General features: G+C 61.6%; 50 protein-coding genes (1 of these 50 running past the window's edge). 28 read left to right on the forward strand and 22 right to left on the reverse strand.

Translation table 11 applies throughout. The features are described from left to right. Positions 1–283: 283 nt before the first annotated feature. On the reverse strand, positions 284–1,777 hold the full coding sequence (locus tag FRT59_RS13880) for a CoA-acylating methylmalonate-semialdehyde dehydrogenase (protein ID WP_034119729.1): 1,494 nt from the start codon (positions 1,775–1,777) through the stop codon (positions 284–286). Positions 1,778–1,816: 39 nt separating this feature from the next. Continuing rightward, on the reverse strand, positions 1,817–3,166 hold the full coding sequence (gene aptA / locus FRT59_RS13885; protein WP_153871468.1) for an omega-aminotransferase AptA: 1,350 nt from the start codon (positions 3,164–3,166) through the stop codon (positions 1,817–1,819). 126 nt (positions 3,167–3,292) lie between these two features. On the opposite strand from aptA, the gene FRT59_RS13890 reads away from it, so the two are divergent. From FRT59_RS13890 to FRT59_RS13915, 6 genes are all read left to right on the forward strand, one after another. After that, positions 3,293–4,213 (forward strand): LysR family transcriptional regulator, encoded by a 921-nt coding sequence (locus tag FRT59_RS13890; protein ID WP_034119727.1) that lies wholly within the window; start codon positions 3,293–3,295, stop codon positions 4,211–4,213. 86 nt (positions 4,214–4,299) lie between these two features. Next, a complete protein-coding gene (locus FRT59_RS13895; protein ID WP_153871469.1) occupies positions 4,300–5,694 on the forward strand; it encodes a uracil-xanthine permease family protein in 1,395 nt (464 codons plus the stop codon). Positions 5,695–5,781: 87 nt separating this feature from the next. After that, entirely contained in the window at positions 5,782–6,441 is a 660-nt protein-coding gene (locus FRT59_RS13900; protein WP_034119725.1) for a TetR/AcrR family transcriptional regulator, read from the forward strand. A 12-nt stretch (positions 6,442–6,453) separates the two neighbouring features. Continuing rightward, the gene (locus tag FRT59_RS13905) at positions 6,454–7,035 is read left to right on the forward strand and encodes an IMPACT family protein (protein ID WP_034119724.1); all 582 of its coding nucleotides are present in this window, start codon (positions 6,454–6,456) and stop codon (positions 7,033–7,035) included. Positions 7,036–7,090: 55 nt separating this feature from the next. Then, a complete protein-coding gene (locus tag FRT59_RS13910) occupies positions 7,091–7,777 on the forward strand; it encodes an SDR family oxidoreductase (RefSeq protein WP_034119723.1) in 687 nt (228 codons plus the stop codon). A gap of 146 nt (positions 7,778–7,923) precedes the next feature. After that, on the forward strand, positions 7,924–9,282 hold the full coding sequence (locus FRT59_RS13915; RefSeq protein ID WP_153871470.1) for an 8-oxoguanine deaminase: 1,359 nt from the start codon (positions 7,924–7,926) through the stop codon (positions 9,280–9,282). Between the two features lie 136 nt (positions 9,283–9,418). Here the strand turns inward: FRT59_RS13915 and FRT59_RS13920 are convergent, their stop codons facing one another. Then, on the reverse strand, positions 9,419–10,510 hold the full coding sequence (locus FRT59_RS13920; protein ID WP_034119721.1) for a calcium:cation antiporter: 1,092 nt from the start codon (positions 10,508–10,510) through the stop codon (positions 9,419–9,421). Between the two features lie 194 nt (positions 10,511–10,704). Between FRT59_RS13920 and FRT59_RS13925 the strand changes: the two genes are divergently transcribed. After that, positions 10,705–11,658, forward strand: a complete 954-nt coding sequence (locus FRT59_RS13925; protein ID WP_153871471.1) for an adenosine deaminase — start codon at positions 10,705–10,707, stop codon at positions 11,656–11,658. Between the two features lie 74 nt (positions 11,659–11,732). Here the strand turns inward: FRT59_RS13925 and FRT59_RS13930 are convergent, their stop codons facing one another. The 3 genes from FRT59_RS13930 to FRT59_RS13940 all read right to left on the reverse strand — a co-directional run bounded on the left by FRT59_RS13930 (position 11,733) and on the right by FRT59_RS13940 (position 14,955). Beyond that, complete coding sequence (locus tag FRT59_RS13930) at positions 11,733–13,103, reverse strand: MFS transporter (protein ID WP_153871472.1); 1,371 nt, start codon at positions 13,101–13,103, stop codon at positions 11,733–11,735. A 101-nt stretch (positions 13,104–13,204) separates the two neighbouring features. Next, positions 13,205–13,891: an ArsR/SmtB family transcription factor gene (locus FRT59_RS13935; RefSeq protein WP_034119718.1), complete on the reverse strand. Its 687-nt coding sequence runs from the start codon at positions 13,889–13,891 to the stop codon at positions 13,205–13,207. Positions 13,892–14,025: 134 nt separating this feature from the next. Further along, positions 14,026–14,955, reverse strand: a complete 930-nt coding sequence (locus FRT59_RS13940) for a LysR family transcriptional regulator (RefSeq protein WP_034119717.1) — start codon at positions 14,953–14,955, stop codon at positions 14,026–14,028. A gap of 133 nt (positions 14,956–15,088) precedes the next feature. On the opposite strand from FRT59_RS13940, the gene FRT59_RS13945 reads away from it, so the two are divergent. Together FRT59_RS13945 and FRT59_RS13950 are read left to right on the forward strand one after the other, a co-directional pair. Further along, the gene (locus FRT59_RS13945) at positions 15,089–16,102 is read left to right on the forward strand and encodes a zinc-binding alcohol dehydrogenase family protein (RefSeq protein WP_034119716.1); all 1,014 of its coding nucleotides are present in this window, start codon (positions 15,089–15,091) and stop codon (positions 16,100–16,102) included. 145 nt (positions 16,103–16,247) lie between these two features. Next, positions 16,248–16,430, forward strand: coding sequence for a hypothetical protein (locus FRT59_RS13950; RefSeq protein WP_034119715.1), 183 nt, complete (start codon positions 16,248–16,250; stop codon positions 16,428–16,430). An 8-nt stretch (positions 16,431–16,438) separates the two neighbouring features. Here FRT59_RS13950 and FRT59_RS13955 read toward each other — a convergent pair whose 3' ends face one another. Together FRT59_RS13955 and FRT59_RS13960 are read right to left on the reverse strand one after the other, a co-directional pair. Continuing rightward, positions 16,439–17,632: a multidrug effflux MFS transporter gene (locus FRT59_RS13955; RefSeq protein ID WP_153871473.1), complete on the reverse strand. Its 1,194-nt coding sequence runs from the start codon at positions 17,630–17,632 to the stop codon at positions 16,439–16,441. 87 nt (positions 17,633–17,719) lie between these two features. Beyond that, positions 17,720–17,917, reverse strand: coding sequence for a heavy-metal-associated domain-containing protein (locus tag FRT59_RS13960; protein ID WP_153871474.1), 198 nt, complete (start codon positions 17,915–17,917; stop codon positions 17,720–17,722). A gap of 147 nt (positions 17,918–18,064) precedes the next feature. On the opposite strand from FRT59_RS13960, the gene FRT59_RS13965 reads away from it, so the two are divergent. The 3 genes from FRT59_RS13965 to cueR all read left to right on the forward strand — a co-directional run bounded on the left by FRT59_RS13965 (position 18,065) and on the right by cueR (position 21,111). Further along, positions 18,065–18,445: a hypothetical protein gene (locus FRT59_RS13965; protein WP_153839995.1), complete on the forward strand. Its 381-nt coding sequence runs from the start codon at positions 18,065–18,067 to the stop codon at positions 18,443–18,445. 66 nt (positions 18,446–18,511) lie between these two features. Continuing rightward, on the forward strand, positions 18,512–20,713 hold the full coding sequence (locus FRT59_RS13970; protein ID WP_153871475.1) for a heavy metal translocating P-type ATPase: 2,202 nt from the start codon (positions 18,512–18,514) through the stop codon (positions 20,711–20,713). Then, a complete protein-coding gene (gene cueR / locus FRT59_RS13975; RefSeq protein WP_034119709.1) occupies positions 20,710–21,111 on the forward strand; it encodes a Cu(I)-responsive transcriptional regulator in 402 nt (133 codons plus the stop codon). The genes FRT59_RS13970 and cueR overlap by 4 nt, the downstream gene beginning before the upstream one ends. 141 nt (positions 21,112–21,252) lie before the next feature. Here cueR and FRT59_RS13980 read toward each other — a convergent pair whose 3' ends face one another. Both FRT59_RS13980 and FRT59_RS13985 read right to left on the reverse strand, forming a co-directional pair. Continuing rightward, complete coding sequence (locus FRT59_RS13980) at positions 21,253–22,152, reverse strand: PA4780 family RIO1-like protein kinase (RefSeq protein WP_034119707.1); 900 nt, start codon at positions 22,150–22,152, stop codon at positions 21,253–21,255. Between the two features lie 134 nt (positions 22,153–22,286). Further along, positions 22,287–23,564 (reverse strand): acetyl-CoA C-acetyltransferase, encoded by a 1,278-nt coding sequence (locus FRT59_RS13985; protein ID WP_153871476.1) that lies wholly within the window; start codon positions 23,562–23,564, stop codon positions 22,287–22,289. A gap of 114 nt (positions 23,565–23,678) precedes the next feature. On the opposite strand from FRT59_RS13985, the gene FRT59_RS13990 reads away from it, so the two are divergent. From FRT59_RS13990 to FRT59_RS14005, 4 genes are all read left to right on the forward strand, one after another. Then, positions 23,679–25,031: a 3-oxoacyl-ACP reductase gene (locus FRT59_RS13990; RefSeq protein WP_153871477.1), complete on the forward strand. Its 1,353-nt coding sequence runs from the start codon at positions 23,679–23,681 to the stop codon at positions 25,029–25,031. A 2-nt stretch (positions 25,032–25,033) separates the two neighbouring features. Further along, entirely contained in the window at positions 25,034–25,882 is an 849-nt protein-coding gene (locus FRT59_RS13995) for a MaoC/PaaZ C-terminal domain-containing protein (RefSeq protein ID WP_153871478.1), read from the forward strand. Positions 25,883–26,183: 301 nt separating this feature from the next. Beyond that, positions 26,184–28,004, forward strand: a complete 1,821-nt coding sequence (locus FRT59_RS14000; protein WP_153871479.1) for a collagen-like triple helix repeat-containing protein — start codon at positions 26,184–26,186, stop codon at positions 28,002–28,004. Positions 28,005–28,190: 186 nt separating this feature from the next. Then, positions 28,191–29,873, forward strand: a complete 1,683-nt coding sequence (locus FRT59_RS14005) for a ShlB/FhaC/HecB family hemolysin secretion/activation protein (RefSeq protein WP_153871480.1) — start codon at positions 28,191–28,193, stop codon at positions 29,871–29,873. 202 nt (positions 29,874–30,075) lie between these two features. On the opposite strand, the gene FRT59_RS14010 is transcribed toward FRT59_RS14005, so the two are convergent. Continuing rightward, positions 30,076–30,480, reverse strand: a complete 405-nt coding sequence (locus FRT59_RS14010) for a response regulator (RefSeq protein ID WP_034117549.1) — start codon at positions 30,478–30,480, stop codon at positions 30,076–30,078. 53 nt (positions 30,481–30,533) lie between these two features. Next, positions 30,534–30,731: a Flp family type IVb pilin gene (locus FRT59_RS14015; protein ID WP_003188231.1), complete on the reverse strand. Its 198-nt coding sequence runs from the start codon at positions 30,729–30,731 to the stop codon at positions 30,534–30,536. Positions 30,732–31,063: 332 nt separating this feature from the next. On the opposite strand from FRT59_RS14015, the gene cpaB reads away from it, so the two are divergent. Genes cpaB through FRT59_RS14055 form a run of 8 tightly spaced genes read left to right on the forward strand, consistent with a single transcriptional unit; the run spans position 31,064 to position 38,487 of the window. After that, positions 31,064–32,005: a Flp pilus assembly protein CpaB gene (gene cpaB, locus FRT59_RS14020; protein ID WP_153871481.1), complete on the forward strand. Its 942-nt coding sequence runs from the start codon at positions 31,064–31,066 to the stop codon at positions 32,003–32,005. A 19-nt stretch (positions 32,006–32,024) separates the two neighbouring features. Next, on the forward strand, positions 32,025–33,230 hold the full coding sequence (locus FRT59_RS14025) for a type II and III secretion system protein family protein (protein ID WP_153871482.1): 1,206 nt from the start codon (positions 32,025–32,027) through the stop codon (positions 33,228–33,230). After that, positions 33,227–34,420: a CpaE/TadZ family protein gene (locus tag FRT59_RS14030; RefSeq protein WP_034117546.1), complete on the forward strand. Its 1,194-nt coding sequence runs from the start codon at positions 33,227–33,229 to the stop codon at positions 34,418–34,420. The genes FRT59_RS14025 and FRT59_RS14030 overlap by 4 nt, the downstream gene beginning before the upstream one ends. Next, on the forward strand, positions 34,417–35,688 hold the full coding sequence (locus tag FRT59_RS14035; RefSeq protein WP_034117545.1) for a TadA family conjugal transfer-associated ATPase: 1,272 nt from the start codon (positions 34,417–34,419) through the stop codon (positions 35,686–35,688). Before FRT59_RS14030 ends, FRT59_RS14035 begins: the two co-directional genes overlap by 4 nt. A gap of 9 nt (positions 35,689–35,697) precedes the next feature. Next, the gene (locus FRT59_RS14040; protein ID WP_153838775.1) at positions 35,698–36,579 is read left to right on the forward strand and encodes a type II secretion system F family protein; all 882 of its coding nucleotides are present in this window, start codon (positions 35,698–35,700) and stop codon (positions 36,577–36,579) included. Between the two features lies 1 nt (position 36,580). Further along, on the forward strand, positions 36,581–37,468 hold the full coding sequence (locus FRT59_RS14045) for a type II secretion system F family protein (protein ID WP_034117543.1): 888 nt from the start codon (positions 36,581–36,583) through the stop codon (positions 37,466–37,468). A gap of 10 nt (positions 37,469–37,478) precedes the next feature. After that, positions 37,479–38,204, forward strand: a complete 726-nt coding sequence (locus tag FRT59_RS14050; RefSeq protein WP_153871483.1) for a tetratricopeptide repeat protein — start codon at positions 37,479–37,481, stop codon at positions 38,202–38,204. A 10-nt stretch (positions 38,205–38,214) separates the two neighbouring features. Further along, positions 38,215–38,487 carry a DUF3613 domain-containing protein gene (locus tag FRT59_RS14055; RefSeq protein WP_153871484.1) on the forward strand — a complete coding sequence of 91 codons (273 nt, stop codon included), beginning with the start codon at positions 38,215–38,217 and terminating at the stop codon, positions 38,485–38,487. Between the two features lie 55 nt (positions 38,488–38,542). Here FRT59_RS14055 and FRT59_RS14060 read toward each other — a convergent pair whose 3' ends face one another. Next, complete coding sequence (locus FRT59_RS14060) at positions 38,543–39,328, reverse strand: response regulator (RefSeq protein WP_034117540.1); 786 nt, start codon at positions 39,326–39,328, stop codon at positions 38,543–38,545. Positions 39,329–39,453: 125 nt separating this feature from the next. After that, a complete protein-coding gene (locus tag FRT59_RS14065; protein ID WP_034117539.1) occupies positions 39,454–39,903 on the reverse strand; it encodes a prepilin peptidase in 450 nt (149 codons plus the stop codon). Positions 39,904–39,973: 70 nt separating this feature from the next. Here FRT59_RS14065 and FRT59_RS14070 point away from each other — a divergent pair, with 70 nt between their 5' ends. Next, on the forward strand, positions 39,974–40,414 hold the full coding sequence (locus FRT59_RS14070; protein ID WP_034117538.1) for a TadE/TadG family type IV pilus assembly protein: 441 nt from the start codon (positions 39,974–39,976) through the stop codon (positions 40,412–40,414). Then, the gene (locus FRT59_RS14075; RefSeq protein WP_153871486.1) at positions 40,411–43,143 is read left to right on the forward strand and encodes an ATP-binding protein; all 2,733 of its coding nucleotides are present in this window, start codon (positions 40,411–40,413) and stop codon (positions 43,141–43,143) included. Before FRT59_RS14070 ends, FRT59_RS14075 begins: the two co-directional genes overlap by 4 nt. Here the strand turns inward: FRT59_RS14075 and FRT59_RS14080 are convergent. The 6 genes from FRT59_RS14080 to pbpC all read right to left on the reverse strand — a co-directional run bounded on the left by FRT59_RS14080 (position 43,140) and on the right by pbpC (position 49,896). After that, positions 43,140–45,083: a pilus assembly protein TadG-related protein gene (locus FRT59_RS14080; protein ID WP_153838770.1), complete on the reverse strand. Its 1,944-nt coding sequence runs from the start codon at positions 45,081–45,083 to the stop codon at positions 43,140–43,142. The genes FRT59_RS14075 and FRT59_RS14080 overlap by 4 nt on opposite strands. Positions 45,084–45,194: 111 nt before the next feature. Further along, the gene (locus tag FRT59_RS14085) at positions 45,195–45,752 is read right to left on the reverse strand and encodes a DUF4136 domain-containing protein (protein ID WP_034117535.1); all 558 of its coding nucleotides are present in this window, start codon (positions 45,750–45,752) and stop codon (positions 45,195–45,197) included. A gap of 45 nt (positions 45,753–45,797) precedes the next feature. Continuing rightward, the gene (locus FRT59_RS14090; RefSeq protein WP_153871487.1) at positions 45,798–46,400 is read right to left on the reverse strand and encodes a DUF4136 domain-containing protein; all 603 of its coding nucleotides are present in this window, start codon (positions 46,398–46,400) and stop codon (positions 45,798–45,800) included. A gap of 24 nt (positions 46,401–46,424) precedes the next feature. Further along, positions 46,425–47,174: a methyltransferase gene (locus FRT59_RS14095; protein ID WP_153871488.1), complete on the reverse strand. Its 750-nt coding sequence runs from the start codon at positions 47,172–47,174 to the stop codon at positions 46,425–46,427. Next, a complete protein-coding gene (locus FRT59_RS14100) occupies positions 47,167–47,475 on the reverse strand; it encodes a MazG-like family protein (RefSeq protein ID WP_034117532.1) in 309 nt (102 codons plus the stop codon). The genes FRT59_RS14095 and FRT59_RS14100 overlap by 8 nt, the downstream gene beginning before the upstream one ends. Positions 47,476–47,565: 90 nt before the next feature. Further along, positions 47,566–49,896: a peptidoglycan glycosyltransferase PbpC gene (pbpC, locus tag FRT59_RS14105; protein ID WP_153871489.1), complete on the reverse strand. Its 2,331-nt coding sequence runs from the start codon at positions 49,894–49,896 to the stop codon at positions 47,566–47,568. 98 nt (positions 49,897–49,994) lie between these two features. Here pbpC and FRT59_RS14110 point away from each other — a divergent pair, with 98 nt between their 5' ends. Then, positions 49,995–50,285, forward strand: coding sequence for a hypothetical protein (locus FRT59_RS14110; protein WP_034117531.1), 291 nt, complete (start codon positions 49,995–49,997; stop codon positions 50,283–50,285). Positions 50,286–50,341: 56 nt separating this feature from the next. Here the strand turns inward: FRT59_RS14110 and FRT59_RS14115 are convergent, their stop codons facing one another. Continuing rightward, a complete protein-coding gene (locus tag FRT59_RS14115) occupies positions 50,342–55,240 on the reverse strand; it encodes an alpha-2-macroglobulin family protein (protein ID WP_153871490.1) in 4,899 nt (1,632 codons plus the stop codon). Positions 55,241–55,521: 281 nt separating this feature from the next. Here FRT59_RS14115 and FRT59_RS14120 point away from each other — a divergent pair, with 281 nt between their 5' ends. Then, a complete protein-coding gene (locus FRT59_RS14120; RefSeq protein WP_153871491.1) occupies positions 55,522–56,862 on the forward strand; it encodes an MATE family efflux transporter in 1,341 nt (446 codons plus the stop codon). A 57-nt stretch (positions 56,863–56,919) separates the two neighbouring features. Here FRT59_RS14120 and speA read toward each other — a convergent pair whose 3' ends face one another. Beyond that, on the reverse strand, positions 56,920–57,671 hold the final stretch of the coding sequence (gene speA / locus FRT59_RS14125; RefSeq protein ID WP_034117528.1) for an arginine decarboxylase. 1,162 nt of this gene lie beyond the right edge of the window; only the last 752 of its 1,914 coding nucleotides appear in the window; its start codon lies beyond the right edge, outside the window; the stop codon is at positions 56,920–56,922.

Genomic DNA, 57,671 nt, shown 5'->3' on the forward strand with positions numbered 1-57,671 from the left:
CTCATCAGCGGGAGGCGAATTCTACAGCGTTACACGCTGCTGTCAACACCTCTTTTTCAACTTCCTTTCGGCTTCGATGAACTGAAGCAACCTGCTGCCGAAAACCTCATAACTCATTGTTTACCAAGGAGTTTTCCGTTTCGACTGCGCCGGAAGTGGGGCGAATTATAGGCCTCCAGAATCTGCCGTCAACCTTCTTTTTCACATTTCTGTCATATCGGTCAAAAAATCCCCTGAAATGCGAACGCCGGCCCCAAGGGGCCGGCGTTCCTCTAACTAAGCCTTACAAGCTAGGGAAGGCGAACTGCGACGCCTCATGGCTGGCCCGCTGCGGCCAACGCTGAGTGATCGCCTTGCGACGGGTATAGAAACGTACCCCATCCGGCCCATAGGCGTGCAAGTCGCCAAACAGCGAACGCTTCCAGCCACCAAAGCTGTGATAGGCAACCGGAACCGGCAGCGGTACGTTAACCCCTACCATGCCCACTTCAATCTCGTCGCAGAACAGCCGCGCCGCCTCACCATCACGAGTGAAGATGCACGTGCCATTGCCGTATTCGTGATCATTGATCAACTGCATCGCAGCTTCCAGGCTGTCGACCCGCACCACACACAGCACCGGCCCGAAGATCTCTTCTTTATAGATACGCATCTCAGGCGTCACGCGGTCAAACAGACTGCCACCGAGGAAGAACCCCTCCTCATGCCCGGCAATGCTCAAGCCGCGACCATCAACCACCAGTTCCGCGCCCGCAGCCACACCGTCCTCTATATAGCCACTGACCTTATCCCGTGCTTGGCCAGTCACCAACGGCCCCATATCCAGGCCACAAGAAGTGCCCGCACCAATCTTCAACGCCTTGACCTGCGGAACCAACTTGGCGATCAACGCATCCGCCACTTGATCACCCACGCACACCGCCACCGAGATCGCCATGCAACGCTCGCCGCAGGAACCATAAGCGGCGCCCATCAAGGCACTCACGGCGTTGTCCAGATCCGCATCCGGCATCAGCACGGCGTGGTTCTTCGCTCCACCCAACGCTTGTACGCGTTTGCCGCGCTTGGTCGCTTCGGAATAGATGTACTCGGCAATCGGCGTCGAGCCTACAAAGCTCAAGGCTTTTACTTCCGGCGCTTGGATCAATGCATCCACCGCGCCCTTATCGCCGTGCACCACACTCAGCACGCCTTTAGGCAGCCCGGCCTCCTGCAACAGTTGCGCGATCAACAGCGTCGAACTCGGATCACGCTCCGACGGTTTAAGGATGAAGCAGTTACCGCACACAATCGCCAGCGGGTACATCCACAGCGGCACCATCGCCGGGAAGTTGAATGGGGTGATACCCGCTACCACACCCAGCGGCTGGAAGTCCGACCATGCATCAATGTTCGGCCCCACGTTACGGCTGTATTCACCCTTGAGAATCTCCGGCGCCGAGCACGCGTATTCCACGTTCTCGATGCCGCGCTTGAGTTCACCCGCGGCGTCTTCCAGGGTCTTGCCGTGCTCTTCGCTGATCAACTGCGAGATACGTGCTTCGTTCTGCTCCAGCAGTTGCTTGAAACGGAACATCACCTGGGCACGCTTGGCCGGCGGCGTATTACGCCAGGCCGGGAACGCCGCCTTGGCCGAGTCGATCGCGCTTTGAATGGTTTCGCGACTCGCCAGTGGCACCTGGTGAATCACCTGGCCGGTGGACGGGTTGTACACATCGGCGGTACGGCCGCTGTCGCTGACCAACTGGCCGTTGATCAAATGCTGGATAACGCTCATGCAGGGCTCCTGAAAAGTTGTTCTATATAGAAGGAGAAATCAGTCGATCTTGTTCAGCACTTCGCCGACCGCGTCAAACAGACGATCCAAGTCCTGCGGCTTGCTGTTGAACGTTGGCCCGAACTGCAGGGTGTCACCGCCAAAACGCACGTAGAACCCAGCCTTCCACAAGGCCATGCCAGCCTCGAATGGGCGCACGATGGCATCGCCGTCACGCGGTGCGATCTGGATCGCTCCGGCCAGGCCGTAGTTTCGAATGTCGACCACACTCTTGCTGCCCTTCAAACCATGCAGAGCATTCTCAAAGTGCGGCGCGACTTCGGCTACGCTCTGCACAAGGTTTTCCTTCTGCAACAGGTCCAGTGCCGCCAGGCCAGCCGCGCAAGCCACCGGGTGCGCTGAGTAGGTGTAACCGTGGGGGAATTCCACGGCGTACTCCGGCGTCGCCTGGTTCATGAAGGTCTGATAGATCTCGCTGCTGGCAATCACCGCGCCCATCGGGATCGCGCCGTTGGTGACTTGCTTGGCGATGCACATCAGGTCTGGCGTCACACCAAAGCTGTCAGCACCAAACATTGAGCCCGTGCGACCAAAGCCGGTGATCACTTCGTCAAATATCAGCAGGATGTTGTGCTGGTCGCAGATCTCACGCAGGCGCTTGAGGTAACCCTGTGGAGGCACCAGTACGCCGCCAGAACCGGCCATTGGCTCGACAAACACTGCCGCGATATTGGAAGCGTCATGCAGCTCGACCAGCTTGAGCAATTCATCGGCCAAGGCAATACCGCCCTGCTCCGGCATGCCTCGGGAGAAGGCATTGCTCGCCAGCAAGGTGTGAGGCAAATGGTCAACGTCCGTCATCGCCTGGCCAAAAATTTTACGATTGCCATTAACCCCGCCCAGGCTGGTGCCGCCGATGTTCACACCGTGGTAACCGCGGGCGCGGCCGATCATCTTGGTCTTAGTGGCCTGGCCTTTCAGACGCCAGTAAGCACGCACCATCTTCACGGCCGTATCGGCGCACTCGGACCCGGAGTCAGTGAAGAACACGTGATTCAGGTTACCCGGGGTCAAGTCGGTAATCTTTTCCGCCAATTGGAAGGACAACGGATGACCGTATTGGAAGGCCGGGGAGTAGTCCAAGATGCCCATTTGCTTGGCGACAGCTTCCTGGATTTCCTTGCGCGTATGCCCGGCACCGCAGGTCCACAGGCCCGACAAAGAATCATAAACCTTGCGCCCCTTGTCATCGGTCAACCAACTGCCTTCAGCGGCCACGATCAGGCGCGGGTCACGCTGGAAGTTACGGTTGGCAGTGTAGGGCATCCAGTGCGCATCCAGCTTCAGTTGGCTGGCAAGGGACGATGGGGCGTTTTCGGGCATGTTCATCAGCAAAACCTCGCAAGGCAAAAGGCAGCGTCGGGATTGAAAAAGCGTTGTTGCAGCTAAATTGCCATGGGGATAAAGTCGGTGAAATCCAACTCTTCTAATCTTCAGTCAGGACTTCACTAAACTATGAGCAACCGTCGTCCCGACCCTCTGGCGCAAGTCAGTGACTTCGATATTCGCTTGCTGCGCATCTTTCGCAGCGTAGTGGAGTGCGGCGGCTTCTCGGCGGCGGAAGCCGTACTCGGCATCGGCCGCTCGGCCATCAGCCAACAGATGAGCGACCTTGAGCAGCGGCTCGGGCTAAGGCTCTGCCAACGCGGCCGCGCCGGGTTTTCGCTGACGGAAGAAGGTCGCGAGGTCTACCAGTCTGCTTTGCAGCTATTGAGTGCCCTGGAAAGCTTTCGCACCGAGGTCAATGGCCTGCATCAGCACTTGCGCGGCGAGTTGATCATCGGCCTCACTGACAACCTCGTCACCCTGCCCCATATGCGCATCACCCACGCATTGGCGCAGTTGAAAGAGCGTGGCCCCGACGTGCAAATCCAGATCCGCATGATCGCCCCCAATGAAGTGGAGCAAGGTGTACTCGACGGCCGCCTGCACGTCGGCGTGGTGCCCCAGGCCAGCGCGCTGTCGGGCCTGGAATACCAACCACTGTACAGCGAACGCTCACTGCTCTATTGCGCGGTCGGCCACCCGCTGTTTTATGCCGACAACAAGCAACTCGACGACGAACGCATCGACAGCCAGGACGCCATCGCCCCCACCTTCCGCTTGCCTGCACAGATCCAGGCCCATTACCAGGCGCTCAATTGCACCGCCAGCGCGTCCGACCGTGAAGGCATGGCGTTCCTCATCCTCACCGGCCGCTACATCGGCTACTTGCCTGACCACTACGCTAGCCTGTGGGTGCAACAAGGCCGACTGCGCGCGCTGAAACCGGCTACACGTTTTTACGATTTGAGCCTGGCATCGGTCACGCGCAAGGGTCGCCGCCCCCATTTGGTGCTGGAAAGCTTCCTGGAAAGCCTGGCCGCAACCCGCTAACTCGGGCCCCACACAAAAAGCTGAGCAACTGGACAGCTTTTTGCAAGGCACAGAGACCTTGAACCGTCCGCCTCGAGTTAACCGCCATGCCCCCAGAATCCTCCAGCTCCAGCGACCTGATCTACGGCCTCGACGACCGGCCGAAACCACTGCCCGCTCTATTGGCAGCCCTGCAACATGTACTGGCGGCGTTCGTCGGCATCATCACCCCGCCGCTGATCATCGGCTCAACCCTGAGCCTCACCGCCCACTTGCCCTACCTGATCAGCATGGCGCTGATGGTTTCCGGCGTGGGCACATTCATCCAGGCACGCAGGCCCTTTGGTATCGGCGCCGGGATGATCTGCCTGCAAGGCACCAGCTTTGCGTTTCTCGGCGCGGTGTTGTCGGCAGGTTTTTTGGTCAAGCAACGCGGCGGTAGCCCGGAGGATATTTTGGCGATGATCTTCGGCGTGTGCTTCTTCGGCGCGGCGGTACAGATCGTGTTGAGCCGCTTTATTGGCCAACTGCGTCGAGTCATCACACCGCTGGTGACCGGGATTGTGATTACGCTGATCGGCATCAGCCTGATCAAGGTGGGCATTACCGACCTTGGCGGCGGTTTTAACGCACCGGACTTCGGCGCCCCCGCCAACCTGGCGCTCGGCCTGTTCGTGGTACTGACGATCATTTTGCTCAACCGCTCCAATACCCCATGGGTACGTCTCTCGGCGATCATCATAGGCCTGGCCCTGGGGAGCCTGGCGGCGTGGTTCAGCGGCAAACTCGTGCCCCAAGCCCTGCCCGACCTGCCCCTGATCAGCCTGCCTACGCCGTTCCGCTTCGGTTTCAACTTCGACTGGAGCGCCTTCTTGCCGATAGCGCTGATTTATCTGATCAGCAGCATTGAAACTGTTGGTGACCTCACGGCCAATTGCATGATCGCCCGCCAACCCATCAGCGGCCCTTCCTATATAAGCCGGCTCAAGGGCGGCGTGCTGGGCGATGGCGTGAGCTGCATGATCGCCGCTACCTTCAGCGCCTTCCCCAATACCACCTTCGCCCAGAACAATGGGGTGATCCAACTTACCGGCGTGGCCAGCCGTTACGTCGGCTTATATATCGGCGTATTGCTGTTCTGCCTCGGCCTGTTTCCGCTGATCGGCGCCGTGCTCCAGCAAATTCCCAAACCGGTGCTGGGCGGCGCGACCCTGGTGATGTTCGGCAGTGTGGCCGCCGCCGGCGTGCGCATTCTCGCCCAGGCACCGCTGGACCGACGCAGCATGTTGATCATCGCTACCTCGTTCGGCGTCGGCCTGGGTATCGCCGCCCAGCCCAACCTGCTGCACCTGATGCCAACACTGGTGCAGAACCTGTTCGACTCTGCCATCACCAGCGGCGGCCTCACCGCCATCGTGTTATGCCTGTTACTGCCGGAGGCCAAGGCGAGCACGGCTGCCGCAAAGCACACAGCGCAAAGCGACAGCCTGGAACCGCTTTAACGGTTTTATTGCATCAGGACTTGTCTGAGGCTTGAGGGTGGGTTATCTGTGCACACGTCGTCTCTATCGATCAGCACGGAAACCTCCATGAGCCTCGAAGTTCCTGCCCACAGCAACCACGCCGGTAAACCCGCCAGCCGCATTCGGCAAAAGAACGAACAAGCGATTCTCCAGGCTGCTGAAGATGAATTCGCGCGCCATGGCTACAAAGGCACCAGCATGAACACCATTGCTGCCAGTGCCGGGCTGCCCAAGGCCAACCTGCACTACTACTTCACCAACAAACTGGGCCTGTACATCGCGGTGCTGAGCAATATTCTCGAACTGTGGGACAGCACCTTCAACGCGCTGACCGCCGAGGATGACCCGGCCGTCGCACTCACGCGCTATATCCGCACCAAGATGGAATTCTCGCGACGCCAACCACAAGCCTCGCGGATCTTCGCCATGGAAATCATCAGCGGCGGTGAATGCCTCACCGAATATTTCAGCCAGGACTATCGCGCCTGGTTCAGTGGCCGCGCAGCGGTGTTCCAGGCGTGGATCGACGCCGGCAAAATGGACCCCATCGACCCCGTGCATTTGATCTTCCTGCTGTGGGGCAGCACCCAGCATTACGCCGACTTCGCCACCCAGATCTGCCGCGTCACCGGTCGCACCAAGCTGACCAAGCAGGACATGGAAGACGCCGGCACCAACCTGATCCATATCATTCTCAAAGGCTGCGGCATCAAGCCAGCCGTATAAACGAAGCGAGTTATGTCTTTTACGCTTACAGGCCTTTGCGAATTTCGTGAAGAAATACGCAAAAGCCGCTTCATCACCTTAGCGGCGCCCATCACCAGCCCGCAGGACGCCCAGGCGTTTTTCGAGCAGCACAGCGACCTGAATGCCACGCATAACTGCTGGGCCTGGAAGCTCGGCGATCAATACCGCAGCAACGACGACGGCGAACCCGGTGGCACCGCCGGGCGCCCGATCCTCGCGGCCATCGAGGCGCAGGGTTTTGATCAGGTCGCGGTGCTGGTGATCCGCTGGTACGGCGGGATCCAACTGGGTACCGGTGGACTGGCTCGCGCCTATGGCGGCGGCGCCAATAAATGCCTGCAAAATGCCGAGCGCATCGAACTGATCAGCCGTGTGCCCCTGAGTTGCGCCTGTGGGTTCTCCGAGCTGAACCTGGTAAAGCTGCGTGTCGCTGAACTCGGCGGCCTGGTGATGGACGAAACCTTCACCGCCAACGGCGTGGAACTGCAGCTTGCACTGGGAGAAGCGCACATCGACACCCTGCAAACCCAGCTCGCCGACCTGAGCCGTGGGCGCATCCTGCTACAACGCTGAAACTGCTACTGTTATGCGCTGAACTCCCTGAACCGCGATTTCAAAGGAAGCCTTCATGTCTACGCCAAAAACCGCACTGATCATCGGCGCCTCACGCGGGCTGGGCCTTGGCCTGGTCAAGCAACTGCTCCAGGACGGCTGGGACGTGACCGCCACCGTGCGTGATCCGAACAAGGCCGATGCCCTGAAAGCCGTAGGGCCGGTACAGATCGAGAAGTTGGACATGGACGATCAGCAAGCCGTAATCGCCCTGGCCCAACGCCTAAAAGACCGCACCTTCGACCTGCTGTTCGTCAACGCCGGCGTCAAGGGCCCGGCGAACCAGGAGCCAGGCCACGCCACCCTGGCGGAAGTCGGCCAGCTGTTCTTCACCAACGCTGTGGCGCCGATCAACCTGGCTCAGCGCTTTGTCGGGCAGATCCGTAAAGACACGGGCGTGCTGGCTTTCATGAGTTCGGTACTGGGCAGCGTGACCATTCCCGACGGCTCGGACCTGGCGCTGTACAAGGCCAGCAAGGCTGCACTCAATTCGATGACCAACAGCTTTATCACCCAACTGGGCGATCATAAGCTGACGGTTCTGTCGCTGCATCCGGGCTGGGTGAAGACCGACATGGGCGGCGAAAACGCGCATATCGACGTCGACACCAGCGTGCGCGGCCTGGTGGATCAGGTGAATGCATACACTGGCAAAGGCGGCCATCACTTCGTGGACTACAAGGGCGACACCATCGCCTGGTAAGCAGCAAAGGGTTGTTATCGACTGATTGCCGTCGATAACGATCCACGCGTAAACTGCCCACCTCGCCCTCCCCGGCGACCCTGGATCAGCAGACAGGGCAACACTGAGCTGGCAAACCTGAACCCATCATTCAGAGGAGCCGGCCAATGCCTGCGACCCGTATCTGGTTAAAAAACCCCCTCGCGATCTTCACTGCCAATGGCCTCGATGCCCGTGGTGGCCTGGTGCTGCAAGACGGTGTGATCACCGAAGTGCTGGCCCAGGGCCAAGAGCCGGCACAGCCCTGTGCGCAGGTGTTCGATGCCCGCGAGCATGTGGTCCTGCCCGGGCTGATCAACACCCACCACCATTTCTACCAGACCCTGACCCGCGCCTGGGGGCCGGTGGTCAACCAGCCGCTGTTCCCCTGGCTGAAAACCCTGTACCCGGTTTGGGCACGGCTCACCCCGGAAAAACTCGCCCTGGCCAGCAAGGTCGCCCTGGCGGAACTGCTGCTCTCGGGCTGCACCACGGCGGCCGATCACCACTACCTGTTCCCCGATGGCTTGGAAAACGCCATTGATGTGCAGGTAGAAAGCGTGCGCGAACTGGGCATGCGCGCCATGCTCACCCGCGGCTCCATGAGCCTGGGCGAAGCCGATGGCGGCTTGCCGCCGCAGCAGACCGTGCAACAAGGCCAGGTGATCCTCGAAGACAGCCAGCGCCTGATCCGCGAGTACCACCAGCGGGGCGACGGTGCGCAAATCCAGATAGCCCTGGCGCCGTGCTCACCGTTCTCGGTCACGCCCGAAATCATGCAAGCCAGCGCCGAGCTGGCCAACAGCCTGGATGTGCGCCTGCACACCCACCTGGCGGAAACCCTCGACGAGGAGGACTTCTGCCTGCAACGTTTCGGCCTGCGTACCGTGGACTACCTCGACAGCGTCGGCTGGCTCGGCCCACGCACCTGGCTGGCCCATGGCATTCACTTCAACCCGGATGAAATCGCGCGCCTGGGCGCTGCCGGTACTGGCATCTGCCACTGCCCAAGCTCGAATATGCGTCTGGCCTCCGGTATCTGCCCGACCCTGGACCTGCTCGCCGCCGGTGCCCCCATTGGCCTGGGCGTGGACGGTTCCGCTTCCAACGACGCGTCGAACATGATCCTTGAAGCGCGCCAGGCCCTGTATATCCAACGCCTGCGGTATGGCGCAGAAAAGATCACCCCCGAAGGCGTGCTCGGCTGGGCGACCAAGGGGTCGGCGCAGTTGCTGGGCCGCACGGATATCGGTGAATTGGCCGTGGGCAAACAGGCTGACTTGGCGTTGTTCAAGCTTGATGAGCTGCGCTTCTCCGGCAGCCACGATCCGATTTCAGCGCTGCTCTTGTGCGGTGCGGATCGAGCGGACCGGGTGATGATCGGCGGCCAGTGGCGAGTCATCGACGGCCAAGTGGAAGGCCTGGACCTGAAAGGTTTGATCGCCGATCACACCCAGGCGGCGCGGCAGTTAATCGCCGGAAGCTGAGCCAAACGAGGATCAAAGTGTGGGAGGGGGCTTGCTCCCGATAGCGGTGGGTCAGCCAACCTATATATGACTGAACCACTGCCATCGGGAGCAAGCCCCCTCCCACATTTGGCTCTATGGCGTTCTTAAAATCTGGTTATAACCCCAACAGCGACAACATGATAAAGGTCGCAAACAGCACAAAATGGGTCATCCCTTCGATGGCATTGGTCTCACCATCGTTGAGGTTGATTGCGCTGACAATCAGCGTGATAAACACCATCACGGTTTGCACCGGCGTCATCGCCATCTGGAACGGCTGGCCCGTATAAAGCGCCATAGCCTCCATCACCGGCACCGTCAGAATCACCGTCGACAACGAGGCACCCAACGCGATGTTCACCACCGACTGCATGCGGTTGGCCAACGCGGCGCGCAGTGCCGTCAGGATTTCCGGCGCAGCGGAGATAGCCGCCACCACAATCGCCGTGATCACCGGCGGAGCGCCCGTGCCTTCCAGGCCCAGGTCGAGGGTCTTGGACATCACCTCGGCCAGTGCACCAATCACGATCACCCCAAACACCAAGGTGCCGATGGAAAACGCCAGGTTGACCGGCGGCGCCTGCTCATCTTCCGGGGTTTTCTTGCGGCGTTTTTCCGGGTAGCTGTAGCTGAAGAAATAACTGTGCGGCCCTACCTGCATGCGCAGGAACAGGGTGTACAGCACCACCATCGCGCCAATGGTGAAGGCCGAGTAAATTTTCCAATCCGCTTCGGGGATAAATTCCGGCACCACCATCGACACGCCCATGGCGGTGAGGATCATCACGCTGTAGGTGCGTGCCGAGTCATCGTTGTAGGACTGCTCGCCATGCTTGATGCCGCCCATCAACGCGGCCAGGCCGAGGATGCCGTTGATATCGAGCATCACCGCCGAGTAAATGGTGTCGCGCACCAGTGTGGGCGAGGGCTCGTTACTCATCATGATCGCCAGAATCACCACTTCCACCAACACCGCGGCGAGGGTCAGGATCATGGTGCCGTAGGGGTCACCAACCTTTTCCGCCAACTGCTCGGCGTGATGGGCCACGCGCATCGAGGCCATTACGATAAACGCGATCAGCGCAACGCCGGCCAGCAGCGCCACCAGTTGCCCGCTGTGAAGCATCCAGTGCTCCAAGGGGTAGGCGGCAATCGCGGCGATCAGCGCCAGCAGCATGAATTTTTCTTGCTTGAGGGATGTGAGCATTCGGGGCCTTTTCGTACAGCGAATCAGTCATTGATGGGGTACAGACTGCGCCAAGCCGCTAACGTTTCGTTACACCTTAGTTCACGTCACCCTTGCGTGAGTGACACAAATACTCTCCTGCTGGTCAGGTTTTGCCGATTATTTCGGCCATGGCCTGTAGAATGCCGCCATTGCACCTGATGAGAATTTAGAAAATGTACGATTGGCTCAACGCCCTGCCCAAGGCTGAATTGCACCTGCATCTGGAGGGTTCGCTGGAGCCTGAGTTGCTGTTCGTCCTGGCCGAGCGCAACAAGATTGCGCTGCCGTGGAACGACGTCGAAACCCTGCGCAAGGCCTACGCCTTCAACAACCTGCAAGAGTTTCTCGACCTGTATTACAAAGGCGCGGATGTACTGCGCACGTCCCAGGATTTCTACGACCTGACCTGGGCCTACCTGCTGCGCTGCAAAGCACAGAACGTGATCCACACCGAACCGTTCTTCGACCCGCAAACCCACACCGACCGTGGCGTGCCGTTCGAAGTGGTGCTCAACGGCATCGCCGCTGCGCTTAAAGATGGCGAGCAGCAACTGGGCATCACCAGCGGCCTGATCCTGAGCTTCCTGCGCCACCTGAGCGAAGCCGAAGCCGAGAAAACCCTCGACCAGGCCTTGCCATTCCGTGACGCGTTCGTGGCCGTGGGCCTGGACAGCTCGGAAATGGGCCACCCGCCGAGCAAGTTCCAGCGCGTGTTCGACCGTGCCCGTCACGAGGGCTTCCTGACCGTGGCTCACGCCGGTGAAGAAGGCCCACCCGAGTACATCTGGGAAGCCCTCGACCTGCTGAAAATCCAGCGCATCGACCATGGCGTGCGCGCCATCGAAGACGAGCGTTTGATGCAGCGCATCATCGACGAGCAGATCCCGTTGACCGTGTGCCCGCTGTCCAACACCAAGCTCTGCGTGTTCGACGACATGGCCCAGCACAACATCCTCGACATGCTAGAGCGTGGCGTGAAGGTGACTGTGAACTCGGATGACCCGGCGTACTTCGGCGGCTATGTCACCGAGAACTTCCACGCGCTGTACACCTCCCTGGGCATGACCCAGGACCAGGCCAAACGCCTGGCGCAGAACAGCCTGGATGCGCGGCTCGTAAAACCATAACCGGCAATCACTGACTGAATGCAGTCTAAATGTGGGGCGGGCTTGCTCGCCCCACATTGGTTTTGTATTGACCTTTAGATTTCGGTGAGCTCTTCCAGGGTCTTGCCCTTGGTTTCCATCCCAAACACCCAGACCACCAGCGCCGCCACCGCAAAACACAGCGCGCCCAAGGCAAATACCCCGCCCTGCCCGGTTATCGGGAACACCAGCCCGGTCACCAATGGCCCCAGCAACGAGCCGACCCGGCCTATCGCCGACGCAAACCCGGAGCCCGTCGCCCGCGCCGAGGTGGGATACAACTCCGGCGTGTAGGTGTACAGCACCGCCCACATGCCAAACAGAAAGAACTGCATCAACAGCCCGGAAGTAATCAGCAGGCCTACGTTGCCGCCAAACACCGCGCTCTGCCCATACAAAAATGCCATTACCCCACCGCCCAACAACGTCACGACGCACACCGGCTTACGCCCCCAGCGTTCGACCAGCCACGCCGCCATCAGGAAGCCCGGAATCCCGCCAAGGGAAATGATCACCGTGTAATACACCGACTGGGTCACGGCAAAACCCGATTGCTGCAACAACGCACTCAGCCAGGACGTCAGTCCGTAGAACCCGAGCAAAGCAAAGAACCACACACTCCAGATCATCATCGTGCGCTGGCGGTACTGCGCCGACCAAAGCTGCTGAAACGCGGAGAAGAAAGTCCCCGGCACCGTATCGACGCGTGGCAGCGCAATCGGCTCAGGCAAATCAGCGCGGCCCAGTGAATCGCGCACCTTCTGTTCAATACCCAGCAAAACCTTGTCCGCCGCGTCATGCTTTCCGGCCTGCTCCAACCAACGCGGCGACTCCGGGATAAAGAACCGGATGGCCAACACAAACACCGCCGGCACCGCCAACACCAGGAAGATGTCGCGCCAGCCAATCACCGGCAACAGGAAGTAAGACAGCACGCCCGCGGCCACAAAGCCCAACGGCCAAAAACCATCCATCAACGCGATATAGCGCCCGCGCCGTTTGGCGGGAATCAGCTCCGACAGCATCGACTGAGCAATGGGAAATTCCATGCCCATGCCAATGCCCAGCAGGATACGAAACAACGTCAGCGTCTCCACCGTCTGCGCCGTGGAACACAGATAGCTGGCGACGCCCCACAACACGATGCTCCACTGGAACACCGGCTTGCGCCCGAAGCGATCAGCGAGCATCCCGGAGAGCGAAGCGCCGACCACCATGCCGAAAAAACTCGAACTGGCCAGCAGCCCGGCCTGGGCCGTACTCAAGCCAAACTCGGTTTTGATCGAACCTAACAGGAAGGTCATCATCGCCAGGTCCATGGAGTCGAAGAAAAACGCCAAGGCGATGATGATGAAAACGACTCGGTGGTAACCGCTGATGGGCAACCGTTCCAGCCGTTCTGCCGCGCTATAGCCCTGCCTACCCATGCCGCACCCCCAGTGTGAAAAATCCCCCTGGCGAGTGTGCGGCATCGTTTGCCCTGGCTATTGCTGGATGCGACCTGACTGCAACTCTGAACGACGCGTTCTTATCGTGCCGCCAGCCGGTTGATTTCCTCAACCCCTGCATCGTTGACCAATAACGCCCGTGACTCATTGATCACACTGATCCAGTTCGCCTGCAGAAACAGCTGCATCAACCCTGCCCCCAACGCACCGCCCAAGTGTGGTTGCTGCTGGCTCCAGTCGAAACAGTCGCAGACCAACGGCGATGCCAGTGCCTGGGTAAAAATGCCCAGGTCCGCCAAACGCTGCGTGCCCTTGACCGTAACCTCGGTACGCTGCTCATGGCGCTCGATCCATCCGGCCGCGAGCATCCGTTGATACAGCCCTGCCGCCACCTCGCCGCCGAGGTGGCCGTGGCACCAGCGGGCGCGACGCAGCAGCGGCGGTGCCAGCAACGCCGGTGGCGAAGCATCCGGTGTGCTACGCGCCGCACTGGCCATGGTGGTGCTGGCCAGCGCATCAATCGCGGCACTGACATCCGCAGCTGCCACGCGAAACAGCCGCTTGCCCCGGCGGGCCTCGATCCGCAGCAGGCCGCTGCCGGTCAGCCGCGCCAAATGCGCATTGGCCGACGCCGGCGACAAACCGGCCAGCGTCGCCAGCTCATCTGAAGACTTCGCCGAACCGTCCATCAAGGCCCAGAGCATGGCCGTGCGTTTGGGCTCGGCGAGCAAGCTGGCGATCTGACTGATGCAAGGTGCTGCTTCCATGTATTCACTCCCTGTTAAACCATTGTTCTGCTGCGGTTGACGCCGAAGTATAGGTGCGCAGGCCGCCGGTTCCGCGGCGTCTGACGGCGCAGATCAGGACAGGATATGAGGGAAACTTCCGACCGTGGCGCAGGCTATTGCCCTTTGGCCATTCGCCCCGGTCGTTGCGCGGTCAATGTCGCACAACGGGACACGAGCATGTCCCGCAGCAAATTGATGGGTTTGCTCAATTGCGCGCGGTGGGCACATAGCAGGTTGAGTGGCGTGCGCTCGCCCTGCAGCTCCGGCAGAATCAGACGCAAGCGCCCGGCCAGCACGTCGGTGCTTACATCCAGCCAGGACTTGTAGGCAATGCCCATCCCTGCCACCGCCCAGCGGCGCACAACATCGGCATCATCACTGAAGCGGTCACCGCTGACCGTCAGGCTGACGTGACGCTTGCCGTCGTAAAAACCCCAGTGGTCATGCACGCGGCTGCCAAGCATGTACAGCAGGCAATTGTGCTGGGCCAGTTGTTCCAGATGGCGCGGCTCGCCATGCCGGGCGAGGTAACTGGGCGCGGCACACAGCACACGAATATTGTCCGGGGCGATGGGCAGCGCAATCAGGCTGGAGTCTTCGGGCTCGCCATAGCGCAAGGCGATGTCCACTGGCTGGCGGAACAGGTCGGCAATGCGATCGCCCAGTAACAGGCGCACGTTCAATTGCGGGTGTTGCTGCTGGAACTCATCCAACCACGGCACCAACTGGTTGCGACCGAAATCCGACGGTGCCGACAATTGCAGCACGCCACTGACATGGTCCTGGCCGCTGGCCAAGAGGCGCCGCCCTTCGTCCAGCGCACTCAATGACGCACGCGCATATTCCAGGAACCCCTCGCCTTCGGCGGTCAGGCGCAGGCTGCGGGTGGAACGCGCCAGCAAGCGCGTGCCCAGTTGCTGTTCGATACGCTTGAGCGCGGCGCTGGCCACTGCGGGCGACAGGTCCATGACCCGCGCAGCCGCCGACAGACTGCCCAGGTCTGCGGCTCGCACAAACAACTGCAAATCATCAAAACGCAGCATGTAATCCCGCCCATTATCAAAATCTGGTTGAAACAGACTGCTGTTTTAGCCGCTTTTATCTGCGTAGGAAATAGCCAATCATCTGCCCATCCCGTTATCACCCGTATCACACCGCCCATTTATCGGAGCCATCATGAAAGCCATTGCCTACTACGCCTCACTGCCGATCAACGATCCAGAATCCCTGCAAGACATCGAACTGCCGGCGCCCGTGGCCGGCCCGCGTGACCTGTTGGTGGAAGTCAAAGCCATCTCGGTCAACCCGGTGGACACCAAAGTGCGCCAGAACGTCGCCCCGGAAAATGGCGCTGCCAAGGTGCTGGGCTGGGACGTAGCCGGGGTGGTCAAGGCAGTCGGCAGCGAAGTGACGCTGTTCAAGGCCGGTGACAAGGTGTTCTACGCCGGCTCCCTGGTACGCCCAGGCGGTAACAGCGAACTGCACACAGTGGATGAGCGCATCGTCGGCCATATGCCCAAGAGCCTGGGGTTCGCCGAAGCCGCCGCACTTCCGTTGACCGCCATTACCGCGTGGGAGTTGTTGTTCGAGCGTTTGCAGGTGCAAGAAGGCAAGGAAGATCAAGGCCAGAGCCTGCTGATCGTCGGCGCCGCCGGTGGCGTGGGGTCGATCCTGACTCAACTGGCCAACCAACTTACCGCGCTGAAAGTAATCGGCACCGCGTCGCGCCCCGAAACCCAGGATTGGGCCAAGGCCCTGGGCGCACACCTGGTGATCGACCACAGCCAGCCGTTGAGCGAAGCGCTGAAACAGGCCGGCCAGCCGCACGTGACCCACGTCGCCAGCCTGACCCAGACCGAGCATCACCTGGATCAACTGGTGGAAGCCCTGCAACCCCAAGGCAAGCTGGCGCTGATCGACGACCCCAAGGCGCTGGATGTGAGCAAGCTCAAGCGCAAGAGCCTGTCGCTGCACTGGGAGTTCATGTACACCCGGTCGATGTTCGAGACGCCGGACATGATCGAGCAACACAACCTGCTCAACCGCGTGGCCGAGCTGATCGACGCCGGCACCCTGAAAACCACGGTGGGCGAGCACTTTGGTGTGATCAATGCGCAAAACCTGCGCCGTGCCCACGCGCTTCTGGAAAGCGGCAAGGCCAAGGGCAAGATCGTGCTGGAAGGATTCTGAAAAACGTCTGTCAGCGTCGTCTGTTATTCCTGTGAGTAATGGACGACACCATTAGTCCGAGAGTTGATCCTTGTCATATTTGTGAGGGGATTGGGGTTTATATTGGCCGCCTTTGCCACGATTCTTTTACGTGAGGAAGTCAGCAATGAAGATCCTGATAAAAGCGTTAGCAAAATCCCCAGGCAACCAATGGCAAGTTCGCCTCGACGGCGAAGCCATCACCTTCCGCAGTGAAGCCGAGGCCCGCGCCTTCGCCGATACGCTGCAAGCCCGGATCCAGGCGCCCCACCGCTTTCCCCTCAGCCAGCAACGCTGCGCCGCTGGCTGACCCGTATTTCAGACCTGCGCCTGCGCGGCCCTTGCCCGTTGCAGGCGCTGGGTCGACATCGCAATCGTCACTGCCAGCACACCGCACAAGCTGATGACCATGGCCATTGGCATCGCTGTGCCGTCGTGCAACACGCCAACCAACGACGCCGCACCTGCCGCCACGCCGAACTGGATGCACCCGAGCAACGCCGACGCACTGCCGGCCCGCGCACCCTGCCCGCTCATGGCACACGCCGAGGTATTGGGCAAAATGCAGCCCAGGCTGGCGATACAGATAAACAGCGGCACCAGCAACGGCCACAGGGCCTCGGTGCGCAACGCTGCGATCCCCAGAAGGCTCAAGGCTGCCGCCACATACACCCACACCGTACGCGACAGCAAAAACGCCGGGCCGCGTTTGGCGAGCAATCGCGCATTCAGCTGTGCCACCAGGATAAAGCCGGCGGCGTTGGAGCCGAACAGCCAGCCGTAATGCTCGGCAGGCACGCCATAGAGTTTGATGAATACGAAAGGAGAACCGGCGATGTAGGCAAACATCCCGGCAATCGAAATCCCGCCGGTCAAGGCATAACCGAGGTACACCCGGTCCGACAATAGCGAACCATAGCGACGTAACGAGCCAGACAATGGCTGGCGTGGCTGGTGGGCCGGAAAGGTTTCCGGCAATCCAACCGCCACGGCAATGGCCGCCAACACGCTGAACAACGACAACGCCAGGAAGATCGATTGCCAGCCCCACACTCCGACCATCAACCCACCCGCCAATGGCGCGAGAATCGGCGCCAGGCCGGTCACCAGCATCAGTTGCGAATACACCTTGGCCGAGCCCACCGCATCGCATTTGTCACTGACTACCGCCCGGGAAATCACCATGCCCGCGCAACCGCCGAGGGCCTGCACGAAGCGCGCACCGATCAACCATTCCAGGGACGGCGCATAGGCGCAGGCGAAGGACGCGAGGGTAAACAGGGTGACGCCGCTGAGCAGCGGCACACGCCGGCCAAAACGGTCGGCCAACGGGCCGTAGATCAATTGGCCAATGGCCAGGCCAGCGAAATACACCGCCAGAGTCAACTGGATATGTTTTTCATCGGTGGCAAAGGCCGTGGCCATGGCCGGAAAGCCTGGCAGGTAAAAATCGATCGCCAACGGCGCGAAGGCGCTCAAGGCGCCCAGAATCAGGATTATGCGAAGGTTCATCAGACACCCAAGTGAGTCGGCAGCTCGACAGTCTAGCCGCGCTTGGGTGCCGTGAACATTACGTTAGGTCGCTAACTATCGGAAAACTTACGCCAGCTTGGCGATGTAGCCTTCCTCGGTGATCAGGTCGATCACTTCCTGCGAGGAAAGGCGGCTCTCCACGCCCACTTCTTTCGCCGCCAAGTCCACCTTCACACTCGCCCCCGAATCTTTGCTTTGCACCGCCTGGGTCACCGCACGAACGCAATGGCCGCAGGTCATTCCTTCAACACTGAATATTTGCATGACATGACTCCTTTGATGAGGTTGTACCCAGTCTCGAGCTTGCCACGATGGTAAGGTCAAGTTTCAAAAAAATCGGCCGGGCTGGTATTCGATGGCTGCGTCGGCCAAGCTTCAACTTTCCTCGCTGTGAACCACGGAGCATTCGCCATGCGCTGGTCGTTTTTTGCCCTTGCCGGCCTGATGAGCTTATCTGCTGCTGCGCCCCAGGCCCTCGCCGCTGAAGATTATGCGGTGCTGATCATTTCCCGCGAACGCCTGGAAGTGCCAACCAACTGCGAGATCGGCCTGTATATCCAGGACCAACTGGCCGGGCGCCTGTTCCAGGAACAGGCCACCTCGTTCAATCTGCCTGCGGGCAATGTGTCGCTGCGGCTCAAGCTGTTGCCGGGTCAGTCCCAAGGTTGCCTGCCTGGTTTGCTGGCGCCACCGGCGCAGAACATCACCTTGAAGGCCGGCGATGTACGCAAATTGCGTATCGCCCAGGGTCCGGATGGTATGTACCTCAAGCCTGCGGCATTGGAATACTGAAGACGCTTGACCTTCCCCACAGGTTAAGGTTGATCCTAGGGGCAACTTCTCCTGGAGGACTGCCCCATGAATGGATCCACCACGTTTGACCTGCCCATCGGCGGCATGACCTGCGCCAGCTGCGCCGGCCGCGTCGAGCGCGCGCTGGGCAAGGTGCCGGGGGTGCAGCGTGTCAGCGTCAACCTGGCCAACGAACGCGCCCATATCGAAGTACTCGGCCAGATGGACGCCAGCGTGTTGATCGCAGCGGTCGACAAAGCCGGCTACACCGCCACCCTGCCCCAGAGCGAAACCGCCACCGAAGCCGACCAGGCCCGACGCTTGCGCCGCGAGCGCTGGGCGCTGGTCGCGGGGATTGTTTTGGCGTTGCCGCTGGTGCTGCCAATGCTGGTGGAACCCTTCGGCCTGCACTGGATGCTCCCCGCCTGGATACAGTTCGCCCTGGCCACGCCAGTGCAATTCATCCTGGGTGCGCGCTTCTATGTCGCCGCGTGGAAAGCCGTGCGCGCCGGCGCCGGCAATATGGACCTGCTGGTGGCGATCGGCACCAGCGCCGGCTACGGCCTGAGCCTCTATGAATGGCTCACCGCCTCCCCAGGCGTGACACCGCACCTGTACTTCGAAGCCTCAGCGGTAGTCATCGCCCTGGTGCTGCTGGGCAAATACCTGGAAAGCCGTGCCAAACGCCAGACCGCCAGCGCCATCCGCGCCCTTGAAGCCTTGCGTCCGGAACGGGCGATCCGCGTGCAGGACGGCCGCGAAGAAGACGTCGCGATCAGTGCGTTGAAGCACGGTGACCTGGTGCTGGTCAAACCCGGCGAACGCTTCCCGGTGGACGGTGAAGTGGTGGAAGGTCAAAGCCATGCCGATGAAGCACTGATCAGCGGCGAAAGCCTACCGGTGCCCAAACAACCGGGTGATGCCGTCACCGGTGGCGCCATCAACGGTGAGGGCCGCTTGCTGGTGCGTACCCTGGCCCTGGGTGCAGAGAGCGTGCTGGCCCGCATCATCCGCCTGGTCGAAGACGCCCAGGCCGCCAAGGCGCCGATCCAGAAACTGGTGGATAAAGTCAGCCAGGTATTCGTGCCTGCCGTGTTGGTATTGGCGCTGATCACCGTTGTGGGCTGGTGGTTGTATGGCGCGTCGCTGGAAACAGCGATCATCAATGCGGTGGCGGTGCTGGTGATCGCTTGCCCTTGCGCCCTGGGCCTGGCCACACCAACCGCAATCATGGCCGGCACCGGCGTCGCCGCACGCCACGGCATTCTGATCAAGGATGCCGAAGCCCTGGAGCGCGCCCATGCCGTGAGCGCTGTGGTATTCGACAAGACCGGCACCCTCACCTCCGGCGCGCCGAAAATTGCGCACTTGGCGGCGGTGGATGGGAACGAAGCGCTCTTGTTGCAACAGGCCGGCGCCTTGCAACGCGGCAGTGAACACCCACTGGCCAAGGCCGTGCTGGATGCTTGCCTGGAGAAAGGCTTGGACGTGGCCGATGTAAGCGCCAGCCAATCACTGACCGGGCGTGGCATTGCCGGTACGCTCGATGGCCGGCCATTGGCGCTGGGCAATCGACGCTTGCTGGAAGAAACCGGCTTGAGCATGGGTGAACTGAGGCAGCGCGCCAAGGATTGGGAAGCCGAAGGCCGCACGTTGTCATGGCTGATCGAGCAAGGCGCGCAGCCTCGCGTGCTCGGCCTGTTTGCCTTTGGCGACACCCTCAAGCCCGGTGCGCTGGAGGCCGTGCAGCAACTCAAGGCGCAACACATCAGCAGCCACCTGATTACTGGCGACAACCACGGCAGTGCCCGGGTCGTCGCAGAGGCATTGGGTATCGACGATGTGCATGCCGAAGTACTGCCCGCCTACAAAGCTGCTGCCGTTGCCGAGCTGAAAAAAACCGGCGTGGTCGCCATGGTCGGCGACGGCATCAACGACGCCCCGGCCCTGGCGGCCGCCGATATCGGCATCGCCATGGGCGGCGGCACCGACGTGGCCATGCATGCCGCCGGTATCACCCTGATGCGTGGCGACCCGCGCCTGGTGCCGGCCGCCCTGGAGATCAGCCGCAAGACCTACGCAAAAATTCGCCAGAACTTGTTCTGGGCCTTTGTGTATAACTTGATCGGCATTCCCCTGGCCGCCTTCGGCCTGCTCAACCCGGTGCTGGCCGGCGCCGCCATGGCCTTGTCCAGCGTCAGCGTGGTGAGCAATGCACTATTGTTGAAAACCTGGAAACCAAAGGACTTGGAGGATCAACGCCCATGAACATCGGCCAAGCGGCCCGCACCAGCGGGCTGAGCGCAAAGATGATTCGCTACTACGAATCCATCGGCCTGCTGAAAACGGCCCATCGCACCGACAGCGGCTATCGCCTGTATGGTCACGACGACCTGCACACCCTGACGTTTATCAAACGCTCACGGGACCTGGGGTTTTCACTGGAAGAGGTCGGCAAGCTGCTGACCCTGTGGGAGGACCGGCAGCGGGCCAGCGCCGACGTAAAAGCCTTGGCGCGCCAGCACATCGACGAACTGAATCATAAGATTCGCGAGTTGGGGCAACTGCGCGATACGTTGCAGGACCTGATGGAGCACTGCCAGGGCGATCATCGGCCCGATTGCCCGATTCTCAAGGAGTTGGCGGCGGGGAACTGCTGCGCCTGATGCTCTGGCTGGATACACACAATCCAAATGTGGGAGGGGGCTTGCTCCCGATGAGGGAGTGTCAGTAAACACATCTGTCGCTGACACACCGCCATCGGGAGCAAGCCCCCTCCCACATTTTGAACCTCATCTATCCTGAGATCACTGCATCCAAGGCGGCGGCGGTGGCTCGTCCGGTACTTTGCTCGGTGGCGCATCATCGGCCGCGCGAATCGCCTGGCGACGCTCTTCATCCAGCCGCGCCGCTTCGATTTCGCGGATCACACCGCCCACGTCCGCGAGTTCTTCCGGTTCGTCGAACTCACCGGTCAACACACTGGCCGGGTGCAAGGTGCCGGCTTCGTACAAGGCCCACATTTCCTTGGCGTACTTGGTCTTCTTCAATTCCGGGGCAAAGCGCCCGAAGTAGGAAGCCATGTTGCCCACGTCCCGCTCCAGCATGCTGAACGCGTGGTTGTTGCCCGCCGCATCCACCGCCTGGGGCAGGTCGATGATCACCGGGCCCGTTGGCGTGAGCAGTACGTTGAACTCGGACAGGTCTCCGTGCACCAGGCCGGTGCACAGCATCAGTACGATCTGTGAGATCAGGAAGGCGTGGTATTCACGCGCCTGGTCCGGTTCCAATGTCACGTCGTTCAATCGCGGCGCCGCGTCGCCATACTCGTCGGCCACCAACTCCATCAACAGCACGCCTTCGAGGAAGTCGTACGGCTTGGGCACGCGAACGCCCGCACCGGCCAGACGGAACAACGCCGCGACTTCAGCATTCTGCCAAGCGTCTTCGGTTTCTTTCTTGCCGAACTTGGAGCCCTTGGCCATCGCCCGGGCCTGGCGGCTGTTACGGACCTTACGGCCTTCCTGGTATTCGGCCGCCTGACGAAAACTTCGTTTGTTCGCCTCCTTGTAAACCTTGGCGCAACGCAATTCGTTGCCGCAGCGCACCACATAAACAGCTGCTTCTTTACCACTCATGAGTGGGCGCAGCACTTCGTCGACCAGACCGTCTTCGATCAGGGGTTCAATGCGTTTAGGAGTCTTCATCAGCTTTTATTGTGGGTCCTGTATTACCAAACACGCGTGTGGCACTCGTTATACGGCAATCGGCTCGCCGGTGGGAGAGGCTACCGACCTCTGACCACTCAAGAATGCATGCAATGGGCCAATTTTTTCGGCAATCAGCGCTCGATAATCGCCGTCACCCCTTGCCCGCCCGCGGCACAGATCGAAATCAGCCCACGCCCCTTGCCCGCCGCATCCAACAATTTGGCGAGGTTTGCGACGATGCGCCCACCGGTGGCAGCAAATGGATGGCCCGCCGCCAGGGAGCTACCCTTGACGTTGAGCCGGCTGCGATCGATAGACCCCAGCGCAGCGTCCAGGCCCAGGCGGGTCTTGCAATAGTCCGCATCTTCCCAAGCCTTGAGCGTGCACAACACCTGGGCAGCGAAGGCTTCGTGGATCTCGTAGTAATCAAAGTCCTGCAAGGTCAGGCCGTTGCGGGCCAGCAAGCGCGGCACCGCATACACCGGCGCCATCAACAGGCCCTCGGCGCCGTTGACGAAGTCCACCGCCGCCGCCTCGCCATCACGCAGGTACGCCAGGATCGGCAGGCCACGTTCCTTGGCCCAGGCTTCACTGCCCAGCAGCACCAGAGAGGCACCATCGGTGAGCGGCGTGGAGTTGCCGGCGGTGAGCGTGCCCTTTTCGCTGCGCTCGAAGGCCGGCTTGAGGCTGGCGAGTTTTTCCAGGGTCAGGTCGGGACGCAGATTATTCTCGCGAGTGAGGCCGAGAAATGGCGTGAGCAAATCGTTGTGCCAGCCTTCGGCGTAGGACGCAGCCATCTTCTGATGGCTTTCCAGAGCCAACTGATCCTGCTCGGCGCGGGGAATCTGCCAGGTCTGCGCCATCAACTCGCAGTGCTGGCCCATGGACAAGCCTGTGCGCGGCTCGCCATTGCGCGGCAGTTCCGGCTTGAGGTGCTGGGGACGAAGTTGTAACAAGACTTTTAATTTATCCGCCATGGTTTTACTGCGATTGGCTTGCAGCAAGATCTTGCGCAGCCCTTCATTTACCCCAATCGGCGCATCCGAGGTGGTATCCACCCCGCCAGCAATCCCGCATTCGATCTGGCCCAGGGCGATTTTGTTAGCCACCAGCAACGCCGCCTCCAGCCCGGTGCCGCAGGCTTGCTGGATGTCGTACGCAGGCGTTTGCGGTGACAGGCGCGAGCCGAGCACGCATTCGCGGGTCAGATTGAAATCACGGGAGTGCTTGAGCACCGCGCCGGCGGCCACCTCGCCGATGCGCAGGCCGTGCAGGTTGTAGCGCTCGATCAAGCCCTCCAGTGCGGCGGTCAACATCGCCTGGTTACTCGCCGTGGCATAAGGGCCATTGGAACGGGCGAAAGGAATGCGGTTACCGCCAATGATCGCTACACGGCGCAATTGAGTCATGGAAAGCTCCCTTGTGGAGGTGGGTGGAATCATCAAGCCTAGCCTAGGCTCAATCGAACGACTGCCACCCCAGGGTGGTCAACCCTTTGAACCCCAGCCTTCGGAGAGCGTTCCATGTCTGACCGTTATATCGACTTCGCCAACTCAAGCCTCGGCCATCGCCTGGTCGCCGCCATTGGCCTGCCGTCACCGGTGCGCCTGGAACGCTGGCAAGCCGGACGCCTGCGCCCGGTCGACGGCGCACTGCTGCTCGGCGGCGGCACGCTGACGACCAAGGTGCTGGCATTTGCCAATCGACTGACCGACGCTGTCTACAGCTACGGCACCGAAGCCTCGACGGCGCCTGCATGGATTCCCGGCCACGGCCCCAAGCTCAAGGCGGTAGTGTTCGACGCCAGCGACTTGCAGCACACCGATCAGCTCAAGCAACTGCGTGAGTTCTTCCAGCCGCTGCTGAAAAACCTCGACCACAGTGCACACCTGGTGATCCTCGGCCGTGAGCCGGAAAGCCTCAGCGATCCCTTTGCCGCCAGTGCCCAGCGTGCCCTCGAAGGTTTCAGCCGCTCCCTGGCCAAGGAACTGCGCAGCGGCGGTGTGTTGCAGTTGCTGTATGTGGGCGAAGGCGCCGAGGACCAATTGGAAGGCGCGCTGCGGTTTTTCCTGTCGCCGAAAAGCGCTTACATCTCGGGCCAGGTGATTCGCCTGACAGCCTGTGACACTCCCGTCGAGGACTGGACGCGCCCTCTGGCTGGGCGCAAGGCCCTGGTCACCGGCGCCGCCCGTGGCATTGGTGCATCCATCGCCGAAACCCTGGCGCGCGACGGTGCCGAGGTGATCCTGCTCGATGTGCCCCAGGCCAAGGCCGATCTGGAGGCCCTGGCCGCGCGCCTGAATGCGCGCACGGTGGTGCTGGATATCTGCGCAGAAGACGCCGCCAGCCAACTCGTCGAGCACTTGCCCGACGGGCTCGACATCCTGGTGCACAACGCCGGCATTACCCGTGACAAAACCCTGGCCAACATGACCCCGGAATACTGGGACGCGGTGCTGGCGGTCAACCTCAATGCGCCGCAGGTACTGACCAAGGCCCTGCTCGACAGCGGCAGCTTGCATGACAACGCGCGGGTGGTGCTGCTGGCTTCCATCAGTGGCATCGCCGGTAACCGCGGGCAAACCAACTATGCCGCGAGCAAGGCCGGGTTGATCGGCCTGGCCCAGGCCTGGGCGCCCCTGTTGAAGGCGCGTGGGATCAGTATCAATGCCGTGGCGCCGGGCTTTATCGAAACCCAGATGACCGCGCATATTCCATTCGCCCTGCGTGAAGCCGGGCGCCGCATGAGTTCCCTGGGCCAGGGTGGCTTGCCCCAGGACGTGGCCGAAGCCGTGGCCTGGCTAGGTCAGCCGGGTTCCGGTGCGGTCAGCGGCCAAGCGCTGCGGGTGTGTGGGCAAAGTCTTCTGGGAGCGTGAGCATGCAATGGCAAACCTTAGACAGCACACCGTCTCTACTGCCGCTGTATTGGCGGGCGGCGCTCAAGCGCAAGATCACTGGCAGCACATTGCCCGAACACGGTTTGCGCTGCCGGGTCAGCGTCAATCCCAGGGCCATCGCGGCGTACCGCAAGGTCTGTGGGTTTGCCGACAGCCCGATGCTGCCGGCAACGTATCCGCACATCCTGGCGTTCGGCCTGCAGATGCAACTGCTGACTGACAAGGCATTTCCGTTTCCGCTGCTGGGGCTGATTCACCTGAGCAATCGCATCCGCATTCATCGGCCGTTGGGCGGCGTGGGCGATCTGAGCGTCGGCGTCTACGCACACGACCTCAGGCCTCACGCCAAGGGCGCAACCTTTGAGATTGTGACCGTCGTCGAGGATGCCCTTGGGTTGCTGTGGGAAGCCGAAAGCCAAATGCTGTGTCGGGGCGTGAAGCTTGATGGCGAGGCAGTGGATAACACCTTGCAGGTGCCAGGCCCGACCATCGAGCTGACGCGTTGGAAAGCACCTGCCGATATCGGCCGCCGCTATGCCCGCGTGTCCGGCGATTACAACCCTATCCACCTCAGTGCACCGACGGCCAAGTTGTTCGGCTTCCCCCAGGCCATTGCCCATGGGCTATGGAACAAAGCGCGTACGCTCGCGGCGTTGGGAGAACATCTTCCGGTGGCCAATATTGAAATCGAGGTGGAGTTCAAGAAGCCCGTGCGCTTGCCCGGTGAAGTGGTATTGATGAGCAGCGCGGCCGGCTCCAGTGGCGAGTTAGAACTCAACGGCACGGGCGACATTCAACATATGCTTGGCAAGTGGCGCCCGATTGCCTGAAGCACACTGATTAATTGTATATATATACCCTAAGTTATAGCGGGCCTTATGAGGCCCGTTTGTTTATACAAGCCTTTGATTTATATCAGCCACCTATTTAATTACGCTCGTCTACTACACCCTTCGCATTAGTTACTAAGACGACTGAGATCTTGTGTATATAAATCGTTAATACCAAGTTGAGCGTTGCGCGAAAGAGTGACCGGGTCTGTGATAACCACACGGACAAACCTATCGCTATCCCTAGAAATAGCGAAGGTTTGAAACAACCAAGGTTGTACCAGGTGCAAGGAACTCAATCATGAAAACTCAAGTAGTGTTTTGGAAAGCAAGTACCGCGCTGGCCCTGATCATGGCGATGAGCCTCGGTGGCTGCAGCAGCGGTGGCGGCGGGCATCACAGTAGCGTGGCGGCGTCCACCCCGGACGCGGGTGCCGGTGGTGGTACTGGCGGTGGCGATGGCGGCACGGGCGGTGGAACCGGTGGCGGTACTGGCGGTGGCGATGGCGGCACGGGCGGTGGAACCGGTGGCGGCACTGGCGGTGGCGATGGCGGCACGGGCGGTGGAACCGGTGGCGGCACTGGCGGCGGCGACGGTGGCACGGGCGGCGGAACCGGTGGCGGCACTGGCGGCGGCGACGGTGGCACGGGCGGCGGAACCGGTGGCGGCACTGGCGGCGGCACAGGTGGTGGAACCGGCGGCGGCACTGGCGGTGGTACAGGTGGCGGCACTGGTGGCGGCACTGGCGGCGGTACTGGCGGCGGCACAGGCGGTGGCACTGGCGGCGGTACGGGTTCGACAACTACCCCGCTGGTCACTGGCCAGATCGCCGGTACCCTCGGCACTACCGTGGGCAATGTAGGCACAGCCGTCGGTAATCTCGGCTCGACCTTGAATGGTGTGCCCATCGTCGGCGTAACCGCTGGCGGCCTGGTGACCTCGGCAGGCACCGCCGTTAACAGCATCGGCAGCGGTGTAACTTCAGGCCTGGGCTCTCTGGGTACCAACAGCAATTCCCTGGGCAAAACCGTCGCCGGTGTCGGCAACGGCGTGGCCGACCTGGGCGACGGCCTGTCGACCACAGGCAAATCGCTGTCAACCACCCTCGGCGGTGTCCCCGTAGTCGGCGGCTTGACCGGCGGTGTCGGCGGCGCGGTGGGTGGCGTAGTCGATAAAGTCGGCACCACGGTGACGATGCTCGGCGATACCCTCAGCACTGCCAGCACTACGGGCCCGCTGGGCTCGTTGACCAACACTGTTGGCGGCAAAGTCGTGGTGCCGGTCGTGTCGCTGGTGGAAAACACCACCGGCAACCTCGGCAAGGCAACCGGCCTGGGCAACCCGGTCAATGGCCTGCTGGATAAAGTCGGCTCGACCGTCACCGGCCTGGGCACTCAAGTCGCCAGTACTGGCGGCACAGGCAACCCGGTCACTGGCATTGTGGGTACCGTGCTGACTGGCGTCGGCGGCACACTCGATAAGTCGGGCGGTTATGTCGCTCCAGCGGGCGGCACCTCAGCTCCCGGCATACCGGAGCTGGTGGGTGGCCTGGTGTCTAACGTGGGTACCGGCCTGAATGTGGGCAATACCAACGGCACCGTCAGTGCAGCGGGTGTAACCGGCGGCGCGCTAGGCAATACCATCGCTTCCGTAGGTACTGTCCTGGGTGGCACCGGTGTGGCTAACACTGGCGCCACGGCACCGGTCGCAGCAGTGGCAACCAATGTCGGCGCAGCCCTGAACCCCGTCACCTCCGGCGTCACCGCTCTGACGCAAAACATTGGTACCACCACTGGCGTTGGCGCTCCGGTCAACGGCCTGGTGACGCAAGTCGGCGGCGCGGTCAGCAGCTTGGGCACTAACCTGACTGCGGCCAATGCCAACCCGGTCACCAATACGCTCGGCACTACCGTAACAGCGGTCGGCAACACCGTAGGCTCGGTGGGTGGCTTGGTTACCGGTGGCACCGGTGGCACCAGCGGTGGCCTGCTCGGCGGCCTGAACATCGGCGCCAGCGCCACGGCCAGTGGCAGTGCAAGCACAGCAGGAGGCGCCACTACAGGAGGCACTACAACCGGTGGACTGGGCGGTCTGTTGAACGGCCTGACCGGCAAAAAATAGAATTGCACCTGGCCGATTAGACGGCCTCACCTACAGCGCCTACGCTTGGTTGAGACGAGAGACCCTAAATAAGTCTCTCGTCTTTTTTATGGGCGACGCCTTGTGTGATGAGCCGCCGCCCTCCCGAACCGTGTCCCAGAACCCGGCGGGCCCGAAACGCTGCTGCAGTTGACCATGGAGTGTCCTATGCGCGTGTTGACGCCGTTGTTATTGCTTACCCTCGGTGCCTATGTACAGGCCGAGCCCCTTCCCAGCTTTTTGAACAGCAACGACACTATTCGCACCTTGCCGGTCCCCAACCTGCCTGCCGACGCCTATCGACCGGCCACGCCGCAAACCCAGGTACCTGAAGCGCCGCCGACGGCCGGCCAGCCCCTGCTGATGGACACCAAGGTCACCATCCGCAAGCTGCAGATCGAGGGTGGGACGATCTACCCGCTCACCGAGACGGCCAAGGCCTACGAGCCTTTGATTGGTCGTGAGACCAACCTCGCGCAACTGATCGAAGCCACCCGCAGCATCACCCGCCGTTACCAGCAGGACGGCTACCTGCTGTCCTACGCATTCCTGCCGCAACAGAACTTCGAAAACGGCCTGGTCCGCGTGGTCCTGGTGGAGGGTTACATCAAGGACTATCAACAAACTGGCGACATCGGTTCGGTGTCGGCCTACGTCGACAAACTGGCGAATAAACTCCTCGCTGAGCGCCCCCTGACGCGCAAGACCTTCGAGCGCTACACCACCCTGATGAGCCGCATCCCCGGCCTGACGGTACAGGCGCAAGTGCCGCCGCCGGGCACCACCGATGGCGCCACGCACATGCAGATCCAGGCCAGCCGCAAGCCCTTCACCACGAGCATGAGCCTGGTGGAAAAAAACCGTGGCGGCACCCAGGCGTTGCTCAGCGCCACCAGCAATTCCCAAACCTTTCTGGGCGAACAGCTCACCGTCAGCGGCCTGTTCCCGCCGGGTGAGGATAAAGAGCATTACTACCGCGTGGACTACAACCAGTTCATCAATGCCGAGGGCAGCCAGCTCACACTGGCCGCCGAACGTTACCGCGCCGACCCCAACGCCAATGTGCAACTCGACGGCGGCTTCGAACTCAAACCGCACCAGTCCGTCGATCGCTACTCCATTGGCCTGAGCCATCCGCTGATCGCATCGCCCACCGAGTCGTTGACCCTCGGCACGCGCCTCTACGCCGTCGACCAGACCACGCGCTACAAACTGGTGGGCTACCCGTTGCGCTTCGACATCGAATCCAACCTGCGCGCCCTGGCGTTCGAGGGCGATTGGCGCAAGGCTGACGCCCGGCAATTGCGCATTCTCAGCGGCGGCCTGTACCAAGGTATCGACGGGTTGGGCGCTAAAGCCCGCAGTGATCTGGACGTGGCGAAACCCGACCTCGACTTCTTCCGCCTGCGCCTGTCCGGCGTGCAGAGCAACAAGTTCTTCGATAACTGGCAAGGCGTGCTCTCAGGCGCGTTCTACTGGAGTAATGACACCCTGCCAGACAGCGAGCGTGCTACCTTCGGCGGGCAAAATTTCGGTCGTGGCTACCCTGATGACCAAGGCTCGGGCGATAAGGGCTGGGGCGTGGCCTATGAGGTCAACTACAGCTTCAACCGCGCCGGTGAGTGGGTGAAGGTCCTGCAGCCTTACGTGGTACTCGACCGTGCCAAGACGTGGTTCAACGAACTGCCGGTCAAGGCTAACGACATGTCATCGGCGGCCGTGGGCCTGCGCTTTGGCGACAACAAGTACTACAACATTGCCCTGGAGGCGGCCAAGCCGATGTCGGACATCGCCCTGGACAGCTACAACCGGCGGCCGAGGTATACGTTGAGTTTCAGTTATCAGCTTTGACGAGATGGATGCATTTTTGGTTTTTTTGATTGAGTACATATCCGTTGCTGCGGTAACGGCCACTTAGGGTTCCGCTCTTACAGCGGGTCACTTTTGGAAAAGAGCCCCAAAAGTGACCCGCTGTAAGAGCGGAACCAATAGTGGCCGTTACCTAAATAACGGATATGTACTCGGTCTGATCCAACATCCTGGCGCACACCAACTACCGTCGGCCCCCAGAAAGTGGAAACAGACTATTGAGAGTATCGATCAACCGCACCAGATAGATCGGCTTACGAAACAGATCCAACACCTGCAAGCGCAGCATATCGCTGACATCATCCATTTCCGCATGCCCCGACATCACAATCACCGGCAAGTGCTGGCGTGAAGTGTGTTCGCGCAGGCGCTTGATCAAGGAGATCCCACTTTCCTCGGGCATACGCAGGTCAGTAATGACCAGGGCGATATCCGGGTGAAGTGTCAATTCTTGCAGGGCAAAAGTGACGGAGGTGGAGGTAAAACAGACGAATCCCTCGTTTTCGAGGGATTCGGCTAACTCGACCAACGCGTCCTCTTCGTCGTCCACCAATAGGATTTGTTGGCGGGGTGACGAAGGGTGGCTCATGGGCAATACCTGATAAAGAAGATCAGCAAAACGACAACCTACTGTACTAACGGTTAAGTCGCTGCCGGCAGCGCATCGGAGACCTTTTGAAAGACGCCTTTGATCTTATCGCCAAGCCCGGTGCCGAACCCAATGATTACCAACGCAACTATCGCCACGATAATCACATACTCAATGGCTGACGCCCCGTCTCTGCGACGCAGGAACAACTGCGCGTGGATGTAAAATTTCAAGAACAGGTCAAGGATCATACGACTTCTCCCTCATGCGCCGCAAAGCGCCGTTACAGCTGGCCCGCACGATGATTGCTGTGTGCCATTAGAGCATTGTCAACAAAATGGACACTCACAACTGTAAGAACGCATTAATCACAAAGTATTAGTCAGGGCGCAGCTACCCTAAGTCCGGTTTTACGGGGTAGTTTTTGGCCTACAGATAAATTTTTTTCGCGGTAATGGCATTTTGTCCTAACTGAGCTACCGTCAAATAGCAAAATCGTTAGTTGTTCATCACAGCCAAGTTGCGAAATTAACTCGTTTGGATTAACGGGAAAAAGCAGTGCAACAGGATAGGGAGAGCCGTCATGAACAGTCGCATCAGCATGGTCCTGGCTGGCTTGCTGCTTGTTGGAGCTTTGATTGCAGGGTATTGGGGCCTGGTGCTGAGTCGTCCGCCGGCACCCAATGCAGCTCCCGCGCCAGAACCTGTCATTTCCGTTGAAAAAACTGTTGCCGTCGTGGAAGACCAGACCCGCCAGCCAGTGGTGGTGCTGGTACACGCAGTGCCGCCATTTGTCCCCCTCACCGCTGCCGATGTGGCCGTGGAAAAACTGCGTACCGTCCCGGTCGGCAGCCTGACCAGCCTGGACCAGGCCATCGGCCGCACGCCCTTGCGCGCCCTGGGTGCAGGGACGTGGCTCAATGATGAAAGCTTCACCCCCGGTGGGCCCCTGGCACGCATGATCCGTGCGAATGAACGCGCCCTGGCTGTCGCCGTCGACGAAGTCATCGGTGCCGGCGGCCAACTGAGCCCTGGGGATTACGTCGATATCTTGCTGTTCCTGCGCCAGGACAATGCGAATGCCGAGCAGTCGGCGCAGGTGGTCATCCCGGCGATTCGCCTGCTCAGCGTCGGCGATCAACTCGGTTTGGCCAACGACGGCCAACCGGCGGTGCCACCACCGGCCACCGCCGAAGAACGCGCCCAGGCCGCCCAACGTCGCACCGCCGCGCGCAGCGTCGTGCTGGCGGTGCCCGAACCGTTGCTGAGCCGGCTGATGCTCGCCTCCCAGGCCGGCATGCTGCGCCTGGCCGTGCGCAGTGCCGACGAACAGCTGCTCAGCCGCTACTGGGCCGGCGAAAGCGATATGCCGGACAAGGTGCAAAGCGCCAACCGCGACCTCTACCAATTCACCCAACTGGCCCTCACCGGCCCGCCGAAAAAAATCGCCCCCGTGGTAGCCGACACCGGCCAGCGTCGGGGCGTCGAAGTGATTCGCGGCGCAGCAGCACAACAAACCCCCTGATTGAACAAGGATGCCTTGAATGAGCCAACGCTACGCTCAATTGGCCTTGGCCTTGATGCTGCCGTGCCTGCCCGTGGGCATGGCAATGGCAGCACCGGGTAACTGCAACGCCTTGGGCCAACTGCCCGCTGTGGTCGAGGTGGGCGAAGGCTTGCAAACCGAGCTGCAATCGCCAGTGGCGATTACGCGCCTGGCCATCGGTGACCCGAAAATCGCCGATGTGCGGGTCAACGGCGACCGCAACTTTCTGTTGACGGGCGTCGGCAGCGGCGCCACCAGCCTAATGGTGTGGACCGGCTGCTCGACCACGCCGCGCCAGAGCATGGTGTTCGTCAAGGGCAAGGCCACCTCGGCGCTGACCAGCCAATCGCTTTCACCGTCCGAAGACCCGACACTGCCCAGCCAGGTGCAGACCGATATCCGCTTCGTCGAAGTCAGCCGCACCAAGCTCAAGGAAGCCAGCACCAAGATCCTCGGCATGGGTAAAAACTTTTTCCTCGGTAGCCCCGACCTGCTGTCCCCTGCGGAGGGCATCTTTAAACTGCCGGTGAGTGCTGACAGCTTCAACATCGGCTTTGGCGGTGGCCGGGTAAAGGCGCTGATCAACGCCCTGGAAAGCAGTGGCTTTGCGTATACCCTGGCGCGCCCGAGCCTGGTGGCCATGAGCGGCCAGAGCGCGACCTTCCTGGCCGGCGGTGAAGTGCCGATCCCGGTGCCCAGTGCCGGCAGCGATACCATCTCCATCGAGTACAAGGAGTTCGGCATTCGCCTGACCCTGACGCCCACGGTGATCGACCACAACCGTATCGCCTTGAAAGTCGCCCCGGAAGTCAGCGAGCTGGATTACAACAACTCGATCCAGATCGAGGGCATCCAGGTACCGGCGCTGACCGTACGGCGTACCGACACCAGCGTGTCGTTGGCCGATGGTGAAAGTTTCGTGATCAGCGGCCTGATCAGCAGCACCAACCGTTCCACCATCGCCAAGCTGCCGGGCCTTGGAGATATCCCGATCATTGGTGCTTTTTTCCGCGACTCCAATATCCGCAGCGAAGAAAAAGAGCTGCTGATGATCGTCACGCCGCATCTGGTCCGGCCACTGGCCGCCAACGCGCAGCTGCCGTCGTTGCCCGGTGAAAAGCTGCGCAACTACGACCCGAACTGGTTCCGCCTGTTCTTCCTGGAAAACGGCAACTTCGACCGTCGCAATGGACTTTCCCAATGAGCGATAGCCTGAGCCAGACTTTCCTGGCAATCACCCGCAACAGCACCGATCTGGAATGGCTGCAGGGTGCGCTCGCACCACTTGGCCAAGTGATCAGCGTGGGCGGCGGCAGCCTGGATGAATTGCTGGCACTGGTGGACGTGACCTTTGCCAACCTGGTGTTCGTGGGCCTGGACCGCGAGCACCTGGTGGCCCAGAGCGCCTTGATCGAAGGGGCCCTGGAAGCCAAGCCGATGCTGGCGGTGGTCGCCCTGGGTGACGGCATGGACAACCAGTTGGTACTGAACGCTATGCGCGCCGGCGCCCGGGACTTTGTCGCCTATGGCTCGCGCTCCAGCGAAGTGGCCGGGCTGGTGCGACGCCTGAGCAAGCGCTTGCCGGCCAGCGCACCGAATGCGCACCTGGGCGGCCTGACGGTGCTGTACGGCGTCCAAGGCAATACCGATGGCGCCCTGCTCGCCAGCCACCTGGCGACGGTTGTGCAAAAAAGTGGTCAACAGACACTGCTGCTCGACCTCGGCCTGCCGAGGGGTGACAGCCTGGCGCTGCTGGGCCTGGAGAGTACCTTCAACTTCGGTGACGCCCTGCGCCACCTGCGCCGTCTCGACACCACGCTGATCAATAGCGCATTCACCAGCACCGAAGAGGGCTTGCGCATCCTTTCCTATGCCGCCAGCGACGAGCCCTTGGAAGTGACCAGCGCCGCCGAGCTGTACATGTTGCTCAGCGCCTTGCGCCAGCACTTCCAACACATCGTCGTGAACCTCACCGGCCAAGCCGACAGCGAAGCCTTGCGCACCTTTGTCAGCCACTGCGACAAGCTGCTGTGGTGCACCGACCAAGGCGTGCTCGACTGCCGGCGCAACCTCGCGGTACTGAACCTGTGGCGCGAAAAAGGCATGAAGCTCGACCACGCCAAGCTGCTCGTCGACCGCTACATCAAAGGCTGCGCCCCCGACACCGAAGCCCTGGAAAAAAGCTTCGGCCTGGAGTGCATCGCCGTGTTGCCCCTGAGCCCCGAAGTGCGCCTGAACGCCAAGAACCAAGGGCAAAGCCTGTTCACCCTGGCCCCGCGCGAAGCCTTGACCCAGGCCCTGCGCCAACTGGGTGAGCGCCTGGCGAAACGTTCAGAGGGGTTGGCAAAACCCTCGACACGCTGGTTCGAACGCCTGCTGGGGAGCGGTCGATGAACGGCGAGAAACTCTTCGGCGCGCCGGCTCGGGGAGCCGCCGGGCACAATGACCACGACGGCCTGAAACTGGTATTGCATCGATACATCATCGACGCCATCGAAGAGACGGGGCAGAACCTGCTGGAAGGCTCGCGCCAATCCCTGGCGCAATTTGTCATCGACAAAGTGGCCGAGTACATCACGCGCATGCACCTGGCGATCTCGCGTTATGAGATGGAGCGCCTGGCCGAAGAAATCGTCGACGAGCTGACCGGGTTCGGCCCGCTGGAAGTACTGCTGCGCGATGTGTCGGTCACCGAGATCCTGGTCAATGGCCCGCACCGAGTGTTTATCGAACGTGACGGTGTGCTGTACCAGAGCGACCTGCGCTTTATCGATGCCCACCATGTGGAGCGAGTGATGCAGCGTATCCTCGCGCCCCTCGGGCGGCGCCTGGATGAGTCGTCGCCGATGGTCGATGCGCGCCTGCCGGATGGCAGCCGGGTCAATGCGATCATCCCGCCGATTGCCCTGGACGGCCCCTGCCTGTCGATCCGTAAATTTCGCAAGGACATGCTCAAGAGCAGCGACCTGGTGGCGATGCAGACCATCGACCAGAGCATCTTCGAGTTTTTCCAGGAGGCGGTGGGCAAGCGCTGCAATATCCTCATCAGTGGTGGTACCGGTACCGGCAAGACCACGCTGCTGAATATCCTCAGTCAATTGATCAACCCCCATGAACGTCTTGTCACCATTGAGGATGTGGCCGAACTGCAACTGGGCCACCCCCACGTCGTACGCCTGGAAACCCGCCCGCCCAATGCCGAAGGGCATGGCGAGGTGAAGGCCAGCGACCTGATCCGCAACGCCCTGCGAATGCGCCCGGACCGCATCATCCTCGGCGAGATTCGCGGCGTCGAAGTGCTCGACGTGATGACCGCCATGAACACCGGCCATGACGGCTCCATGAGCACCGTGCACGCCAACAATGCCCAGGACGCGCTGCTGCGCCTGGAAACCCTGGTGGGCCTGACCGGCCGCGTGGTGGCGGAAAAAACCCTGCGCCAAATGATCTGTGCGGCGCTGGATGTGGTGATCCAGCTGACGCGCCTGCCCGATGGGCGCCGCTGTGTCAGCGAGGTGGTGGAAGTGGTCGGGGTGCGCGATGACGTGTATGTCACCAATACCCTGTTCCGCTTCGACCGCCGTACCGGCGTTGGTTTCGTGCGCGAAGCGCTGCACCCGGCCGGCGACAAACTGCGGCGCGAATCGGCATTGCCACTGTAGCGAGGCACCATGACCGGACTTATCTTGCTGCTCATCTGTGTCCTGCTCATCAGCCTGTCCATCTGGCTGTTCCAACGCGGCCTGCGCCAGGCCGGCACGGCCCGCGTGCTGGAACGCCTCGCCGACGGCCAACCCTTGCCACAGGAACCGAACGGTACTTGGATCGCAATGGAGCGGATGTTCCAGCGCGCCGGCCTGGGCAAACCCACCGACCGCCTTGGGTTGTGGTTGAGCTGCTGGGCCACAGGCTTGTTGCTGGGCTACCTGCTGGCCGACTGGCTAGGCTTGCTCGCCATGCTGGTATTGCCGCCGTTGCTGCTGCGCCTGTACATCGCCTGGCGTTATCAGCGGCGGGTGCAGCGCATGATCGAACAATTGCCGCAATTGCTTGACCACAGCGTGCGCAGCCTCAAATCCGGACGCACCCTGGCCGATGCCGTGCTGGGCGCAATCGACAGCACCGAGCCGCCCCTCAAGCAGGCCATGAGCCGCATCCAGCGCAACGTGCAAATGGGCGTGAGCCTGCCGGAGTCCGCCAGCGACTTTGCCGAGTTCTACGAGCGCGATGAATTTCGCCTGTTTGCCCTGGGCTTGAAGGTCAACCACCGCTACGGCGGCAACGCCAGCGAGTTGCTGGAAAACCTGATCAAGATGATCCGCGAGCGTGAACAGGGCGCGCGCCAACTCAAGGCCATGACTGGTGAGACGCGCATGACCGCGTACGTGCTGGCGGGCTTGCCCATCGTCATGGTCGGCTACTTCCTGATGGTCAACCCGGGCTACCTGATGAGCATGTGGAATGATGGAACCGGGCGCTACTTGTTGCTGGCCGCGGTGGCGCTCGACATATCGGGCACTTTCGTCATGTGGCGCATGTTGCGGAGTATTTGAGATGGCCCTCCTGATCAGCCTCCTGCTGCTACTCGCCGCCGTCGTCTTGATCGCCGGCAACCTGCTGGAGCAACGACGCCGCCAGCGCATGGTCAACCAACGCCTGCAAGGCCAACTGACCCGCGAGGACAAACTCGGCAGCCTGATGCGCCAACTGGGCGCCAGCTCGATGGCGCAACGCTCGGTCAGCCTGGACAACGAAACCCAGACCCTGCTCAACCGCGTCGGCTGGCGCAAGGCCAACCAACGCTCCATGTTCGCCGCCTGCCAGGTCGGCGTGCCCATCGTGTTGCTGGGCTTGACCGTGCTCGGCCAGGAGCTGCTGTTTCCCCATGCCGGCTCGCCGTGGATCGCCCCGGCGATTGCCCTGGGTATCGGCTACCTGTTGCCCAAGCGCGTGCTGGCCCTCAGCGCGAAATATCGCCAAGAGCGCATCGCACGGGAAATCTCCACGTTCATTCCACTGCTGCGCATCCTGTTCGAATCGGGCATGGCGGTTGAGCAATCGCTGCGGGTGTTGAGCACCGAGGCCCAGCGCCTGCTCCCGGACCTGACCCACGAACTGCGCCTGATCCTGGCGCGGGTCGACTCGGGCCTGGAGCTGTCGGAAGAGTTGGGCAAAACCGCGCGCCTGCTGGCCGTGGATGAGTTCACCGACACCTGCATCATTCTCCAGCAATTGATCCATCAAGGCGGCGGCGCCATGAAGTCACTGCTGGCACTCAAGCAATTGCTCGATGACCGCCGCCTGACCCGCCTGCAGGAATACATCTCGAAGATGTCGGCGAAGATGTCCGTGGTGATGATGGTGTTCCTGTTTCCCGCCTTGCTGATCGTGCTTGGGGGCCCGGCCTTTATCGCCATCGCCCGAGCCCTGAATAACTTTTGAGGAGCCTGCTATGAAACCACTGATTGTCGCCTTGAGCCTGCTGATGCTGGGCGGCTGTGCCAGCAATGGCCAGGTTCCATGGGCCGGGCTGCTGGAGCCCGGCAGTTGCCCCAAGCCCAGTTCGGACCAGGAGCTGTCCTTGAACCTGGCCGATGACATGGCCAACGAAGGCAAGCTGCACGCCAGCCTGGCCAACCTGCAGAACCTGCCCGACGCCCTGCCCCAGGTTCGCCAACGCAAAGCCTGCGCCTATCGCTTGCTGGGCCGCACTGAGGCTGAACCTTTGTACCGCAGCCTGCTGGGCACCTGCCTGGCCGCCGATGGCGAGCACGGCCTGGGGCAACTGGCCTCGGCCAAGGGCGACAACGGCCAGGCCATGGCGCACCTGCAACGTGCGGCACGGCTGGCGCCTACCGACGAAAAAATCCGCAATGACTTGGGCGTGGTGTACCTCGATCAACTGCGCCTGGAAGACGCCCGCTTTGAATTCATGACCGCCATCGAGCTCAAGCAGAGCGATCAATTGGCGGCGGTGAACCTAGTGAGCTTGCTGATCTATCAGGACAACTGGAGCCAGGCCGCAAAAGTGGTCGGTCAACTCGGGCTGAGCCCCGAGCAGGTCACCGAAGCCCAGGCCCGGGCGCAACAACTCAAGGGTTCACGCACGGCACCGGTGCGTTCTGCCAAAGACCAGGTAGCGACGGTCAGCGAAACGCTGCCGGCGCCTGTGAAATAGGGAGTCGATGATGAAATTCCATTACCTCGCCGGCCTCGCATGGCTGGCAATGCCCCTCGTGGCATCGGCCATCGAATCCGGACCGTCGTCCCCGCAGCAGACGGAAACGGAAAACTGGATGGCGCTGCAACTGAGCGGGCGCGCGGCCTCGGCCAACCCGCAGAAGACCACGCCGGCAGAACGCGAGCAGGCGCTGAAGCGCTGGTTGGACAGCAACAAGCACCCCATCCCGGAGTTCTTTGATCAGAAGGTCGGCGGGTCTGCGCAGGGCGGGAGCAAATAACCAGATATTTAAAACCCGCTGCAGCAGCGAACAAGCTCGCTGCTGCAGCGGGTTATCAGTGCGCCGTCACACGCTGGCGCATCGCCGAATTGCTCGGTGACAACGCCAGCGCCAGCTGCGTGCGGTTGTGCATATGGGTCAGTCGCAACACTTGGGACACGTAGAGCTTGACCGTGTTCTCGGTGATCCCCAGCTCACAGGCAATCTGGTAGTTGGTCTGGCCCTTGCCCACCAGGCGTGCCACATCCAGCTGGCGGGGTGACAACTGATTGAAGATCGCCGGGATCTCCACCGACCCGGCTTCATCGGCCAGTGGTTCGCCGTCACTGACCTTGGGCGCCGGGTTGCGGCGCACCTTGTCCAGGTCCATATACAAGTCATTGATGGATTCGGACAGATACTGCAACTTCTGGTTAAGCGTACCCAGTTGCAGGTCTTTTTGCCGCTCCTCCAATGCCGCTTCCTGGCGCTTGAGGCCTTCAAGCAGTTCATCAAGGTTGATCGGCTTCTGGTAATAATCGGCGATCCCCGCGCGTAGGGCCTTGATCACATCCTGCTTGTCGGCACGCCCGGTGAGCATGATCGCCTCGAACGCACGATGTTTGCCGGCGACCCGTTGCAGCGCCTGCACCAACTCGATGCCATCCATGTCCGGCATATGCAGGTCACACAGCACCAGGCCAATGAGCGGGTCTTCGCCGAAGCGCTGGATAGCTTGCTGGCTGGACTCACACGGGACACAGCGATACCCGCTGCTTTCGAGAAACTCACAGAGCTCCTCCACGATCAAAGGTTGATCGTCGACCACGAGCACTTTTACTGCAGAGATAAGCTTGTTCACGCGCTACTCCATGCCTGGCAAGCCAAAGATGACCTATCCTTTTTTGACGAAAAATCCTATACAACTACTCAATAAACGTAGACGCACTTTCTGACTATGTACATAGCATTAATCAACTCGCACGACTAATGGATCCAAGCCCAGCAGCCGGCAAACCCTGTCAAAACAAAGGGCGCAAAAGGCTGTTTTGTTGACGCCTTCTCTGCCCGCTCAGCACGGCCCGAGCCAAGCCCTTGATGTATAAGTGTCCAGGCCAACATAGCGATCCCAGCGCCGATCAGCGACCCCAGCAAATACTCGGTATTGGAGGCCAGCCCCAGGGCTGCCAGCAGCTTTACATCCCCTGCGCCAAAGCGGCCCAACGCATAACCCGGAAGGGTCAGCACCAGCGCCAATACCAAGGCCAGGCCGCCGTCGCTGCGAGGCGCGCCGAGCCACGTCGAACCCACCCAAAGCAGATAGATCAACGCCAGCAAACCGACGCCCAGGGTCAGCCCATTGGCAATCTGGCGCTGGCGAATATCCTGCACCGCACACACACCCAACCACAGCACGATCACTACATTCTGGATCACGAAAAACCATCCCTTTTTGCTCAATGATTCTATGCTGATATCAGGTACTCGCCTCAGGGTAGACGCAGTCATGAAATCAGGCCTCCCGAGAAAGCAAAAAGGTGCTGCGGCAATCGAATTTGCCTTGGTCTTCGTGGTTTTTTTTGCGGTGTTCTACGGCATGCTCAGCTACAGCTTGCCGCTGCTGTTAATGCAGTCGTTTCACCAGGCCGCGGCAGAAGGCGTGCGCCGCAGTGTGTCACTGGACCCAACCACTCCAGGCTATTCGGCCTTGGTCGTACAGCGCGCCAAAGACGCAGCGCAGGCCCAGTTGAACTGGATCCCCGGCTCGTTGAAGTTTTTGCCCGGCTATATCACCGCCACCTACACCAACAATAACTTGCTGACGGTGAAGATCACTTACCCTTCCGCCAATATCAAAGCGGTATTGCCGGCTCTGGTATTGCCTGGGGTTGGCACCGTACCGAACCTACCCACCAACCTCACCGCCACCTCGAGCCTGCAGTTTTGACGGCGGGGGATAAATTGTTCGCACGCCTGCGCGGGCGCAACAGCGTGTTGGCCCTGGACGCGCCAGCCATGCCCGCGCTGGGCCTGCACCTGCAACTGGACCACCTTGGCCATGTGTTGAGCATCATGGGCACCTTAAGACCCCTGCTTGCCCAGCACCCGGTCAACACGCCGCTGCACACCCTGCTGTGCGCCAACAGCGCGTTGAGTGTCGAAGGCGCGCCGGCGCAGTGGCAACGCCACGGCCTGGACCTCGACTTCCAGGGCGCCGCCGGCCAGGTCCTGCATACTCGCGGCTGGATGGAGCCAGAGGACGACGGCTGGGCCCTGCACCTGCTGGATATCACTGACCTGTTGGCCGACCGGGCGCTGGCGCAACAGCGCGAACAGAATCATCAAATTACCGGCCTGATAAGCGAACAACTGCGTGTATGCAGCCTCAGTCGCCTGCCCCAGGTGTTCAGCGAACACCTGCGCAGCGTGGCCCAGCGCTGGCACATACCGTGCGTCGCGATGGCGCTGCTCGACGAAGAGGACCAAGGCTGGCGCATCTACAGCCAATACGCCGCCCATGATGCCCCGGCCCTGTGGCAAACCGGGCAGCACCTGGGCACCAGCCTGGACAGCATCAACGGCAACACGCCCCTGAGCCTGGACATTGCCCAAGGCCGCAGCGACAACCCGCGCCTGCACAGCGTGTTCGGCAATGCCGACGGTTTCCTGGTGCCGTACCGCGACAGCCAGGGCCTCGCGGCCTGGCTGCTGTGTGGCTTCTACAGCGGCCAGGCGCAACACACCGGTGAGCGCGACTGGCTCAACCTGTGTGCGGCACTCGCCGCGCCGCTGCTCAGCCGCCTGCGTGAACAGCGTCACCACCAGCAACTGGAACGGGTCGAAGCCCTGCAAGGCCTGCTCGGCACCGGCTGGTGGGAACTGTTGCCCGCCACCCAGGAGATCCAGTTGGCGCCACAATTGCTGCGCAACCTGAGCCTGGAGCAAGGCCCCACCCGCCAGGCCCTCGGCACTTGGCTGGAACTGATCCACCCCGCCGATCGCCAGGCCCTCAACAGCCGTCTGCAAGACCTGCAAGCCTTGGGCAAGCCGTTGCTGACCAGCGTGCGCCTGCAACGCACAGGGGCCGAGCAGGCGCCCCTCTGGTACCGCATTCAGGGCCAGGTGCTGGGGGTCGGCAATGATCGTCGCTGGATCGGCTTCATGCTCGACATCAGCGACATCAAGAACCAGCAACTGCAAGCCGCCGCCGCCCATGCACGCCTGGACAACCTGATCGCCAGCTCACCGGCAGTGATCTATGTGCAACGCTACGTCAACGGCGCGCTGCACCCGGCGTTTTTCAGCGACAGCCTGACGCCGCTGCTGGGTTGGACTTTGGCCGACTGCAACCACGACACCCTGGCCGCACTGATCCACCCCGACGACCGCGAGCTCTACTTCGAACGCAGCCGCCACTTGCTGCGCGAAGGCAACGTACGCAGCCGCTACCGGCTACGCGACAAACAAGGCCATTACCACTGGCTGCTCGACGAAGCCAAACTGTTGCGTGACGACCTCGGCCTGCCGGTAGAAGCCGTGGGCTTGTGGCTGGACGTGACCGAGGCAACCCTGGCCGCCGAACAGGTACGCCAGAGTGAGGAACGCTACCGCATCCTGGTAGAAGATTCGCCGGCAATGATCTGCCGCTACCGCCCCGACCTGATCCTGACCTTCGGCAACACGCCGCTGGCCAATTACCTGGAATGCCTGCCCGAACACCTGCCGGGCATCGACCTAGGCCAATGGCTGTCAGATGAACAACGCGCCACCTTTGTGCAGCGCATTGCGCAACTGACCCCGGAATTTCCGGTCAGCACCGCCGAAATCAGCCTGCAATTGCCTGGGCGTGAACATGCCTGGTGGGTATGGTCGGACCGTGGCGTGTTTGATCAACACGGCACCTTGGTGGAAGTGCAAGCCGTGGGCCGCGACAACACCGAAGTGCGCCGCTCCCAACAGCAACTGACCCAAAGCGCAAAAATGGCCACCCTCGGCGAAATGGCCACCGGCCTGGCCCACGAGATCAACCAGCCGCTGAACGTGATGCACATGGCCGTCGTCAACGTGCTCAAACGCCTGGAAAGGGGCGAGGTACAAATCGACTACCTCACGGAAAAACTCCAGCGCATCGACGCCCAGGTGCAACGTGCAGCACGAGTGGTCGACCACATGCGCGTATTCGGCCGCCGCTCGGAAATCGAACAGCAACCCTTCGACCCGGCGCAGGCGCTGGAAGGCACCCTGTCTCTGCTCAGCGAAGGCCTGCGCGGCAAGGGCGTGGAAGTGCGCATCAGCCCGGCGGACTTTTCGGTGCAGGTCAAAGGCCACGTCGACCAGTTGGAACAGGTGCTGATCAACCTGATGGTCAATGCCCGCGACGCGCTGCTCAGCCAGCGCGAAAAGAACCCCGCGCTGCGCCCCTGGATTGCGCTGCACAGCGAGCACGACAGCCGCCACGTAAGAATCTGGGTCGAAGACAACGCAGGCGGGATTGACCCGCGCTTGCTGGAGCGGATTTTCGAGCCGTTCTTCACCACCAAACCCATCGGCGTGGGCACCGGGCTAGGGCTCTCGGTGAGCTATGGGATTGTGGAAAACATGGGCGGACGCCTGAGCGTCAGCAATGGCGAGGCAGGCGCGAAATTTTGCGTTGAGTTGCCCATCGTGCAAGCCTAAATCACCAGGTAAGCCCGGCCCATATGGCAGGTAAGGTTGGCACCGACTTCAGCATTGCCCAGATTAATACCCAAGGCACTGAGCAACGTGTTGACGATAGGGTCAAGGATCGGCGACAGCACGTTCTGGATCAGCCCAACCACCGCCGTAGTGATCGTCGCCAGCAAGCCGGCCACTCCCGCCAGCGCACCATTGGAAACGCTACCGCTGGGCGGCACGTAAGTCACCTGCAAGCCGTTCAAGGTGGCCGCCAGGCTGCCAACGATGTTGGCGGTGCCCGGCGCACTCTTGTAGGTCGGCGGCGCATTCATCTCAGCTACCGGCGCAAACAGGATGTTGTTGGTCTGCGCACCAATGGTGGAGTTGGCCTTCAACAGCAAGCCGCCCCCGACATTGGGCGTACGCGTAGGGCTGCACAGCAGCGTCAGCACGACGCAGTAGCGCTGACCAAAATCGATCAGCCTCACCGGCTGCACATTGACCGCAGCGGAAGAGGAAAACGCCGCCACCGGATCGACCGTACCGACCGCCAGGGTGGCGAGGGACGTGGTGGTCGTCACGGTCAAGGACTTGGAAGCCGGTGAAGCACAATTGAAATCAATGACATTGCTTTGCGCGCTGCCAGCTTCGATGTAGATAGACAGCGTCTGCGTGACATCCACGTCGGCCACATTGCACGCCACCAGGCACAGCACGCCGCCCACCACCGCCGGCAAGTTGAGGTTCAACAAACCCTTGACCACCTGCGACACCGGTGTGCCCAACCCTGTCAAGATCGAGGCCACACCAGACACGGCCTTGATGATCGGTGCCTGCACCGTCACCAATGTGCGCACTTGCGCAGTACGCACAAAAATCTGATCGGTCGGCGGGTTATTCAACAAGCCCTTCTTCGCCAACGCAGGATTGCCGATGGCCGACAACTGCGGCGGCTCGATGACTTTGGTCTGGATCGACACATTGCCCACTAGCGGAATAGCGATCTGCGCCGCCGCACTCACCGCATTCTTGCTACTGGACAATTGCGCCACCGCTTCGAGCAACTGAAACAATTGCACATTGGTATTCAGCGCCGCCGTCGGGGTGCCGGTGGCGATGTCGATCAGGTCGCCTACCGTCAACAGCTTGGTGTTCGGCGCAATCGCTTCTATCGAAATCACGTCATTGATGACCGCGGTGACCGCCGCGCCGTTTTTCTGCAAGACCTTGACCGCAGCGTCGATCAGTTGGGTGGCGGAAACCGCCGTACTGAGTAAGGCATCATAGTCGCCAGCCTTTACGTTCAGGTTGATCGCCAACTGGTCCAGGTAACTGAGCAGGTTGACGTTGGTCTGCAGAAGGCCGTTCCACCCTGCAGCAGTGAGCGACAGGTTGCCACCCAGCAAATTGCCGATGACCAGGTTTAGCAACGGGGATTTGCTCGAGTCGACGCTGGCCAGGCTGCTGCGGATCGACAGCTGCGCCACCGGCGGCGGTGTGGCCGCTACGGCAGTGGCGCTCAGGTTGATTTGCGGGGTGATCGGCGCGCCGCTGAATAGATTCCACAGGCCGTTGGCGATGCTGGTTACCACGGTGTGGGAGGCCACCACGCGGATCGCGTCGCTCTTGGTGGCATCAGCGGTAAATACGCGGGTGTTAGCGGCGTTGGTCGCCAGGGTGCCGCACGTCACGGTCAAGGTGCGGCCATTGCCCACCACAAAACCGTTGCGCGCGGCGTTTTGCGTGGCATAGGCATTGGCAGTGGTATTGCTGCCGCACTGGCCACCGAGGCCGGCCGCTTCCAGCGCCGATGTATCGGCGATGGACTGCAGCCTGCGTTTTTCCAGGTACAAGCGCCCGCTGTCGACCGCCAGCAACGTAAACACCAAGGCGAGCGCCAAGGTGCCCGCCGCCATCAAGCCAATTGCACCACGCTGCCTGGAACCGAATCGGGGAGACATCGAAGCACTCCTGCGCTAACTCTCCGGTGTTGCACTGGAGTGTAGACAAGGCTTTTGCAGCTTGCTGGCAACTCGCCATATTGGCGACTGGCGGAGGTTAGCCGGGGTTAATCAGTGCGGTGGATAGTTGGAAAGGATCTTGGTCACCGTGCTGCGAATAGCCTTGCTGCGATCTTCTGGATTAGGCGTGCTGGCCATCATTTGCTCGTCACTGCCGCGCCACACCAGTTTGCCGTCCTTGCCGTCGAGCAGGTCGATCTGGATGGTCGCCACTTTGTAGGTGATGTTGCGCGTTTCGTTGTACATCGGCGCGCCCCAGTAGCCATTCCAGGGGCCGCCCCAGGCGCCGCCGTAGTTGGTGGTGACTTGTTGCTGGCGGTCTTCGACGATCAGGTAAGCCTGCACATTCAGGTCGGCCTTGGTGCCTGCCGCTGCCGGGCGCAGGCCGCGTTGGTCAAGTTGTTCGCCCACGGCCTGGCGGATGCGTTGCTCGGTAAGGTCGCTCTTGATCCGCGGATCATCCGGGCGGTACTGCAACGCCGGGTCTTTCCAGGCCCAGTTGCGGTAGGCGCCGAAGTCTCGGCTGGCGTCGAAATCGTGGTTGACCTGGTTGCTCTGGCAACCGCCCAGCAACACAACGACAGCAAGTGCAGCGATACGACGAAACATGGTGCTTCTCCAAAAGACGACGTGAGCCTGAAATGAGAATAGCTGCTAACTAGGCGGATAGGCAGCCATTGCCTTCTGCATCGCCTTGCGCAAGCTATCGGCGCGCTCGCTCAAGCTGCCCTGGCTGGTGGTTTCCGCGCTGGTGCTCCACACCGGCTGGCGAGTGCGGGCGTCGAACAGGCTGATACGCGCCACTGCCACCGTCACTTCATAGGTGCGCACCACAGGCACGCTGTTGTACATGCCATAGCCGTTGCCGTAGCGGTTATAGCCGCCGTAGCCGTAGCCATAGTCGTCCTGGACCTGACGCAGGCGCTTTTCCAGGCGTACGTCGGCGCTCACCAGCAGGTCGGGTGCGCGGTTGTCATGCAAGGGGCGCAGGCCGCGCTGGTCGAGGGCGCCGCTGACCGCCTCGGCGACCTGCGCCGAATCGGCCCAGGCCATACCCGCCGGCAGTTGACCGTTGAGCCAGCCCCAACTGCGGTAGGCGCCATAATCGCGCACAGGCGCCGGGTAGGCGCTGGCATCAAAAGTAGTGGCCGCCTGGGCAGGAGCCGGCGGCATCGGCGCCGAAGCAGCGACGTAAGGGTTGGGGCTGGAGCACGCCCCCAGACCGAGGGATAACAGGATTAAACAGAGACGACGCATTTCGACCTCCGCAGGCTGGGCCGCTTAAACCGGACGGCAGACCCAGTGCAAATAACGCCCAAGTCCGGCAAAGCTTGGGTGACGACGGTGAGCGAGCTCCATCTCCAACAAATCCTGCAAATCGGCGCGAGCCTGGAATTCCACCGGCATATAGTCGTGGAACACCCGCACGCCACTTTGGCTTTCGACCTGCCACAACCCTTCGAGTTGCGCCGCCAACTCCCGTGGGTCGAGGGGTTGTTGCGGCGTGAGGCTCTGCTTTTCGCCGGCCATGTCGTTCTTGCGCATTTTGCGGAAGTGGCCTTTGAGCAGGTTGCGGTAAATCAACGCATCACGGTTGTAGAACGCCAGCGATAGCCAGCCACCGGGCAGGGTCAACTGGTGCAGCACCGGCAGGATGGCATGGGGTTCGGCCAGCCATTCCAGCACCGCGTGGCACAGCACCAGATCGTAAGGCTCGGTGAGTTGGCCAAGCAAGTCTTGCCAAGGTGCATGAATGAACGTCGCGGTCTGGCCGGCGTCGGCGAAGCGTTGGCGCGCACCTTCGAGCATCGGCTCAGCGGGTTCGGCCAGGGTCACCTGGTGGCCGCGCTCGGCCAGCCACAGCGACATATGCCCCAGGCCCGCACCGATATCCAGCACGCGCAACGGGCGCTGCGGCAAGGCTTCGGCCAGGTCGGCCTGGAGCACCGCCAGGCGAATCGCACCCTTGGCGCCACCGTAGATTTTTTCGGCAAAGCGCGTGGCCAACTGGTCGAAATGACGGTCACTCATGGGCAAACCGCCGTTCGCTGTCGGCCAGCTTTTCGCGTACCACTTCGTTCATATCCAGCCCCAGTTCACTGCACAGCAACAGCAGGTACAACACGATATCGCCGACTTCCTGGCCCGCATGGGCGAGTTTATCGGCGGGAAGCTGGCGGGATTGGTCTTCGGTAAGCCACTGGAAGATTTCCACCAGTTCGGCCATTTCCACGCTGGCGGCCATGGCCAGGTTTTTCGGGCTGTGGAACTGCTTCCAGTCGTTGGTATCGCGGATGCGGTGCAGGCGTTCGGTGAGGTGTTCGAGGTTCATTAGGGGGCTCCTGAATGGGTATAGCTTCAGGGGGATGGGGATTGAAGGCAAGTGAATAGCAGTGGTGTTTTCAAGGACGCCATCGGGGGCCTAGTCAACAACGCTGAACTCAATCCTGGCAGTTTGACCGGCCTCATCCAAGACGCTTAGCTGGTAACGGCCCAGCCGCTCGAAACTGGCATTGATGCTGTCCTGGTTGGCGCTATCCCCCAACGGCGCACCATTGAGGAACCACCAGCGTCGGCCGCTGCCGCCCAGGGCGGAGATTTTCAGGCGCAGGGCCTGTTGACTGGCGGCGGGCAGGCGCAGTTGATCGCCTTCGCGTACGCCCACGATGGACAACGGCGACGACGCGGCCAACGCCGGTGGCGGGCAATCGGGGTCAGGCGCCGGGATGCGCGCTTCGCGGCGTTCGATCCGTGGCAACCAGGGTTCCAGCGGCGCCGGCCACAGGGCAATATTTTTGGCCTGGGCACCAGGGCAATGGGCGTCGACCCTCAGGCCCTTGGCGTTGACCCAGATGCTTTCCATCAAGCCCACGCTCAATGGCTGGTCCAATGCCTGCAAGGTCGGTGGCGTGGTGTTGTCCAGAGTCCAGGCAAATCGCTGGCGCCGGCAATTGGGGTCGCTGCGACTCATGGGCTGGCCCAGCGGCCAACAGATCGCCGCCACGCCGATATTTGCCGGCACCGGTTTGACCGGCGCGCTGATGCCGCGCTGGCTGTCGCGGTTGGTCAATACGTCATGCACCTGCAACATCAACGGCGCCGCCGATGCCAGGCCAAATTGCCCCGGCACCGGCGTACCATCCGGCCGGCCGATCCACACCCCGATCAAATACCGCGGCCCTACGCCAATCGCCCAGGCATCGCGAAAGCCATAGCTGGTGCCGGTTTTCCACGCCAGTACCGGGCGTTGCACCAGTTCGGCACGCGGGTCGCGGTCGGGCCGCGCCTGGCCGCTGAGGATGCGCCGCACAATCCAGGCGGCCCCGGGTGACAGCAGTGGCCGCTCCCTGAGCGCATCCTCCGGCTGTAGTCGCAGGGAGGCGCTCTTGCCGTCGCGGGCCAAGGCGCTGTAGCCGCTCACCAGGTCTTCCAGGCGACTGCCTGCGCCGCCGAGGATCAGCGCCAGGTTCGGTTCAGCCAGCGCCGGCAACGCCAACGGCATACCGCCGATGCGCATCTGTGCGGCGAAGCGCTTGGGCCCGTAGGCTTCCAGCAATTGCACCGCCGGCAGGTTCAACGAACTGGACAACGCCGTGCTCGCTGGCACCGCCCCGGTGAAGCCCATGGAAAAGTTGCCCGGGCGATAATCGCCATAACGCCGCGGCACGTCCTGCAACAGCGATTCGGAGTGAATCAGGCCATCGTCCAGGGCCATGCCATACAGAAAGGGCTTCAACGTGGAGCCGGGCGAACGCAGCGCGCTGATCATGTCCACATGGCCAAAGCGCTTGGTGTCGTTGATATCCACCGAGCCCAGGTAGGCGCGCACCGCCATGCTTTCTTCCTCGACCACCAGGATCGCCGCCGAGGTGTGTTCCGGCAGGCGTGCCCGCCAGCCCAGCAGCAGGTCTTCGAGACGGCGTTGCAAGGTGGCATCCAGGGTGGTGCGGATCAGCGGCGGGCTGTCGGGGCGGTTGAGGCGGCGCGCCAGCAATGGCGCCAGGCTCGGCTCCAGGCGCGGGGCGAGCAGCAGCGGTTCTTCCAAGGCTTCATCGACCGCCGACTGCGGCCATACCTTGAACTCGGCAAGCCGGCGCAGCACTTTGTCGCGGGCCTCTTGGGCGCGCTGCGGGTGACGGTCCGGACGCAAACGACTGGGCGCCTGGGGCAATACCGCGAGCAAGGCGGCTTCAGCGTGCGTCAGTTGTGACGGTGACTTGCCCAGATACGCCCAACTCGCCGCTGCCACGCCCTGCAACGTGCCGCCGAAAGGTGCACGGTTCAGGTACAGGTTGAGGATTTCGTCCTTGGACAGGTGCCATTCCAACTGCGCGGTACGCCACAGCTGGCGCAACTTGCCATGCAGGGTGCGTGAATGCGGGTCGAGCAAGCGCGCCACTTGCATCGACAAGGTGCTGCCGCCGGATACCACCCGTGCGCCGCTCAGGTTTTGCCACGCCGCCCGCACCAGCGCCAGCGGGTTTACCCCAGGATGCTGGTAAAACCACCGGTCTTCGTAAGTGAGCAGCGCGTCGAGGTAATACGGCGACACCTCGCTGGTGTGCACTGGGTAGCGCCACACTCCATTGGCATCGGCAAATCGCCACAGCGGCGTGCCATCCTCGGCCAGCACCACCCGGGCCAGGTCGTCCTGGGGCAGGGGCAATGGCCAGATCCGATCCGCCAGCCACAACAAGGTCATCACCAACAGCAAGCTCGCCAGGGTCCAGCGGGCAACAAAACGCAAATTCAAACGGCTAAACCTCTATGCTTCAGGGAACTAGCCACGCCCCATCGCGACAAAAGGCTCAGTGCTGGCAATTTCGTCCACTTATTCATCGAGACACACCTATGCAAGCAGACTTTTTTGGATGGCTGGGTAACACACTCGGCTTGATCATCCACTACATCATCGAGTTCTTCAGTGGGCTGTTCAATATGCTATCCAACGCCGGCGGCAACTTTGTCGATGGGATGTCTCGAGCGCTAGGCATGGACACCTCGATCATCAGCATCATCACCCTGATCGTCGGCCTGCTCTTCCTTTACTCGGCAGTACGCGCCTTTATGCGGGCCTCGATCATCGTGGGGATCATCTGGCTGATGCTGGGCCTGTGGTTGCTCAGCTGGGTTGTGCACTGATCTGCTGTGGGAGGGCTTGAGCCCTCCCACATTCAACCCCATTCCAAATTGAGCTGTCAGCGGCCCTTGATCACCATATCCACCGGCGTCTCACCCACCGCCTGCCAATTGGGCCGATACATCGACTCCACCTGCGGCGGCGGCACGCGATAGGTCCCCGGCGTCACCGCCCGCGCCAAGTACAGCAAGTGCGTGGTGCCGTAGCCGTCCAGATTCATCGCCGCCACATAGCGATCATCCCTGAACTCCTGATGCTTGAGCGATGCGTTCTGCATTGACTCGCGCCATTGCTTGACTTGGCTGCTGGCGTTTTCCAGGCTGGCCGCGCTTTGTGCCAGGTTCTGGTTTTCCAGTTCCAGGCCGGCGGGCAGCAGGTCTACCACCAGGGCATCCGGCACGCGCTGCTTGGCGCTGACGGCCAAGTGCACCAGCACCAGGTCACCGCTGTTGAGGTTACGCAGATTCAACGCCTGGCCGTCCATGCCCAGGTATTCGCGGCGGATACTCAGGTTTTCACCACCGGCCGCTGGCGGCATTTGTGGATAACCCGAGATCGTCAACTGCTGGTACACCGGTGCGTCACCCTGATTGCTCAAGGCCAGGTCGCTGGACAGCAGTTTGCCTTCCAACTCCAGCGTCGATTGCTGATTATTCAACTCATGCAACCCGCCGCTGCCGGTGAGCGACACCTGCCAGCTCGCTTCTGGCTTGGCAAACCCAAGACGCCCGGCCAGGAACAGCGAATTACGCTCCTGGGTCGACAGGTACGGGCTGGCAGCCAACTGGTCCGACAGGGTGAACAAACGCTCTTCACGCTGGCCCTTGGCCAAGTCATTTTCTTCCAGCAATGCCAGGATCATCGCCTGGTCACGCAACGGGCTGCCGTAGTCGGCCAACCACGCCTTGCTATCGCGCTGCGCCGCCAACCCGGCCAACAACGCCTGATCCGCACGCGGTTGATCGCCCATTTTCTGCAGGGCGATGGCCAACTGCACCAGCGGCAACCCGGAGCGCGCATCACTGCGCCGCTCGAACAGGCTACGCAACGCCCCCAACGGTGCCTGCTGACTGCGTGCCAACACCATGCCGGCGTAAGCCTGCACGGCAAAGCGCGTGTGCTCGGCGTTGTCGCTGTAGTCGACTTCGATCAGGTTGCGCTCCTGCACATACCGCAGCAGGCGCTCGCTGGCCTTCTTCAAGGCTTCAGGCGGTACGGCAAAGCCCTGGTCGCGAGCGCGCAGCAGGAAGTCGGTGACATACGCGGTCAACCAATATTCTTCCTCGCCGTCGGCGCCCCATAAACCAAAGCTGCCGTTGTAGCGCTGCATGCCCAGAAGGCGTTCGATGCCCAACTCGATCTTGCGCTTGCGCTCGGCATCCGGCTCGCCCTTGATGCTCAGGCGCTTGAGCAGCGCGTCATCGGCATACAGCGACGGATAAAGGCCACTGGCGGTTTGTTCCAGGCAACCATAGGGGTACGCCTTGAGCGCACTGATCTGCGCGCCAAGGTTCAACGGTGGCCGACTCGACAGGCTCAACAGCGCCTGGCGCCCCGAGGCATAGAACTGATCCAGCGCGCCCGATGGCAAGCTCCATGGCTGGTCCTTGAGCACTGCGCGGTACTGCTTGAGCAGTGCCGGGTACGCCGGGCGCACGCCCAAGGTCCATTCGCGGCTGAACGGCGGCAGGTTTTCACCCGGCAGGTCCAATCCGTTAACGGTGACCTTGACCTTACCCTGGCCCAATCCACCCCAAGCTTTCACTGGGATGCGCAAGGTGGTGCGCTGGCCTTGCTTGAGTTCAACCGATTGCGTACCACTGTTGACCAGTTCCACCTGCCCTTCAGTCGTCAGTTGCACATCGAGCTTCTGCGCCTTGCCCGACAGGTTGGAGAGGTCCAGGGCCAAGGTGGTCTGGTCGCCTCCCGCCAGGAAGCGCGGTGCCGACAATTCGGCAATCAACGGCGCGGCGATCACGGTCTTGCCTTCGGCCATGCCGTAGCGATCATCGCTCCAGGCCTGGGCCATCAGGCGCAGCTCGCCATTGAAGTCGGGGATATTGACGCTGACTTCGCCCTCGCCATTCTCGTTCAAGGCCACCGGCGCGCTTTGCAGGGCGACGATGGTCACGCTGGTGTCCGGGCGCTTGCCGCCCTTGGCCAACGCCGCGTCGCCACCAAATGCCAGGCTGGCCAGGCGCCCCTGGCCGGCTTCGATCAACTGGCCGTAGATGTCGAACTGGTCGACGCCATAGGCTTTGCGACCAAACAGGCTGGCATACGGATCGGGCGTGGGGTATTCGGTGATATTGAGGATGCCCACGTCCACCGCCGCCAGCAGTACATGCACCTGTTTCGGCACGCTGCCATCGGCGTTCTTGGCGGCGATCTTCACCGTCAGCGGTTGTTTGGGGCGCATTTTTTCCGGCGCGGTGAGGGTTAGGCCAAGTTTGCGCTGGGTGCGATCCAGCGGCAGGTGCAGCAGGCCTACGGCGCGTTTTGGCGTGATATTGGCTTTGCGCTCGCCGGGGCGGATCACCAGGGCGCTCACATACAGATCATGGCGCGACCATTTAGGGTCGAGCTTCACCGCAAAGCTTTTGCCTTCGGCCGGCACGTCGATTTCCTGCCACCACAGCGGGCCTTCGGCGGACTCCACCAGCAGGTAGCCTTTACCGGCAGCCGGTGGGGTGACGGTGACGTTGGCGGTATCGCCATCGCCATAGGCGGGTTTATCCAGCGCCAACTTGACCTGGTCGGGGCGCACGGCGCCGCCTTCGGTGTTGTCCTGGGCCTGGTAGCCGGCCCAGAAACGCACACTGCTGATGAGCCCGGTCTGCGGGTCTTCAACCTCGACGCGGTAAGGACCCCACTCCACCTGGAAGCTGACCTTGGCGGTGTCGCCGGCCTTGATGTTCAGGGTCTGCTCGTCGAGGTTGAGGAATTTCTCATTGAAGTGATAGCTCCAGCCGTCATTCTCCGAGTAGTTCCAGTAGTAGTCACGGCGCTCGCGCACCAGGCGTACCTTGAGGTTTTGCGCGGCCAGTTTCTGCCCGTCCTGGTTGGCCACCAGCACTTCGAATTCCACCGGGCCATCGCCGTTGGTTTCCTTGCCGTCAAACAACCCGCGCAGGCCCGGCAGTTGCTCGGCCGGCCAGATCGGCTGCACCAGGCGCCGAGTGATCGGCCGCCCGCCAGACTCTTGCAGGCTGGCTTGCACAATCAATTGCAACGGCGATTTGGCCTCGGCCCACTTGCTTTCCAGGGTCAGCGCTTGCTCGCCATTGGCGTCGAGCACGCTTTCGTCCAGCTCGAAATCCTGGCTCAGCTCTTCTTCGGTGACGGAACCAAACTGGTAGCCCGGCAGGGATTTGACTGCTTCACGCAGCGGGCGCACGTAGACCTGGCCGCTGACCCGATTACCGGATGCCGGCGCGCCATACAGATAACGCCCGTTGACCTGGATGACCGGGTTATCCGCCGGGCTCAGTGCCGTGTCGCTGCCCTTGAGTTCCAGCGCCAGACGCTCGGGCAGGAAGTCTTCGACGAGGAACTCATACAGCTTTGGCTTGCCATCGCCGAGGTCGAACACCAACTGCCAGCGCCCGGTCGGCGCTTCGCCGGCCAGTTGCAGCGGGTATTGATACAGGCCGGAGGCATCGGCCTCCCACACGAACTTGCGGCTCACTTGCTCATCCGGGCGGCGCACTTCAACGCTCACCGGCTGCGGCTTGACCGCGTTGCCATCCTTGTCGCGCAACAGCGCGTTGAGCAACACCGTTTCACCGGGGCGATACAGGTCCCGCGGGCCGAACACAAAGAACTGCAACGGGTGGGACGGCTGCCCGCCGATATCGAACTCAGCCAGATCCAGCGCGGCGCTGTCCAAGCGCAACAGGCTGGTTTGTTCACCCTGCTTGGCCAGCAATACCTGGGCCTTTTTCGGCAGCGGCAACTCGGCGTGCCCACCGTCTTCGGTCTTGCCCTGGCCGAGCACGCGGCCTTCGGCATCGAGGATTTCAAGCTCTACGCCGTTAAGCGCCTTGCCGCCTTCCAACGCCTGGGTAAACACGTCCAGGCGATTGGCATAGCGATGCACCGACAGGCCGATATCACTCAAGGTAAACAGCGTGGCCGGTTGCGAATAGTTGTAGGTGCCCGAAGCACGCATCACCGCCAGGTACACACCCGGCTGCTGCAATTGCTTGAGGCCGGCAATCGGCAGCAGCAGGGTTTCGCGGGTGTTGCGCGCCGGGTTCAGGTCGAAACGCCCGCCGTAGACCAGATCCGCCATCGGCAGCAGTTCACGGGACTCATAGCTTTGCAGACTGGTATTGCGCCCCCACTGGGCCAGGAACGACGGCAGGGATTCAGGTTTGATACGGAAGAATTCCACGTCGATCTTGTCGACATTCAGCGCGATCACCGGCAGGCCCTCGGCCAGGCGTGTCGGCAGCAACGTGCCACGGCTGGCGAAGCCGACGGTGGCTTGCAGGTCGCGGGTTTCCAGGCGAGCGGTGTATTCGGCGGCGAGTGTGTTGTCATTGACCGCCTTCACCCCAGCGTCGACCGTCAGCACCAGCTTGCGCTGCGGTTCGAGGTGGCGCAGGCGCAGTTCCATCAGGTTATCGGAAAGCTCCCAGGCGCCATCCACCTTGCCGGACTTGCTGTCCACCAGGTGCAGCTTGTCGGCGAACTTCTGATCCGGGTCCAAGGGAATGGAAAAACTCACCGACAAGGTGCTGGCCCCATCCAACTGCACCTCGGACACGTCCACCACGCTTAACTCACGCCCGGCATAACGCTGCTTCAACGCCGCCACGTCCACCGCCGCCTTGGCGGGTTTGGGCGCTACGCTTGCCGCGGCGGAAGCCGTCGGTGCAGCCGGTTTATCGGAAGAATCACAGGCGCTCAGCAGGGCCAGCGCGCAAGCGAGGAACAGTCCTTTGTTAAACATGGGGCACTCGTAGTCAGAGGGAACCGAGGGGTGAACTATATATCAGCGCCGGCCAAGCCGCTGTGGCGCTGGTCACATTGACCGACGGAGGGCAGTTTGGTTCTGGCCGCCATCCAGGCCAAACCAAATCCCACAAACAATGCAGACACAAAATGTGGGAGGGGGCTTGCCCCCGATGGCGGTGTGTCAGTCACTGATATTTTGACTGACCTACCGCTATCGGGGGCAAGCCCCCTCCCACATTGGTTCTGGGTACAATGCCGCTCCACCAAGGAGCCCTCATGACCGCCCTGCTCGCCGACTGGCGCCACCGCCCCACCCACCGCCGCGTCTGGGCCTTGGCAGCGCCGATGATCCTGTCGAATATCTCCGTGCCGCTGGTGGCCCTGGTCGACAGCATGGTCATCGGCCACCTGCCCCACGCCCATCAACTGGGCGCCGTGGCCGTCGGCGCCAGCCTGTATACCTTCCTGGCGTGGGCCATGGGCTTCCTGCGCATGGGCTCCACCGGGTTCGCCGCCCAGGCCGCCGGGCGCAACGATGGTGCGGCGCTGCGGCAAATTCTGTTGCAGGGCTTACTGCTGGCGCTGGGCCTGGCGATGCTATTGGGCACCGTGGGCATTCCGCTGAGCCATCTGGCCCTGGAGTGGATGCAGCCGTCCCCCGAGCTCAATCAACTGACCCGCGACTTCTTCCACACCCGCCTGTTTGGTCTGCCCGCCGCACTCGCCAGCTATGCATTGGTTGGCTGGTTCCTTGGCACGCAGAATGCCCGGGCGCCGTTGGCGATTTTGCTGACCACCAACCTTGTGAACATTGCGCTTAACTTGTGGTTCGTCCTCGGACTGGACTGGGGCGTGGTCGGATCTGCACGCGCCTCGGTGATCGCTGAGTGGACCGGCGCCCTGCTCGGCCTGGCGCTCACGCAAAAAGCCCTGCGCGCCTACCCCGGGCATATTGCCTGGGCCGCGCTGAAACTATGGCAAAGCTGGCGCCCGTTACTGGCGGTCAACCGCGACATCTTTATCCGCAGCCTGGCCTTGCAGTCGGTGTTTTTCATGATCACGGTGCAAGGCGCACGCCTGGGCGATGCCACGGTTGCAGCCAATGCCTTGCTGCTCAATGGGCTGTTGCTGACGGCGCATGCTCTGGACGGTCTGGCCCATGCAGTCGAGGCCCTATGCGGCCACGCCATCGGCGCCCATGACCGCCAGGCGCTGCGCCGCTCGTTGGTGGTTGCCTGCGGTTGGTCACTGATCGCCAGCATCGGTTTCGCCCTCTTGTTCACCTTGGGCGGCCACCTGTTTATCGCCATGCAAACCGATATTCCCAGCGTGCGCGAAACGGCCGATATCTACCTGCCTTACCTGGCGGTATTGCCGTTGATTGCTGTGTGGAGTTATTTGCTCGATGGCCTGTTTATCGGCGCGACACGGGCGCGGGAAATGCGCAATGGGATGTTGCTGACAGTGATAATAGTGCTGCCGGTTGCCTGGGCGCTGCAAGGGCTGGGTAACCACGGGCTGTGGATCACCTTCCTGCTGTTTATGGCGGTGCGCAGCCTGACGCTGTGGGCGATTGCCTGGCGGCTGAATCGGCAGGGGCTTTGGCTGGGGGGATGAGATCCAGATGTGGGAGCGGGCTTACTCGCTCCCACATTGAATCGCTGTCAGCTGATATTACGAGGACAGGTAGGAAGAACGAGTCAAGCCAAGGCGCAACGCATCCAGGAACTGGGTGCGCTCAGACGCGGAGATCTTCGCGCTGGCACACTTGTCACGGTAGTGAGTCATCAACTCCTCCGGCGACAAGTGCACATAGCGCAGCATGTCTTCGATGGTGTCGTGGGTCTCGATCCCGGCGCTGTACACCGAACCGTCTTCGCGCTGGTAGATGTTCACCGAGTCGGTGTCACCGAACAGGTTGTGCATGTCACCCAGGATTTCCTGGTAGGCACCCACCAGGAAGATGCCCAGCAGGTAATCCTCACCTTCGTTCAAGCCATGAACCGGCAGGCTGGTCTCGATGCTCTGCTCGTCGACGTATTGCTTGATCTTGCCGTCGGAGTCGCAGGTCAGGTCTTGCAGCACGGCGCGGCGCAGTGGCTCTTCGTCCAGACGGTGCAGCGGCAGGATCGGCAATACCTGGCCGATGGCCCAGGTATCCGGCAGGCTCTGGAATACCGAGAAGTTGCAGATGTACTTGTCGGCCAGCTTGTCGTTGAGTTCGTCCAGCACCTGGCGGTGCGAGCGCTGGCGGGCTTTCAACGAGTTGTGCAGGCGGCGGCACACGGCGAAGTAGCACTGTTCGGCCAGGGCTTTTTCCGCCAGGGTCAGTTTGCCGTCGGCGTACTGGGTGGCCACGTCGCTCATGTAGTGGGTGGCACGCCAGTAGGTTTCGGTGACCATCTCGATGTCGGTCGGGCCCAGCA

The organism is Pseudomonas haemolytica (genome assembly GCF_009659625.1).
GTDB lineage: Bacteria > Pseudomonadota > Gammaproteobacteria > Pseudomonadales > Pseudomonadaceae > Aquipseudomonas > Aquipseudomonas haemolytica.

What these genes read in the sequence shown, in the direction of transcription:
- FRT59_RS14025 (WP_153871482.1), top strand. Translation starts at nt 32,025, where the DNA reads ATGAGCCAACGCTACGCTCAATTGGCCTTGGCCTTGATGCTGCCGTGC.
- FRT59_RS14090 (WP_153871487.1), bottom strand. Translation starts at nt 46,400, where the DNA reads ATGCGTCGTCTCTGTTTAATCCTGTTATCCCTCGGTCTGGGGGCGTGC.
- FRT59_RS14100 (WP_034117532.1), bottom strand. Translation starts at nt 47,475, where the DNA reads ATGAACCTCGAACACCTCACCGAACGCCTGCACCGCATCCGCGATACC.
- FRT59_RS13935 (WP_034119718.1), bottom strand. Translation starts at nt 13,891, where the DNA reads ATGGAAGCAGCACCTTGCATCAGTCAGATCGCCAGCTTGCTCGCCGAG.
- FRT59_RS14055 (WP_153871484.1), top strand. Translation starts at nt 38,215, where the DNA reads ATGAAATTCCATTACCTCGCCGGCCTCGCATGGCTGGCAATGCCCCTC.
- FRT59_RS14095 (WP_153871488.1), bottom strand. Translation starts at nt 47,174, where the DNA reads ATGAGTGACCGTCATTTCGACCAGTTGGCCACGCGCTTTGCCGAAAAA.
- FRT59_RS14045 (WP_034117543.1), top strand. Translation starts at nt 36,581, where the DNA reads ATGGCCCTCCTGATCAGCCTCCTGCTGCTACTCGCCGCCGTCGTCTTG.
- FRT59_RS13920 (WP_034119721.1), bottom strand. Translation starts at nt 10,510, where the DNA reads ATGCTCACATCCCTCAAGCAAGAAAAATTCATGCTGCTGGCGCTGATC.
- FRT59_RS13985 (WP_153871476.1), bottom strand. Translation starts at nt 23,564, where the DNA reads ATGACTCAATTGCGCCGTGTAGCGATCATTGGCGGTAACCGCATTCCT.
- FRT59_RS14110 (WP_034117531.1), top strand. Translation starts at nt 49,995, where the DNA reads ATGCAAGCAGACTTTTTTGGATGGCTGGGTAACACACTCGGCTTGATC.
- FRT59_RS13925 (WP_153871471.1), top strand. Translation starts at nt 10,705, where the DNA reads ATGTACGATTGGCTCAACGCCCTGCCCAAGGCTGAATTGCACCTGCAT.
- FRT59_RS14115 (WP_153871490.1), bottom strand. Translation starts at nt 55,240, where the DNA reads ATGTTTAACAAAGGACTGTTCCTCGCTTGCGCGCTGGCCCTGCTGAGC.
- FRT59_RS14030 (WP_034117546.1), top strand. Translation starts at nt 33,227, where the DNA reads ATGAGCGATAGCCTGAGCCAGACTTTCCTGGCAATCACCCGCAACAGC.
- aptA (WP_153871468.1), bottom strand. Translation starts at nt 3,166, where the DNA reads ATGAACATGCCCGAAAACGCCCCATCGTCCCTTGCCAGCCAACTGAAG.
- cpaB (WP_153871481.1), top strand. Translation starts at nt 31,064, where the DNA reads ATGAACAGTCGCATCAGCATGGTCCTGGCTGGCTTGCTGCTTGTTGGA.
- FRT59_RS14005 (WP_153871480.1), top strand. Translation starts at nt 28,191, where the DNA reads ATGCGCGTGTTGACGCCGTTGTTATTGCTTACCCTCGGTGCCTATGTA.
- FRT59_RS13900 (WP_034119725.1), top strand. Translation starts at nt 5,782, where the DNA reads ATGAGCCTCGAAGTTCCTGCCCACAGCAACCACGCCGGTAAACCCGCC.
- FRT59_RS14010 (WP_034117549.1), bottom strand. Translation starts at nt 30,480, where the DNA reads ATGAGCCACCCTTCGTCACCCCGCCAACAAATCCTATTGGTGGACGAC.
- FRT59_RS14085 (WP_034117535.1), bottom strand. Translation starts at nt 45,752, where the DNA reads ATGTTTCGTCGTATCGCTGCACTTGCTGTCGTTGTGTTGCTGGGCGGT.
- FRT59_RS13950 (WP_034119715.1), top strand. Translation starts at nt 16,248, where the DNA reads ATGAAGATCCTGATAAAAGCGTTAGCAAAATCCCCAGGCAACCAATGG.
- FRT59_RS14035 (WP_034117545.1), top strand. Translation starts at nt 34,417, where the DNA reads ATGAACGGCGAGAAACTCTTCGGCGCGCCGGCTCGGGGAGCCGCCGGG.
- FRT59_RS14120 (WP_153871491.1), top strand. Translation starts at nt 55,522, where the DNA reads ATGACCGCCCTGCTCGCCGACTGGCGCCACCGCCCCACCCACCGCCGC.
- FRT59_RS13945 (WP_034119716.1), top strand. Translation starts at nt 15,089, where the DNA reads ATGAAAGCCATTGCCTACTACGCCTCACTGCCGATCAACGATCCAGAA.
- FRT59_RS13915 (WP_153871470.1), top strand. Translation starts at nt 7,924, where the DNA reads ATGCCTGCGACCCGTATCTGGTTAAAAAACCCCCTCGCGATCTTCACT.
- FRT59_RS14040 (WP_153838775.1), top strand. Translation starts at nt 35,698, where the DNA reads ATGACCGGACTTATCTTGCTGCTCATCTGTGTCCTGCTCATCAGCCTG.
- FRT59_RS14080 (WP_153838770.1), bottom strand. Translation starts at nt 45,083, where the DNA reads ATGTCTCCCCGATTCGGTTCCAGGCAGCGTGGTGCAATTGGCTTGATG.
- FRT59_RS14050 (WP_153871483.1), top strand. Translation starts at nt 37,479, where the DNA reads ATGAAACCACTGATTGTCGCCTTGAGCCTGCTGATGCTGGGCGGCTGT.
- FRT59_RS13895 (WP_153871469.1), top strand. Translation starts at nt 4,300, where the DNA reads ATGCCCCCAGAATCCTCCAGCTCCAGCGACCTGATCTACGGCCTCGAC.
- FRT59_RS13970 (WP_153871475.1), top strand. Translation starts at nt 18,512, where the DNA reads ATGAATGGATCCACCACGTTTGACCTGCCCATCGGCGGCATGACCTGC.
- FRT59_RS13930 (WP_153871472.1), bottom strand. Translation starts at nt 13,103, where the DNA reads ATGGGTAGGCAGGGCTATAGCGCGGCAGAACGGCTGGAACGGTTGCCC.
- FRT59_RS13965 (WP_153839995.1), top strand. Translation starts at nt 18,065, where the DNA reads ATGCGCTGGTCGTTTTTTGCCCTTGCCGGCCTGATGAGCTTATCTGCT.
- FRT59_RS13980 (WP_034119707.1), bottom strand. Translation starts at nt 22,152, where the DNA reads ATGAAGACTCCTAAACGCATTGAACCCCTGATCGAAGACGGTCTGGTC.
- FRT59_RS13905 (WP_034119724.1), top strand. Translation starts at nt 6,454, where the DNA reads ATGTCTTTTACGCTTACAGGCCTTTGCGAATTTCGTGAAGAAATACGC.
- cueR (WP_034119709.1), top strand. Translation starts at nt 20,710, where the DNA reads ATGAACATCGGCCAAGCGGCCCGCACCAGCGGGCTGAGCGCAAAGATG.
- FRT59_RS13910 (WP_034119723.1), top strand. Translation starts at nt 7,091, where the DNA reads ATGTCTACGCCAAAAACCGCACTGATCATCGGCGCCTCACGCGGGCTG.
- FRT59_RS14000 (WP_153871479.1), top strand. Translation starts at nt 26,184, where the DNA reads ATGAAAACTCAAGTAGTGTTTTGGAAAGCAAGTACCGCGCTGGCCCTG.
- FRT59_RS14015 (WP_003188231.1), bottom strand. Translation starts at nt 30,731, where the DNA reads ATGATCCTTGACCTGTTCTTGAAATTTTACATCCACGCGCAGTTGTTC.
- FRT59_RS13955 (WP_153871473.1), bottom strand. Translation starts at nt 17,632, where the DNA reads ATGAACCTTCGCATAATCCTGATTCTGGGCGCCTTGAGCGCCTTCGCG.
- FRT59_RS13890 (WP_034119727.1), top strand. Translation starts at nt 3,293, where the DNA reads ATGAGCAACCGTCGTCCCGACCCTCTGGCGCAAGTCAGTGACTTCGAT.
- FRT59_RS13960 (WP_153871474.1), bottom strand. Translation starts at nt 17,917, where the DNA reads ATGCAAATATTCAGTGTTGAAGGAATGACCTGCGGCCATTGCGTTCGT.
- FRT59_RS13990 (WP_153871477.1), top strand. Translation starts at nt 23,679, where the DNA reads ATGTCTGACCGTTATATCGACTTCGCCAACTCAAGCCTCGGCCATCGC.
- FRT59_RS13880 (WP_034119729.1), bottom strand. Translation starts at nt 1,777, where the DNA reads ATGAGCGTTATCCAGCATTTGATCAACGGCCAGTTGGTCAGCGACAGC.
- FRT59_RS13995 (WP_153871478.1), top strand. Translation starts at nt 25,034, where the DNA reads ATGCAATGGCAAACCTTAGACAGCACACCGTCTCTACTGCCGCTGTAT.
- FRT59_RS13940 (WP_034119717.1), bottom strand. Translation starts at nt 14,955, where the DNA reads ATGCTGCGTTTTGATGATTTGCAGTTGTTTGTGCGAGCCGCAGACCTG.
- FRT59_RS14070 (WP_034117538.1), top strand. Translation starts at nt 39,974, where the DNA reads ATGAAATCAGGCCTCCCGAGAAAGCAAAAAGGTGCTGCGGCAATCGAA.